The sequence below is a fragment of the Streptomyces sp. x-19 genome, from assembly GCF_046549115.1.
Lineage (GTDB): Bacteria > Actinomycetota > Actinomycetes > Streptomycetales > Streptomycetaceae > Streptomyces > Streptomyces albulus_C.
Genome location: NZ_JAJPWK010000006.1, coordinates 173,015 through 230,685, shown reverse-complemented (window position 1 = coordinate 230,685; position 57,671 = coordinate 173,015). Strand labels below are relative to the sequence as shown.

46 protein-coding genes (2 of these 46 running past the window's edge) are annotated in these 57,671 nt (G+C 71.8%); 28 read left to right on the top strand and 18 right to left on the bottom strand.

Annotated elements, in window-relative coordinates; all coding sequences use genetic code 11:
* Positions 1–781, top strand: the 3' portion of a protein-coding gene (locus ACLJT4_RS18105) for a helix-turn-helix transcriptional regulator (RefSeq protein WP_411123419.1). 2,321 nt of this gene lie to the left of the window's left edge; the window shows 781 of its 3,102 coding nt (coding positions 2,322–3,102); its start codon lies off the left edge, out of view; it ends in the stop codon at positions 779–781.
* Positions 782–795: 14 nt separating this feature from the next.
* Here the strand turns inward: ACLJT4_RS18105 and ACLJT4_RS18100 are convergent, their stop codons facing one another.
* The 3 genes from ACLJT4_RS18100 to ACLJT4_RS18090 form a co-directional block, all read right to left on the bottom strand.
* Entirely contained in the window at positions 796–990 is a 195-nt protein-coding gene (locus ACLJT4_RS18100) for a DUF6191 domain-containing protein (protein ID WP_411123306.1), read from the bottom strand.
* Positions 991–1,066: 76 nt separating this feature from the next.
* Positions 1,067–2,287 (bottom strand): PQQ-dependent sugar dehydrogenase, encoded by a 1,221-nt coding sequence (locus tag ACLJT4_RS18095; protein WP_411123305.1) that lies wholly within the window; start codon positions 2,285–2,287, stop codon positions 1,067–1,069.
* A gap of 118 nt (positions 2,288–2,405) precedes the next feature.
* Positions 2,406–3,446 (bottom strand): aldo/keto reductase, encoded by a 1,041-nt coding sequence (locus tag ACLJT4_RS18090; RefSeq protein WP_016575315.1) that lies wholly within the window; start codon positions 3,444–3,446, stop codon positions 2,406–2,408.
* 88 nt (positions 3,447–3,534) lie between these two features.
* Between ACLJT4_RS18090 and ACLJT4_RS18085 the strand changes: the two genes are divergently transcribed.
* The 7 genes from ACLJT4_RS18085 (at position 3,535) to ACLJT4_RS18055 (ending at position 14,399) form a co-directional block, all read left to right on the top strand.
* The gene (locus ACLJT4_RS18085; protein WP_411123304.1) at positions 3,535–4,527 is read left to right on the top strand and encodes a 2-hydroxyacid dehydrogenase; all 993 of its coding nucleotides are present in this window, start codon (positions 3,535–3,537) and stop codon (positions 4,525–4,527) included.
* Between the two features lie 274 nt (positions 4,528–4,801).
* Complete coding sequence (locus ACLJT4_RS18080) at positions 4,802–7,696, top strand: putative bifunctional diguanylate cyclase/phosphodiesterase (protein WP_411123303.1); 2,895 nt, start codon at positions 4,802–4,804, stop codon at positions 7,694–7,696.
* A 233-nt stretch (positions 7,697–7,929) separates the two neighbouring features.
* Positions 7,930–9,786, top strand: a complete 1,857-nt coding sequence (locus ACLJT4_RS18075) for an acetolactate synthase large subunit (protein WP_411123302.1) — start codon at positions 7,930–7,932, stop codon at positions 9,784–9,786.
* Positions 9,787–9,827: 41 nt separating this feature from the next.
* Entirely contained in the window at positions 9,828–10,352 is a 525-nt protein-coding gene (ilvN, locus tag ACLJT4_RS18070) for an acetolactate synthase small subunit (protein WP_016575311.1), read from the top strand.
* Positions 10,353–10,454: 102 nt separating this feature from the next.
* Positions 10,455–11,453, top strand: coding sequence for a ketol-acid reductoisomerase (ilvC, locus tag ACLJT4_RS18065; RefSeq protein WP_016575310.1), 999 nt, complete (start codon positions 10,455–10,457; stop codon positions 11,451–11,453).
* A gap of 295 nt (positions 11,454–11,748) precedes the next feature.
* Positions 11,749–13,371 (top strand): phosphoglycerate dehydrogenase, encoded by a 1,623-nt coding sequence (gene serA, locus ACLJT4_RS18060; protein ID WP_411123301.1) that lies wholly within the window; start codon positions 11,749–11,751, stop codon positions 13,369–13,371.
* Positions 13,372–13,664: 293 nt separating this feature from the next.
* Positions 13,665–14,399: a PRC-barrel domain-containing protein gene (locus ACLJT4_RS18055; protein WP_411123300.1), complete on the top strand. Its 735-nt coding sequence runs from the start codon at positions 13,665–13,667 to the stop codon at positions 14,397–14,399.
* Positions 14,400–14,496: 97 nt separating this feature from the next.
* Here the strand turns inward: ACLJT4_RS18055 and ACLJT4_RS18050 are convergent, their stop codons facing one another.
* Positions 14,497–16,224 carry a TIGR03767 family metallophosphoesterase gene (locus ACLJT4_RS18050; RefSeq protein WP_411123299.1) on the bottom strand — a complete coding sequence of 576 codons (1,728 nt, stop codon included), beginning with the start codon at positions 16,222–16,224 and terminating at the stop codon, positions 14,497–14,499.
* Positions 16,225–16,510: 286 nt separating this feature from the next.
* Between ACLJT4_RS18050 and ACLJT4_RS18045 the strand changes: the two genes are divergently transcribed.
* The gene (locus ACLJT4_RS18045) at positions 16,511–16,762 is read left to right on the top strand and encodes a hypothetical protein (protein ID WP_411123298.1); all 252 of its coding nucleotides are present in this window, start codon (positions 16,511–16,513) and stop codon (positions 16,760–16,762) included.
* An 18-nt stretch (positions 16,763–16,780) separates the two neighbouring features.
* Here the strand turns inward: ACLJT4_RS18045 and ACLJT4_RS18040 are convergent, their stop codons facing one another.
* Complete coding sequence (locus ACLJT4_RS18040) at positions 16,781–18,097, bottom strand: PucR family transcriptional regulator (protein ID WP_411123297.1); 1,317 nt, start codon at positions 18,095–18,097, stop codon at positions 16,781–16,783.
* 204 nt (positions 18,098–18,301) lie between these two features.
* Here ACLJT4_RS18040 and ACLJT4_RS18035 point away from each other — a divergent pair, with 204 nt between their 5' ends.
* From ACLJT4_RS18035 to ACLJT4_RS18025, 3 genes are all read left to right on the top strand, one after another.
* Positions 18,302–19,228, top strand: a complete 927-nt coding sequence (locus ACLJT4_RS18035; RefSeq protein ID WP_411123296.1) for a proline dehydrogenase family protein — start codon at positions 18,302–18,304, stop codon at positions 19,226–19,228.
* A gap of 245 nt (positions 19,229–19,473) precedes the next feature.
* Complete coding sequence (gene pruA / locus ACLJT4_RS18030) at positions 19,474–21,114, top strand: L-glutamate gamma-semialdehyde dehydrogenase (RefSeq protein ID WP_411123295.1); 1,641 nt, start codon at positions 19,474–19,476, stop codon at positions 21,112–21,114.
* A 335-nt stretch (positions 21,115–21,449) separates the two neighbouring features.
* On the top strand, positions 21,450–21,581 hold the full coding sequence (locus tag ACLJT4_RS18025) for a hypothetical protein (protein WP_016575025.1): 132 nt from the start codon (positions 21,450–21,452) through the stop codon (positions 21,579–21,581).
* Positions 21,582–21,658: 77 nt separating this feature from the next.
* Here ACLJT4_RS18025 and ACLJT4_RS18020 read toward each other — a convergent pair whose 3' ends face one another.
* Entirely contained in the window at positions 21,659–23,272 is a 1,614-nt protein-coding gene (locus tag ACLJT4_RS18020) for a purple acid phosphatase family protein (RefSeq protein ID WP_411123294.1), read from the bottom strand.
* A gap of 141 nt (positions 23,273–23,413) precedes the next feature.
* Here ACLJT4_RS18020 and ACLJT4_RS18015 point away from each other — a divergent pair, with 141 nt between their 5' ends.
* Together ACLJT4_RS18015 and ACLJT4_RS18010 are read left to right on the top strand one after the other, a co-directional pair.
* Positions 23,414–24,454 (top strand): 3-isopropylmalate dehydrogenase, encoded by a 1,041-nt coding sequence (locus tag ACLJT4_RS18015; RefSeq protein ID WP_233658472.1) that lies wholly within the window; start codon positions 23,414–23,416, stop codon positions 24,452–24,454.
* A 373-nt stretch (positions 24,455–24,827) separates the two neighbouring features.
* Positions 24,828–25,934, top strand: coding sequence for a branched-chain amino acid aminotransferase (locus ACLJT4_RS18010; RefSeq protein ID WP_411123293.1), 1,107 nt, complete (start codon positions 24,828–24,830; stop codon positions 25,932–25,934).
* A gap of 92 nt (positions 25,935–26,026) precedes the next feature.
* Here the strand turns inward: ACLJT4_RS18010 and ACLJT4_RS18005 are convergent, their stop codons facing one another.
* The gene (locus ACLJT4_RS18005; protein WP_411123292.1) at positions 26,027–27,478 is read right to left on the bottom strand and encodes a cytosine permease; all 1,452 of its coding nucleotides are present in this window, start codon (positions 27,476–27,478) and stop codon (positions 26,027–26,029) included.
* 267 nt (positions 27,479–27,745) lie between these two features.
* Here ACLJT4_RS18005 and ureA point away from each other — a divergent pair, with 267 nt between their 5' ends.
* The 6 genes from ureA to cimA all read left to right on the top strand — a co-directional run bounded on the left by ureA (position 27,746) and on the right by cimA (position 35,376).
* On the top strand, positions 27,746–28,453 hold the full coding sequence (gene ureA, locus ACLJT4_RS18000) for an urease subunit gamma (protein WP_411123291.1): 708 nt from the start codon (positions 27,746–27,748) through the stop codon (positions 28,451–28,453).
* Positions 28,454–28,461: 8 nt separating this feature from the next.
* Entirely contained in the window at positions 28,462–30,144 is a 1,683-nt protein-coding gene (locus ACLJT4_RS17995; RefSeq protein ID WP_275467567.1) for an urease subunit alpha, read from the top strand.
* A 168-nt stretch (positions 30,145–30,312) separates the two neighbouring features.
* Positions 30,313–31,353, top strand: a complete 1,041-nt coding sequence (locus tag ACLJT4_RS17990) for an agmatine/peptidylarginine deiminase (protein WP_411123290.1) — start codon at positions 30,313–30,315, stop codon at positions 31,351–31,353.
* 42 nt (positions 31,354–31,395) lie between these two features.
* Positions 31,396–32,013, top strand: coding sequence for a TetR/AcrR family transcriptional regulator (locus tag ACLJT4_RS17985; protein ID WP_233658476.1), 618 nt, complete (start codon positions 31,396–31,398; stop codon positions 32,011–32,013).
* Between the two features lie 153 nt (positions 32,014–32,166).
* Positions 32,167–33,483 carry an MFS transporter gene (locus ACLJT4_RS17980; protein WP_411123289.1) on the top strand — a complete coding sequence of 439 codons (1,317 nt, stop codon included), beginning with the start codon at positions 32,167–32,169 and terminating at the stop codon, positions 33,481–33,483.
* 282 nt (positions 33,484–33,765) lie between these two features.
* Positions 33,766–35,376 carry a citramalate synthase gene (gene cimA, locus ACLJT4_RS17975; RefSeq protein WP_411123288.1) on the top strand — a complete coding sequence of 537 codons (1,611 nt, stop codon included), beginning with the start codon at positions 33,766–33,768 and terminating at the stop codon, positions 35,374–35,376.
* Positions 35,377–35,626: 250 nt separating this feature from the next.
* Here cimA and ACLJT4_RS17970 read toward each other — a convergent pair whose 3' ends face one another.
* Positions 35,627–36,244, bottom strand: a complete 618-nt coding sequence (locus ACLJT4_RS17970; RefSeq protein WP_411123287.1) for a YceI family protein — start codon at positions 36,242–36,244, stop codon at positions 35,627–35,629.
* 287 nt (positions 36,245–36,531) lie between these two features.
* On the opposite strand from ACLJT4_RS17970, the gene ACLJT4_RS17965 reads away from it, so the two are divergent.
* From ACLJT4_RS17965 to ACLJT4_RS17955, 3 genes are all read left to right on the top strand, one after another.
* Entirely contained in the window at positions 36,532–38,985 is a 2,454-nt protein-coding gene (locus tag ACLJT4_RS17965; protein ID WP_411123286.1) for a polysaccharide lyase 8 family protein, read from the top strand.
* A 215-nt stretch (positions 38,986–39,200) separates the two neighbouring features.
* Complete coding sequence (locus ACLJT4_RS17960) at positions 39,201–40,784, top strand: acyl-CoA carboxylase subunit beta (RefSeq protein ID WP_037682814.1); 1,584 nt, start codon at positions 39,201–39,203, stop codon at positions 40,782–40,784.
* Positions 40,785–40,837: 53 nt separating this feature from the next.
* Positions 40,838–41,050 carry an acyl-CoA carboxylase epsilon subunit gene (locus ACLJT4_RS17955; protein WP_016574033.1) on the top strand — a complete coding sequence of 71 codons (213 nt, stop codon included), beginning with the start codon at positions 40,838–40,840 and terminating at the stop codon, positions 41,048–41,050.
* Positions 41,051–41,185: 135 nt separating this feature from the next.
* On the opposite strand, the gene ACLJT4_RS17950 is transcribed toward ACLJT4_RS17955, so the two are convergent.
* Positions 41,186–42,469, bottom strand: coding sequence for an MFS transporter (locus ACLJT4_RS17950; protein ID WP_411123285.1), 1,284 nt, complete (start codon positions 42,467–42,469; stop codon positions 41,186–41,188).
* A gap of 199 nt (positions 42,470–42,668) precedes the next feature.
* Between ACLJT4_RS17950 and ACLJT4_RS17945 the strand changes: the two genes are divergently transcribed.
* A complete protein-coding gene (locus ACLJT4_RS17945; RefSeq protein WP_411123284.1) occupies positions 42,669–44,459 on the top strand; it encodes a dihydroxyacetone kinase family protein in 1,791 nt (596 codons plus the stop codon).
* 42 nt (positions 44,460–44,501) lie between these two features.
* On the opposite strand, the gene ACLJT4_RS17940 is transcribed toward ACLJT4_RS17945, so the two are convergent.
* On the bottom strand, positions 44,502–44,849 hold the full coding sequence (locus ACLJT4_RS17940; RefSeq protein ID WP_411123283.1) for a hypothetical protein: 348 nt from the start codon (positions 44,847–44,849) through the stop codon (positions 44,502–44,504).
* Between the two features lie 144 nt (positions 44,850–44,993).
* Between ACLJT4_RS17940 and ACLJT4_RS17935 the strand changes: the two genes are divergently transcribed.
* Both ACLJT4_RS17935 and ACLJT4_RS17930 read left to right on the top strand, forming a co-directional pair.
* A complete protein-coding gene (locus ACLJT4_RS17935) occupies positions 44,994–45,845 on the top strand; it encodes a helix-turn-helix domain-containing protein (RefSeq protein WP_411123282.1) in 852 nt (283 codons plus the stop codon).
* A gap of 11 nt (positions 45,846–45,856) precedes the next feature.
* On the top strand, positions 45,857–46,057 hold the full coding sequence (locus tag ACLJT4_RS17930) for a DUF397 domain-containing protein (protein ID WP_411123281.1): 201 nt from the start codon (positions 45,857–45,859) through the stop codon (positions 46,055–46,057).
* Positions 46,058–46,142: 85 nt separating this feature from the next.
* Here the strand turns inward: ACLJT4_RS17930 and ACLJT4_RS17925 are convergent, their stop codons facing one another.
* From ACLJT4_RS17925 to ACLJT4_RS17890, 8 genes are all read right to left on the bottom strand, one after another.
* Positions 46,143–46,721: a GTP-binding protein gene (locus tag ACLJT4_RS17925; RefSeq protein ID WP_044380039.1), complete on the bottom strand. Its 579-nt coding sequence runs from the start codon at positions 46,719–46,721 to the stop codon at positions 46,143–46,145.
* Positions 46,702–47,334, bottom strand: coding sequence for a DUF742 domain-containing protein (locus tag ACLJT4_RS17920; RefSeq protein WP_411123280.1), 633 nt, complete (start codon positions 47,332–47,334; stop codon positions 46,702–46,704). Before ACLJT4_RS17920 ends, ACLJT4_RS17925 begins: the two co-directional genes overlap by 20 nt.
* Positions 47,335–47,418: 84 nt before the next feature.
* The gene (locus ACLJT4_RS17915; protein WP_020963651.1) at positions 47,419–47,832 is read right to left on the bottom strand and encodes a roadblock/LC7 domain-containing protein; all 414 of its coding nucleotides are present in this window, start codon (positions 47,830–47,832) and stop codon (positions 47,419–47,421) included.
* 10 nt (positions 47,833–47,842) lie between these two features.
* Positions 47,843–51,010: a nitrate- and nitrite sensing domain-containing protein gene (locus tag ACLJT4_RS17910; protein ID WP_411123279.1), complete on the bottom strand. Its 3,168-nt coding sequence runs from the start codon at positions 51,008–51,010 to the stop codon at positions 47,843–47,845.
* Between the two features lie 401 nt (positions 51,011–51,411).
* Positions 51,412–52,005, bottom strand: a complete 594-nt coding sequence (locus tag ACLJT4_RS17905; protein ID WP_351463907.1) for a GTP-binding protein — start codon at positions 52,003–52,005, stop codon at positions 51,412–51,414.
* Positions 51,986–52,396 carry a DUF742 domain-containing protein gene (locus tag ACLJT4_RS17900; protein ID WP_016576235.1) on the bottom strand — a complete coding sequence of 137 codons (411 nt, stop codon included), beginning with the start codon at positions 52,394–52,396 and terminating at the stop codon, positions 51,986–51,988. Before ACLJT4_RS17900 ends, ACLJT4_RS17905 begins: the two co-directional genes overlap by 20 nt.
* Before the next feature lie 112 nt (positions 52,397–52,508).
* Positions 52,509–52,922: a roadblock/LC7 domain-containing protein gene (locus ACLJT4_RS17895; RefSeq protein ID WP_221909680.1), complete on the bottom strand. Its 414-nt coding sequence runs from the start codon at positions 52,920–52,922 to the stop codon at positions 52,509–52,511.
* Between the two features lie 9 nt (positions 52,923–52,931).
* A complete protein-coding gene (locus tag ACLJT4_RS17890) occupies positions 52,932–56,588 on the bottom strand; it encodes a nitrate- and nitrite sensing domain-containing protein (protein WP_411123278.1) in 3,657 nt (1,218 codons plus the stop codon).
* Between the two features lie 598 nt (positions 56,589–57,186).
* On the opposite strand from ACLJT4_RS17890, the gene ACLJT4_RS17885 reads away from it, so the two are divergent.
* Together ACLJT4_RS17885 and ACLJT4_RS17880 are read left to right on the top strand one after the other, a co-directional pair.
* Complete coding sequence (locus ACLJT4_RS17885; RefSeq protein WP_020930116.1) at positions 57,187–57,372, top strand: hypothetical protein; 186 nt, start codon at positions 57,187–57,189, stop codon at positions 57,370–57,372.
* Between the two features lie 81 nt (positions 57,373–57,453).
* On the top strand, positions 57,454–57,671 hold the 5' portion of the coding sequence (locus ACLJT4_RS17880) for a fumarylacetoacetate hydrolase family protein (protein WP_351463915.1). The gene runs 544 nt beyond the window's last position; the window shows 218 of its 762 coding nt (coding positions 1–218); it begins with the start codon at positions 57,454–57,456; its stop codon lies off the right edge, out of view.

Here is a 57,671-nt window from a genome sequence, read left to right as displayed (position 1 = left end):
CGGCTTCGCCCCCGGCCTGCACCGCTACGCCTGGCCGCTGCTGTGGTCGGCGGTCACCGCGGAGGCGGACGCCCGCGGGCTGCCCGCCGCCGACCCCGGCCGGCCCGAGATCCTCGCCCGCATCCGGGACGCCGCCAAGCGGCTGGCCCGGCTCTCCCCGGTGTGGGACGCCTACGGCACGGCGGTCGCGGCGGAACTCCGCCGCGCCGAGGGCCGGGACTCCCCGGACGCCTGGGCCGAGGCGGTCGCCGCTTTCACCCCGGTGGAGCGGCCGCACGAACTGGCGTGGTGCTGCCGCCGCTGGGCCGAGTCGCTGCTGCACGGCACCGAGCGGGCCACCGCCGGTCTGGACGGCCGCACCCCCCGCGAGGTCGCGGTGCTGCTGCTCGGCCAGGCGCACACCGCCGCCGTCGACCTCGGCGCCCGCCCCCTCGTCGGCGAACTCGAACTCCTCGCCCAGCGCGCCCGGATACCCCTCGCCGGCCGACCGGCACCGGGGACGGCCCGCGCCGCGGCCGGCGCACCGCCGCCCGCCGCCCCCGCCGAGTCCCTGGGGCTGACGCCCCGCGAGCGGGACGTGCTCCGTCTCGTCGCCGACGGCCGCAGCAACCGCCAGATCGCCGACACGCTCTTCATCTCGCCGAAGACCGCCAGCGTCCACGTCTCCAACATCCTCGCCAAGCTGGGCGTTTCCGGGCGCGGCGAGGCGGGCGCGGTCGCCCACCGGCTGCGGCTGTTCGCCGAGCCGGCGCCGGAGAAGGACCCGGCGCCGACCGCGTAGGCCCGGCCGGGCGGTCAGCCGCCCGCGCCGCCGTCCGGTGCGGGCGGCTGCGGCCGCGACCGGACGACCACGACCCCGGACGCCAGGTCTATCGGCCCCGTCCCGGGGTCCCCGTCGCCGACGTCGTCGAGCACCAGCGACATCCGCTGGCGCTCCTCGTCGGTGTGCTTGCGGCCGGGCGCGAACAGTTCTTCCACGACGTTGAACACGGTGCCCCCTTCGGCGCGATCACTGCGGATGCACCCGTCCCCGGCACCGAGTCTACGCAGACCGCCCACAAGGGGATCAGCTCACCACCAGGCGGAGGATCCGGTCGTCCCCCTTGCGGGGCCGGCCCCGGCCGTCGGTGTTGCTGGTGACCAGCCACAACGCCCCGTCATCCGCCGCCACCACGGTCCGCAGCCGCCCGTGGGCGCCGGTCAGGAACGCCTGCGGTGCGGCCACCGGCTTCGTCCCGTCGAGCGGGATCCGCCACAGCCGTTCGCCGCGCAGCGACGCCATCCACAGCGAGCCCCTGGCGTACGCCAGTCCGCTGGGCGAGGCGTCCGCGGGCTTCCACACCAGCACCGGATCGGCGTACCCCGGCGGCACCGCACCGCCCTTCCGCTTCCCCTCGACCTGCGGCCAGCCGTAGTTCCGCCCCGGCTCGATCAGATTGAGCTCGTCCCAGGCGTCCTGCCCGAACTCCGAGGCCCACAGCCGCCTGTCGGCGTCCCAGGCGAGCCCCTCGACGTTGCGGTGGCCGTAGTCGTACACCACCGAGTCGGGCTCCGGGTTGCCGTGCGCCGGCTCGCCGTCCGGGGTCATCCGCAGGATCTTCCCGGCCGTCGACTTCTTGTCCTGGGCCAGCGCCTTGTCGCCGGTCTCGCCGGTGCTCGCGTAAAGCATCCGGTCCGGGCCGAACGCCAGCCGCCCGCCGTTGTGGAAGCGGCCCTTGGGGATGCCCTTGAAGACGGTGTTGGGCGCGCCCAACTGGTTGCCGGGGTCCCGCCGCTCGTCGTAGATCATGCGCGCGATGCGGTTGTCGGACGCGGTCGTGAAGTACGCGTACACCTGGTGGTCGGAGCCGAACGACGGGGCCACCGCGAGCCCCAGCAGGCCGCCCTCACCGCCGGGCGCCGCCCCCGGGACCGAGCCCACCTCGGTGACCTTCCCGCCGTGCGCGGCGACCCGCACGATCCGCCCGGTGTCCCGCTCGCCGACCAGCAGGTCCCCGCCGGGCAACACCGCCACCCCCCACGGCGACTTCAGGCCGGTGGCCAGCGTCCCGGTGACCCGCACCGTCCCCTTGGCGGGCGGCACCACGGCGGACGCGGACGGACTCGGCGCCGGCGACCCGGGCCGGTGCGCCGGCCCGACGGACCCCGTACCCCCCGCCGCCGGCCCCCCGCCGGACGAACATCCGGCCACCAGCAGCAGACAGGCGGCGGCCAACACGGCCTTGCGGGAACGGCGTTGCACGGCAGGATCCTCTCGTCGGCGGCGGGCCGGACCAGGACACCACATCACCCGCCACCCACCGGACCCACGCGCCCGACCCGCCGCACGGTCCCACCCGCTCAACCCCGCCCGGCGCCCTTCCCACCCCTCACGGGAGGCACACCCCGACACCCCGCGCGGTGCCCTAGTACCACGACTCCCGAGCCCGCGGCAGCGCGGCGATCTCCCGCAGGTCCTCCGGGGCGAGCGCCAGCTCCGCGGCGTTGGCGTTCTGCGCCACCCAGCGCTCCTTCTTCGTGCCCGGCACGGGGACCACGTGGCTGCCCTGCGCCAGCACCCAGGCCAGCGCCACCTGCCCGGGAGTCGCCCCGTAACGGGCGCCGACCCGGCGCAGCCCGGCCACCACCGGCTGGTTGGCGGCCATCATCTCGGCGGTGAACCGCGGGTGCCGGGCCCGTATGTCCTCCGGTTCGAAGCCCTGCCCGGGGGTGAGGGTGCCGGTCAGGAAACCGTTGCCCAGTGGCATCGCCGCCAGCAACCCCACCCCGCGCGACTCGCACCACGGCAACAGCTCCACCAGCGCCTCCGGCGACCACACCGACAGCTCCGCCTGCACGCTGCTCACCGGGAACACCTGCTGGACGCGCTCCAGTTGGCGCAGCGTCCCGGCGTGCAGCCCGGAACCGCGCAGCCCCCGGCCCCCGGGCACCAGCCGCCCGTCCCGAAGGGCCCGCGGCGTGCGCGCGGCGCGCGCCCCCACCGCGCACAGCCCCAGCGCCCGCACCTTCCCGGCCGCGACCAGCTCCGCCATCGCCCCCCAGGTCTCCTCGACGGGCACCTCGGGGTCCGCGCGGTGCAGTTGGTAGAGGTCGATGTGGTCGGTCTGCAGCCGCCGCAGCGACGCGTCGCAGGCACGCTTGATGTAGCCGGGGCGCCCGTTGGCGACGATGTGCTGATCCCCGGCGAGCAGCCCGCACTTGGTCGACACGAAGGCGTCCTGCCGCCGCTCCTTGAGCACCCGCCCCACCAACAACTCGTTGGTGAACGGGCCGTACATGTCCGCGGTGTCCAACAGGCTGCACCCCCGGTCGAGGGCGGCGTGCAGCGCCCGCACCGACCCCTCCCCGCTGCGCTGCGACTCGCTGTAGCCCCAGCTCATCGGCATGCAGCCGAGCCCGATCGCGCCCACCTCCAGGGCCGCCGCGCCGATTGTCCTGCGCTCCACCTGGTCGTGCCTCCGTCCCTCGCCCCCCGATCAAGGGCCAGTCCAAACTAACGTCTGAACCAAACGTCTCTTCGCATAGCCTCGGGCCATGGCAACAGCAGACCCGCACGCAGCCTCCGGCGACGTATGGCTCCCGATCCCGCCGGACGAGATCGACGGCCTCCCCGACGGCCTCCACTACGTCCACTGGGACGCCGGCCCCACGTACCCGGCCGACCCCGCCCGGTGCGTCTTCTACGTCGTCCCGTACATGAAGCCCGCCGACGTCTGCCTGCGCCCGCTGCTGCGGATGGACCGGGTGCGCGTGGTGCAGACCCTCACGGCCGGCGTCGAGCACATGCTCCCCGCACTCGACGGCCTGCCGTCCGGCGCCCAGTTGTGCAACGCCCGCGGACTGCACGACGCCAGCACCGCCGAACTCGCGCTCACCCTGACGCTGGCGGCCCTGCGCGGCGTCCCGGGCTTCGTCAGGGCGCAGGACGCGGGGGAGTGGCGGCCGGAGTTCCGACCGGCGCTCGCCGACAAGTCGGTCCTCATTGTGGGCTATGGTTCGATCGGCAGTGCCATCGAGGACCGGCTCATGCCCTTCGAATGCGCGCGGGTCATGCGCATCGCGCGCACCGCCCGTGACACCGTGCGCGGTCCGGTGCATCCACTGTCCGAGCTGACCGCCCTCCTGCCCGCGGCGGACGTCGTCATCCTCGCCACCCCCCTCACCGAGCAGACGCGTGGCCTGGTCGGACGCGATTTCCTGGCCCGGATGAAGGACGGCGCACTCCTCGTGAACGTCGCCCGCGGCGCGGTCGTCGACACCGCGGCGCTCCTCGCCGAACTGGAGTCGGGACGACTCCGGGCCGCCCTCGACGTCACCGATCCGGAACCCCTGCCCGCCGGCCACCCGCTGTGGCACGCTCCCGGCGTGCTCGTCACTCCACACGTCGGGGGTCCCAGCTCTGCCTTCCTGCCCCGTGCGAAGCGGCTCCTGCGCGGTCAGTTGGCGCTTTTCGCGGCCGGCGAGCCCGTCCGGCACGTCGTCGCCACCGCACCGGAATCCCGAGTGGATCGCTCTACGAGGCCGTAGGACTGCGCTCTGTATCCACAAATCCCCAGGTTGTCACGCTCCGTAGAGGCACTATGTCCCTGAGTGACGGATCTGGTGTATCGTCCCGAGCGGGGATGCGCCGGGATCGTCACGGCGCGATACGAAAGATCCGGAACCGAGGGGGGCGACGGGCGATGTACTGCCGATGGATGATCCGCGAGCCACGCGATCCACGACCGCCCGCAGCAATGTCACCGGGGCCACGGACGCGCCGTTCCCGACGCGGCCCGGCACGGAAGAACGGAAGAGCACGGTGAGCGCCCCGGGGGCCATGCTCTCGCGCTCGCCCGCGCAGACCTCAGGTGCCCCGAGCCCGGTGCCGCAGGTCGCGCTGGCCGTCGTCTGCGGGGGCTATGCCGTGGGCTCCACGATGGGCTGGGGGTCGCCCCGGACCGCCGCGATCATGGGGGACTTCGGGCTCAGCTTCGCGGCCCTCGTCGCGGCCGTCTCCTGCGGCCTGTACGCCCGCAAGTACGCCACCCCCTTCCGCCCGGCCTGGGTCCTGTTCGCCATCTCCTCCGGGATGGCCGGCCTCGGCAACGGCGTCTGGGGCTGGTACGAAGTCGTCCGGGTCGCCGAGGTCCCCAGCCCGTCCATGGCCGACTTCTGCTTCCTGCTGTTCGCGCCGCCGGCCATCGTCGGTCTGCTGGTACTCGCCAAGCGGCCGGTGACCAGGGCCGGTTGGGTCTGCCTCGGGCTCGACGCCTGGCTGATCGCCGGCTCGCTGCTGACCCTGTCCTGGAGCCTCGCGCTCGCGCACACCGCGCACTTCCAGGGCCGCACGGTCGCCCAGAGCGCCCTCTCGCTGGCCTACCCGCTGCTGGACATCGTGTTGGTGAGCATGGTCCTGGCGCTGCACTTCCGGCGCTCCTCCGTGCACCGCTCCGCGATCAACACCGCGATCGCCGCGCTCGCGGTGACGGTGCTGTGCGACGCGCTGTTCAGCTCCCCGCTGCTGCACGACCACTACCGCTCCGGCCAGATCCTCGACGCCGGCTGGTTCGCCGGCTCGATGCTCTTCGCCTACGCCCCGTGGGTGGGCCGCCGGACCGGCGCGGAGGCCGCCGCCGAGGAGGCCCGGCTCGCGGCGCGCCGCCCGCTGCCGTCCGGCAGCCGCCCCATCGCGGGCTCGCTGGCCGCCCTGACCCCGTACCTCGCCGCCGCCGTCTGCACCCTGGGCATCCTCACCAACGTCCTGGACGGGCGGCGCATCGACCGCGTGGTGCTCTTCACCGGGTGCACGGTGGTCCTGGCCCTGGTCGTCCGACAGGGCATCATGCTGCTCGACAACATCACCCTCACCCAGGAGTTGGCGCAGAAGGAGAACCACTTCCGCTCCCTGGTGCAGGGCTCCAGCGACGTCATCATGATCGCCGCACCGACCGGGGTGCTGCGCTACGTCAGCCCCGCCGCCGCCGGGGTCTACGGCCGCGACGCCGAGGAACTGGTCGGCTCCGAGCTGGCCTCGCTGATCCACCCGGAGGACCTGGGCCGGGTCGTCCACGAGGTCCGGCGCTTCCTCGCCGCCGCACCCGAGGTCGAGCCGACCACCAGGATCGAGTGCCGCTTCCGGGCCGGCGGACAGCGCGCCGGCGGCAACGGCTGGCTCAACGTCGAATCCACGGTCAACCGCCACCACGGCGGCCTGATCTTCAACTCCCGCGACGTCACCGAGCGCGTCCGGCTCCAGGCGCAGCTCCAGCACAACGCCTCCCACGACACGCTCACCGACCTGCCCAACCGCGCACTGTTCACCGAGCGCGTCACCAAGGCCGTCACCGGCCGCCGGGCCACCGACCATGACACCGCCGTGCTCTACATCGACCTCGACGGCTTCAAGCAGGTCAACGACACCATCGGACACCAGGCGGGCGACGAGCTGCTGATCCAGGCGGCCCGCCGGCTGGCGGAATCGGTGCGCGCCGGCGACATAGCGGCCCGGCTCGGCGGCGACGAGTTCGCCGCGCTCATCACCGGTGACGGCACCCGGGACCTCGCGGCCCGCGAGTTCCGCATCCTGGAGATCGCCGACCGGCTGCGGGTGCGGCTCTCCGAGCCGTACCGCATCGACGGCCGGGACGTCCGGGTCGCGGCCAGTATCGGCGTCGCCTTCGCCGAACCGGGCATCAGCCCGGCGGGCCTGCTGCGCAACGCCGACCTGGCGATGTACCGCGCAAAGCAGGCCGGCAAGGGCCGGGTCGAGCTCTACGCGCCGCAGATGCAGGACGAGGTCGCGCACCGCGCCGAACTCGCCAGCAAGCTGCGCACCGCCCTCCAGGACGGCGAGTTCGCCCTGTTGCACCAGCCGGTGGTCGAGCTGGCCAGCGGCAAGATCACCGCGGTGGCCGCGCACGCCCGCTGGCGGTCCGCCGAGGGCATCCTGTTCACCCCGGCCGAGTTCCTCCGGGTCGGCGACCGCGGGCGGCTCACCGACGAGGGCGGCGAGCGCGCCGCCGAACTCGGCCGGTGGCAGCTGGAGGAGGCCGTGGAACAGGCCGCCGTGCGGCACCGCGTCGGCCACCAGGTCCCGGTGGCGGTCCGGCTCTCCGCCCGTCGCCTGCTGGACCGCGCGCTGACGCCGAAGGCCATCGAGGCGCTGCTCGCGCGGCACGGCCTCCCCTCGGGCGCGCTCGTCCTGGAACTGTCCGAAAGCGACCCGCGGATCCCGCTGGACGACCTGGAGCGCCGGCTGGTCACGCTGCGCCGTCTGGGGGTCCGGATCGCGTTGGACGGCTTCGGCAGCGGGGACGCCGCGATGAGCGCCCTGCGCCGGCTCCCCATCGACGTCCTGCGGTTGGACCGTGGGCTGATCGACGGGGTGGTGGAGTCCGCCCGGCTCCACAAGATCACCGCGGGGTTGCTGCGGATCACCTCCGACCTCGGCATGCACGCGGTGGCGGAGGGAGTGGACCTGCCCGAGCAGGTGCTGGCCCTGCGCTCCATGGGGTGCACGCACGGCATGGGCCTGGCCTTCTCCGGGCCGCTGGACGAGCCCCGGCTCCGCCGGGCGCTGACCCGCGGCAGTTACCCGGTGCCGGACCTGACCGGTCAGGGGCGGTCCGTGGTGCTCAGTGGCGGCCGTCCGGTCCGGCGGAGTGCCGGGGCCGGGGCCGGTGAGACAGGGGCGTCCCCCGTTGCGCCCAAATAGTGAGACCTCCGTCCCACCCACTTGACACTCGGTGCGCTAGAGGGGGAGGGTCAGTGCCATGCGCACCCGAATTCTCGTACTTGGAAAGCGCGTCGGCTGAAGCTGGGACCCTGACGAACCCAGCTGACCACACCGACGCGCTCCCCTCGCTTGCCTCACGGCACGAGGGGTTTTTTGTTGCATCGCAACCTCACAAATCCCGTCAAAACCCTCAGCTTCGAGAAGAGACGCAGATGACCGAGCAGGCCACCGGGGCCCACCATCCGCAGCCGCGGGCCCGTAACTCCGGCGGATCGCACCAGCCCGCGACCGTCGAGCACGTCACGGGCGCGCAGTCCCTCATCCGTTCGCTGGAGGAGGTCGGGGCCGACACCGTGTTCGGCATTCCCGGCGGTGCGATCCTTCCGGCCTACGACCCGATGATGGACTCCTCGAAGGTCCGGCACGTGCTGGTGCGGCACGAGCAGGGCGCGGGACACGCCGCAACCGGATACGCCCAGGCCACCGGCAAGGTCGGGGTCTGCATGGCGACGTCCGGACCGGGCGCCACCAACCTCGTCACCCCGATCGCCGACGCGCACATGGACTCCGTCCCGCTGGTCGCGATCACCGGCCAGGTGGCCTCCAAGTCGATCGGCACGGACGCCTTCCAGGAGGCGGACATCTGCGGCATCACCATGCCGATCACCAAGCACAACTGGCTGGTCACCGACCCGGCCGACATCCCCAAGACGATCGCCGAGGCGTTCCACGTCGCGTCCACCGGTCGCCCCGGCCCGGTCCTGGTCGACATCGCCAAGGACGCCCTCCAGGCGCAGACCACCTTCGTCTGGCCGCCGCACACCGAGCTGCCCGGCTACCGGCCCGTCACCAAGCCGCACGCCAAGCAGATCCGCGAGGCGGCCCGGCTGATCGCCGAGTCCAAGCGCCCGGTGCTCTACGTCGGCGGCGGTGTCCTGAAGGCCGGTGCCACCGCGGAGCTCAAGGTGCTCGCCGAGCTGACCGGCGCACCCGTCACCACCACCCTGATGGCCCTGGGCGCGTTCCCCGACAGCCACCCGCAGCACCTGGGCATGCCCGGTATGCACGGCGCGGTCACCGCCGTCGCCGCGCTGCAGAAGGCGGACCTGCTGATCACTCTCGGCGCCCGCTTCGACGACCGGGTCACGGGCAAGCTGGACTCCTTCGCCCCGTACGCCAAGGTCGTGCACGCCGACATCGACCCGGCGGAGATCGGCAAGAACCGCGTCGCGGACGTGCCGATCGTCGGCGACGCCCGCGAGGTCATCGCCGACCTGATCGTCGCGGTCCAGGCCGAGCACGGGGCCGGCCACAAGGGCGACTACAGCGCCTGGTGGAAGGACCTCAACCGCTGGCGCGAGACCTACCCCCTGGGCTACGACCTGCCGGAAGACGGCAGCCTCTCCCCGCAGCAGGTCATCGAGCGGATCGGCAAGCTCGCCCCGGCCGACACGATCTTCGCCGCGGGCGTCGGCCAGCACCAGATGTGGGCCGCCCACTTCATCGACTACGAGCAGCCCGCCACCTGGCTGAACTCCGGCGGCGCCGGCACCATGGGCTACGCCGTGCCCGCCGCGATGGGCGCCAAGGCCGGTCAGCCGGACCGCACCGTCTGGGCGATCGACGGCGACGGCTGCTTCCAGATGACCAATCAGGAACTGGTCACCTGCGCGCTCAACAACATCCCGATCAAGGTCGCCATCATCAACAACGGCGCCCTGGGCATGGTCCGCCAGTGGCAGACCCTCTTCTACAACCAGCGGTACTCCAACACCGTGCTGCACAGCGGTCCCGAGGACATCAACCCGGAGGCCCGGGGCACCCGCGTCCCGGACTTCGTGAAGCTGTCCGAGGCCATGGGCTGCGTCGCGATGCGCTGTGAGGACCCGGCCGAGCTGGACGCGGTCATCGCCAAGGCCAACGCGATCAACGACCGCCCGGTCGTCGTCGACTTCATCGTCCACGAGGACGCCCAGGTGTGGCCGATGGTCGCCGCCGGCACCTCCAACGACGAGGTCATGGCCGCCCGGGGCGTCCGTCCCGACTTCGGCGACGGCGAAGACGACTGAGCCAGGACGAACCGGACGCACGGAAGAAGAGAGAAGACGACATGTCCAAGCACACGCTCTCCGTCCTGGTGGAGAACACCCCCGGCATCCTCGCCCGGATCGCCGCACTGTTCTCCCGCCGCGGCTTCAACATCGACTCGCTCGCGGTCGGGGTGACCGAGCACCCCGACATCTCCCGCATCACCATCGTGGTGAGCGTGGAGTCGCTGCCGCTGGAGCAGGTCACCAAGCAGCTCAACAAGCTCGTCAACGTCCTGAAGATCGTCGAGTTGGAGCCCGGCTCGGCCATCCAGCGCGAACTGGTCCTGGTGAAGGTCCGCGCCGACAACGAGACCCGCTCGCAGATCGTCGAGATCGTCCAGCTCTTCCGCGCCAAGACCGTGGACGTCTCGCCGGACGCGGTCACGATCGAGGCCACCGGGTCCAGCGACAAGCTGGAGGCCATGCTGCGGATGCTGGAGCCGTTCGGCATCAAGGAGCTGGTGCAGTCCGGCACCATCGCCATAGGCCGTGGCGCCCGCTCCATCACCGACCGCTCGCTGCGCGCACTGGACCGTACGGCCTGATTCCCGCGGTCCGTTCGGACCGTATGGCGAGACCCCCCGACTTTCCCCACCCTGCCCGACATAGTGTGTGGGCACCCCGCTAGATCCAAGGAGATACCCGAAGTGGCCGAGCTGTTCTACGACGACGATGCCGACCTGTCCATCATCCAGAACCGCAAGGTGGCGGTCATCGGCTACGGGAGCCAGGGTCACGCCCACGCGCTGTCCCTGCGCGACTCGGGCGTCGACGTGCGCGTCGGTCTGCACGAGGGCTCCAAGTCCAAGGCCAAGGCCGAGGAGCAGGGCCTGCGCGTGGTGACCCCCGCCGAGGCGGCGGCCGAGGCCGACGTCATCATGATCCTGGTGCCGGACCCGATCCAGGCCAAGGTCTACGAGGAGTCCATCAAGGACCACCTGAAGGACGGCGACGCCCTGTTCTTCGGCCACGGCCTGAACATCCGCTTCGGCTTCATCAAGGCCCCGGCCGGCGTGGACGTCTGCATGGTCGCCCCCAAGGGCCCGGGCCACCTGGTCCGCCGTCAGTACGAAGAGGGCCGCGGCGTGCCGTGCATCGCGGCCGTCGAGCAGGACGCCTCCGGCAAGGCGTTCGAGCTGGCCCTCTCCTACGCCAAGGGCATCGGCGGCACCCGCGCCGGCGTTATCAAGACCACCTTCACCGAGGAGACCGAGACCGACCTGTTCGGTGAGCAGGCGGTGCTCTGCGGCGGTGCCTCGGCGCTGGTCAAGGCCGGCTTCGAGACCCTGGTCGAGGCGGGCTACCAGCCCGAGATCGCCTACTTCGAGTGCCTGCACGAGCTGAAGCTGATCGTGGACCTCATGTACGAGGGCGGCCTGGAGAAGATGCGCTGGTCGGTCTCCGAGACCGCCGAGTGGGGCGACTACGTCACCGGCCCGCGGATCATCACCGACGCCACCAAGGCCGAGATGAAGAAGGTGCTCGCCGAGATCCAGGACGGCACCTTCGCCAACAACTGGATGGCGGAGTACAACGCCGGCCTGCCGAAGTACAACGAGTACAAGAAGGCCGACGAGGACCACCTGCTGGAGACCACCGGCAAGAAGCTGCGCAAGCTGATGAGCTGGGTGGACGACGAGGCGTAAGCCCCGGGACAGGGGGTCGCGGCACCGCTCGCGGCCCCCTGTCCGCATGCGGCGGCGCCGCGTTCACGCGCGCCGCCGCACCACCTTGTCCACCGCGTAGAACCACGCATGGGTGATCCTTACGCTTCGGCACAGACCGCGCCGGGCCCCGCCACTACACTGCTCGACACAAGCGCGTCAGGCTCACAGCGTCGTGCGTCTTCCACGCGGCTTTCCCCCACACCGCCTTCGGCCGTCGGGACGGCCGTCCTCCCCCACTGCCTCCAGGGCGTGGGAGGCACCCGCAGCGGACTAGATGAGGACTGAAGACCACGTGAGCACTGCCAACCCGGGTAAACCCGTTGTACTGATCGCCGAGGAACTGTCGCCGGCCACCGTCGACGCCCTCGGCCCGGACTTCGAGATCCGGCACTGCAACGGCGCCGACCGCGCCGAGCTGCTGCCCGCCATCGCCGACGTCGACGCCGTCCTCGTGCGCAGCGCGACGAAGGTCGACGCCGAGGCGATCGCCGCCGCCAAGAAGCTGAAGGTCGTGGCCCGGGCCGGGGTGGGCCTGGACAACGTCGACGTCTCCGCCGCCACCAAGGCCGGCGTGATGGTCGTCAACGCCCCGACCTCCAACATCGTCACCGCCGCCGAGCTGGCCTGCGGTCTGCTGGTCGCCACCGCGCGCAACATCCCGCAGGCCAACACCGCGCTGAAGAACGGCGAGTGGAAGCGCAGCAAGTACACCGGCGTCGAGCTCAGCGAGAAGACCCTCGGCGTGGTTGGTCTGGGCCGGATCGGCGTCCTGGTCGCCCAGCGGATGTCCGCCTTCGGCATGCAGGTGGTGGCCTACGACCCGTACGTGCAGCCGGCGCGCGCCGCCCAGATGGGCGTCAAGCTGCTGACGCTGGACGAGCTGCTGGAGGTGTCGGACTTCATCACCGTCCACCTCCCCAAGACCCCCGAGACCCTCGGGCTGATCGGCGACGAGGCGCTGCACAAGGTCAAGCCGAGCGTCCGCATCGTCAACGCCGCGCGCGGTGGGATCGTCGACGAGGAGGCGCTGGCCAGCGCGCTCAAGGAGGGCCGGGTGGCCGGCGCCGGCCTCGACGTGTACGCCGTCGAGCCCTGCACCGACTCGCCGCTGTTCGCCTACGACCAGGTCGTGTGCACCCCGCACCTGGGCGCCTCGACGGGTGAGGCGCAGGAGAAGGCCGGCATCGCGGTCGCCAAGTCGGTGCGGCTGGCGCTCGCCGGCGAGCTGGTGCCGGACGCGGTCAACGTCCAGGGCGGTGTGATCGCCGAGGACGTCAAGCCCGGGCTGCCGCTGGCCGAGCGACTGGGCCGGATCTTCACCGCGCTGGCCGGTGAGGTCGCCATGCGCCTCGACGTCGAGGTGTACGGCGAGATCACCCAGCACGACGTCAAGGTGCTCGAACTCTCCGCGCTCAAGGGCGTCTTCGAGGACGTCGTGGCCGAGACGGTGTCCTACGTCAACGCCCCGCTGTTCGCGCAGGAGCGCGGCGTCGAGGTGCGGCTGACCACCAGCAGCGAGTCGCCCGAGCACCGCAACGTGGTCACCGTGCGCGGCACCCTGGCGGGCGGCGAGGAGGTGTCGATCTCCGGCACCCTCGCCGGGCACAAGAACGTCCAGAAGGTCGTGGCGGTCGGTGACCACTCCATCGACCTGGCGCTCGCCGACCACATGGCGTTCCTGCGCTACACCGACCGCCCCGGCGTCGTCGGCACCGTCGGCCGGATCCTGGGCGAGGCGGGCATCAACATCGGCGGCATGCAGGTCGCCCGCGCCGACGTCGGCGGCGAGGCGCTGGTCGTGCTCACGGTCGACGACACCATTCCGGCGAACGTGCTGGCCGAGATCTCCGAGGAGATCGGCGCGACCTCGGTGCGCGCGGTGAACCTCACCCACTGATCCACCGGTTCTCGCAGGTCAACGGGCCCGGTCCCCGCTTCGGCGGGGGCCGGGCCCGTTGCCGTCGGGGCCCGTGGGGACGTTCCGGCTCCGGTACGAGCGACGGCTGATCCATCAACGATTCACCCGAACGGCGTAGTGGGGGGCGGTGGTGGGCGGCCCACCAGTGCCGTCGCGCGGCTGCCGGGGCCCGGTGTCGGCGGTGCCGCCGGGTCGCTGGGGCGACGTTCGCGGCGCGCAATGGGAAGTGCGCGTGCCGTGGAGCGGGTGCGCGCGGAAGGAGGCAGGACGTCATGAACGCACCCCTGGGTGGCACGCCGCAGAGCCTGACCGGGTTGCACGTGGTGGACGTGGAGGGCGCGAAGGTGGGCCTCGTCCAGCAGGTGTACCGGGACGACGCCACCAACGAGCCCGAGTGGATCACCGTGCGGACCGGGTTGTTCGGGATGAAGGAGACCTTCGTGCCGCTGGCCGGGGCCCGGCGCACCGATGACGAGCTGCACGTCCCGCACACCAAGTCGACGATCAAGCAGGCACCGCGGATCGACGCCGAAGGCCATCTCGATCCGTCCGAGGAGGAGCGGCTCTACCGCCACTACGGGCTGATCCGGCCGGGGGCGACGGAACCGACGGAACCGAGGGGAACGACTGGGACGGCCGGAACGGCCGGAACGACCGGAACACAGCGCGGGCCCACCGGGGCGGCCGGCACACGGGGGCCGGTGGGGGAGGAGGCGGGGCAGCCGGGCCGGGCGCCCGCGGAGCCCACCGAGCAGCACCGCACCCGGGCCGGTGGCGAGCGCAACAAGCTCACCGACGCCCGGACCCGGGACGACTCCCGCCCGATGGCGGTCTCCCGCGGCGCCGAGGATCCCCACGACACCGGGCGTTCCGGGGAGCAGTTGGAGTTCGACACCGAGGCCGACGAGGCCGGCGGACCGCCCCGACGGAAGGCGGCGGCCGACGACGAGCGGCCGTGGCGCGGCCGGGACGAGCGCGGCGGACCGGGGACGGACCGGCCGCGCTGAACCGGACCGGGCGCGCTCACCGGGAACCGGAACCGGAACCGGAGCCGGGGCCGAGGCCGGGGCCGAGGGACCCGGGCCGGTGCCCGGGTCCCTCGGCTCACTTCCCGGGACGGGTGAGCAACAGCTCGGTGTTGTGGTCGGCGGCGGTGCCGAGCTTGGCGTCCGGGGTGGCGTAGGGGTCGTTGTAGGACAGTTCGCGGTAGAGGGCGGCCAGCCCGGCGTCGGAGGTGTCCGTGACGTCGGTGGTGTACGGGGCCGCGGACTCGATGAGGGTGGTGAACAGGGACAGCGTGCCGTCACCGTTGTCGGCCAGCTCGATGATTCGGGCGTGCTGCGGATAGTCGACGTGCGAGGCGGTGTTGATCTCCCAGAAGGCGCGTTCCGGCGCCGGGTGGCCGTGCGGGGTGATGCGGTTCTCGTGGGTGTGGCCGTTCACCCAGGCGACGACGTTCGGGTAGCGCTGGAGCAGGTCGACCAGGGCCTTGCCGTCGTGCCGCGCCTCGAAGGGGTGGTAGGGGTCCGGCAGCAGGTTGCCCATGCTGGTGCTGGTGTGGTGGCTGAAGAGGACGACGAGTGCGTCGCCGCCGCTGCCGCGCACCGTACGGCCGTCGGCGTCGTACCAGCGGCCGCTGTGCTCCTGGAGGACCGACTCCAGCCAGCGCAGCTGGGCGGTGCCCACCGAACCGTCCGCCCAGCCCGCCCGGTTGGTGGTGTCCAGGCTGATGCCCAGGACGCCCTCGGCGAGCGGGAAGGAGTAGTAGAGGCGACCGCTGGCCGCCGCGTCGGAGGTGAAGCCGTGGCCCACCGGGCCCGCGCCGGTGTACGCCGGGTCCAGATGGGCCTTGGCGAACTCGGCCGGGGTGAACGGGCGGCGCCGCTCGTCCGGTGTGATCTTGCGGATCGCGCCGCCCCCGGACAGCAGCGCGCCGAGCAGCGTCGCGGCGTGCGCCGGGTCGTTCTTGAGCGCGTTCGCGAGCCGGGCCGCGGCGGCGTCGTCGCAGCCCTCCAGCTTCCGGTCGCCGGTGTACAGCTCGCCCAGCAGCCCGAGGTCGGGCAGGGTGCCCTCGATGCTGTCGTCGTGGTTGCCGACCGTGGTGTACCAGGGCACGGACAGGCCGGGTGCGGTGAACGGGCGGGTCGCACCGGTCAGGAAGCCGGGTATCTGCGGCAGCCCCTTGGCCTTGTAGGCGTCCTGGAGCGCGGTCTCCGGGTTCCAGTACGCCGCGTTGCCGGAGTTCTGCACGCCTTCGTAGCGCCGGGGGTCGCCGCTGCTGGGGGTGATCCGGCCGCCGCTCATCACCGTCAGGTACCAGTCGAGCTCGATCTGCTCGTGGTTGTCGGTGTTGTCGCCGGTGGCCATCACGGAGCCGAACGGCAGGTCGGTGTACGGGCCCCGGCGCACCGCGTTGACCCGCTCGACCAGTGACGAGGCGCCGCGCACGGTCAGCGCCTCCTGCGGGCGGTACGCGCTGTCGTTGAACCGCGCCAGGTACTCGAACCGCACGGGCGATTCGACGTCGGCCAGGTGCAGGTCGGTGAACTGCACGAACGAGGCGAGCCCGGTGCGCCGGTCGTCCCGGCCCGCGCCGGCGCCGGCCAGGTCGCCGCGCACCACCAGCGGCCAACCGGGCCCGGCCGCCAACCGCTTGTACGCGCCGGTGCCCACCGGGCGGGCGGCCTGCTCCAGCGTGGTGCCCCTGGTGCGCACGGCCCGGGCCGCGGTGACGGCCAGCGCCTGGTCGTAGGAGGTCGCCGACCACAGGGCGGCGCCCGCCACCGCGGCGGACATTCTCGACACGAACTGGCGGCGGTTCATCCCGGTCATCGAATCCCCCTGGGGCGGTGGCGCATGGCGGCAGGCAGCAGTGCCCGGCGGGCCGTCCCGGCAGCGGGGACCCTCGGTCGGCCGACACGCTACTTGCCGGTAGCGAGGTGCAACAGGTCCTGTGGACAACGGCTTCGTGGACAACAGGTGGCGTCCCGGGGCACTCCGGGGCATCCGGCGGCGCCGTCTTGGGCCTCCGCCAACGCTCCACTCCCGCAACGGAGTTCGGCGTCCCTCCCGTCACATGGCCGCGCCCCGCGCCGTCGACGACGGGAGAAATCCGCCCATGCAGCGCCAAAGCGCACGCACGTCCCCCCGCCGCCCGGGTCGACGACGCGGGCGCCTGGACGGGTGCGGCCGGCTCCACGCCCCGGCCCCGAACGCCCCGCTCCACGACACCACCGAGCAGGACATGAGCTGGCTGGGCGCGGCCGACTGGTTGCCGGATCCGGCGCTCCACGTCGACGTGGCCGAGGCGGAGTTCTGCGGCGCGGCGCCGGCCGGGGGAGACCGGCCCGCGCCGTCGCCGGCCGACTGACCCGAGGGTCGGCCGCCTTCAGAGCCGCGCCGCCTTCAGCGCCATGTGCAGCAGCAGCCGGTCCGCGCCCTCGTCCAGGTCGAGGCCGGTCAGCTTCTCGACCCGGCCCAGGCGGTAGTACAGCGTCTGGCGGTGGATGCCCAACTGTTGTGCGGTGCGCCCGGCCTGCCCCGCGCAGTCCAGGAACGCCTCGGCGGTCCGGGCGAGTTCGGCGTGCGCGGGGGCCAGCAGCGGCCCGACCGCGGGGTCGGTCGGGGTGGCCGGGAGGGCGGTCAGCATCCGGTAGGCGCCGAGGGTGTGCCAGGTGGCGACGGGGCCGAGCCGGGGTTCGGCGCGGGCCGCGCGGGCCGCGTCCAGGGCCTGCCGCCAGGAGGTCGCCAGGTCGGTGAGCTCCCGGGTGGCGAGCCCGATCCCGGCGGCGGTCCGGGAGGGGCGGGCCCCCGCCCGCCCGGCCGGGCTCGGGGGGCCGCCCGCCCGTGGGGAGCGCAGCAGGTGCTCGGCGGCCGTGTGCGCCGGTGTCAGCGACCCGGTCTGGCGCAGCCGGACGAGCGCGGCCAGTGCGGGCTCGGTCCGTGCGGGGCCGGCGTCGGCGTCGGCGTCGGCTCCGGCCCCGGCTCCGGCGGGAGCGTCCGGGCGGTCCGCGCCGGCCGGCGGGCCGCCGGCGGCCGTGGGCAGCGGGCAGGCCGCGAGCAGCCCGGGCAGGCTGGGCAGCGGAGCGGTGTCGGTGGCGGCGGCGTCCCAGGGCAGGACCGCCACCAGGGTGAGCGGGGTGCCGGGGGTGAAGCGCAGGGTGTCCCGCAGGGCGTCCCGCAGCGCGGCCGCCGCGGCGGCCCGACCGGCGGCCCGGGAGGCCAGCAACTCCCGCAACACCTGGGCGAGTTCGGAACCGGCCCGGGACTCGTCGGCCAGCAGTGCGCCGATCCGCGCGGCGATCTCCATCGCCTGGGCCATCCGGGGGTCGGGCGGGGCGCTCGTGCCGCCCAGCTCCAGGCCGGTCAGATGGCCGTCGTCCAGCAGCCACACGTACCCGTGCACCACCCCGCGGTGCCGTACGGGGAGACAGATCCGGCCTTTGAAGACCCCGGCCGCCGGGTCCGGGGGGATCCGCAGCGGCGCGGTGGCGCGGGCGATGCCGAACGCCTCGAACCATGCGCGCACCGCCGCCGAGGACCGCCGCTGGAGGATCGAACGGGTCCGCACCGGGTCCATGACCTCGTCGTCCTCGCTCTCGTGCGCGCCGAACGCGATCAGTTGGAAGTCCCGGTCCTCCAGCGTCGCCGGCGCCCCGAGCGCCGCCGAGATCTCGTCCACCAACTGTTGGTAGTCCCCGCGCACCGCCGCCCGACCCCTCTCCTGTCGCTGCCGTCACCTGCCTCCCATTCTCATACATCTGTCTGAGATGCCGGCCACGAAGGCGTGACAGCTGTCGATGGCCGGAAAGTGGCGAGATCCTTAAATTTCAGGTGGCTCATCTTGCCGCCGCGACCGCCCGATCGGCGCCGCCCCGGCATTTGTCATCCTGAATCGTGGAGGTGCCCCATGCTGGGTCCCGTGCTCCTCGCCGCCGCGCGCAGCGACAGCATCCGCCGCGTCGTCGCGGCCGCTCCGGTCACCCGCCCCGTGGTCGAGCGGTTCGTCGCGGGCGAGCGATTGGACGAGTCGATGGCGGCCGTGCGGCTGCTGGCCGCCCGCGGCATGGAGGTCACCCTCGACCATCTCGGCGAGGACATCACCGACCCGGCGGAGGCGCTGCGCAACCGCGACGCCTACCTCCAGCTCGCCGGCGCCCTCAAGGAACTGGGGCTCGGCGCCCGGGCCGAGATGTCGGTCAAGCTCTCCGCCTTCGGCCAGGCGCTGTCCGGCGGACACGACCTCGCACTGCGCAACGTCACTCCGGTGGTCGAAGCCGCCGCCGAAGCCGGCACCACCGTGACGCTGGACATGGAGGACCACACCACCGTGGACTCCACCCTCGCCATCCTCGGCGCGCTGCGCGAGCGCTTCCCCCAGACGGGCGCGGTGCTCCAGTCGTACCTCTTCCGCACCGAGGACGACTGCCGCGCACTGGCCGGGGAGGGCTCCCGGGTGCGGCTGGTCAAGGGCGCGTACAAGGAGCCCGCGACGGTCGCGTTCCAGGACAAGCGGGAGGTCGACCGGGCCTACGTGCGCTGCCTGAAGATCCTGATGGCCGGGCAGGGCTACCCGATGGTCGGCTCGCACGACCCGCGGATGGTCGCCATCGCCCAGGAACTGGCGCACCGCAACGGCCGCAAGCCCGCCGACTACGAGTTCCAGATGCTGTTCGGCATCCGCGAGGCGGAGCAGCAGCGGCTGGTCGAGGAGGGCCACCGGATGCGGGTCTACATCCCCTACGGAACCGACTGGTACGGCTACTTCATGCGCCGCCTCGCCGAGCGCCCGGCCAACCTCGCGTTCTTCCTGCGGTCCCTGGCCACCCGCGGCTGAGGACCTCCCCACACCTGCGGCCGGGGGAGACCCCGGCCGACCCGGGACCCGCCTCTGCGGTTCTTTTGGCACCGTATGGGTGGATCCTGGGGGGCGGGGGAACGTACCGGGACGGGCATCCCCACCGCCGGTCACCCCCGGCCACCCGCCGTGGCAGCGGCCTCGGCACGACCGACGTACACCGACGTACGACAACGGAAACGATCGCGAACCGACGATCGCAAGCGTAAGGAGACATGGCCACCATGGACGCTGTGACCCAGGTCCCCGTGCCGGTGAACGAGCCGGTGCACAGCTACGCCCCGGGCAGCCCGGAGCGCTTCCGCCTGGAGGCCAAGCTCAAGGAGCTGGCCGGCAACCCCATCGAGCTGCCGATGACCATCGGCGGCGCGCGGCGGATGGGCGGCGGCGAACGCTTCGACGTCGTACAGCCGCACCACCACTCCGCCCGCTTGGGCACGTACGCCAACGCCACCGTCCAGGACGCCCAGGAAGCGGTCGACGCCGCGCTGGCCGCCGCCCCCGCCTGGCGCGCGATGTCCTTCGACGACCGGGCCGCGATCATCCTCAAGGCCGCCGACCTGCTGGCCGGCCCCTGGCGCGAGACGATGGCCGCCGCCACCATGCTCGGCCAGTCCAAGACCGCCCAGCAGGCCGAGATCGACACGCCCTGCGAGCTCGTCGACTTCTGGCGCTTCAACGTCCACTTCGCGCGCCAGATCCTGGCCGAGCAGCCCCCGGCGAACGCCCCCGGCGTCTGGAACCGCTCGGACCACCGCCCCCTGGAGGGCTTCGTCTACGCGATCACGCCGTTCAACTTCACCGCGATCGCCGGCAACCTCCCCACCGCCCCCGCCCTCATGGGCAACGTGGTGGTCTGGAAGCCGTCCCCCACGCAGACCTTCGCCGCGGTGCTGCTGATGCGCCTGCTGGAGGAGGCCGGCCTGCCGCCCGGCGTCATCAACCTCGTCACCGGCGACGGCAAGGACGTCTCGGAGGTGGCCCTGACCCACCCCGACCTGGCGGGCATCCACTTCACCGGCTCGACCAAGACCTTCCAGTACCTGTGGAAGACGGTCGGCACCAACATCGAGAAGTACAAGACGTACCCCCGTCTGGTCGGCGAGACCGGCGGCAAGGACTTCATCGTCGCCCACCCCTCGGCCGACCGGGCCGTGCTGAAGACCGCCATGACCCGCGGCGCCTTCGAGTTCCAGGGCCAGAAGTGTTCCGCGGCCTCCCGCGCCTACGTCCCGGCGTCGCTGTGGAACGCCGGCCTCAAGGAGGAGTTCGCCGCCGAGGTCGACGCCCTGACCATGGGCGACGTCACCGACCTGGCGCACTTCATGGGCGCCGTCATCGACGAGCGCTCGTTCGCCAAGAACAAGGCGGCGATCGACCGCGCCAAGGCCGACCCGACCGTCGAGGTCGTCGCCGGCGGCACCTACGACGACGGCGTGGGCTACTTCGTCCGGCCGACGGTCCTGGTCTCCACCGACCCGGAGAACGAGATCTTCAAGGACGAGTACTTCGGCCCGATCCTCGGCGTCTACGTCTACGACGACTCCACCGAGGGCGGCTACGAGGCCATGCTCGACCAGATGGAGTCCGCCTCGGCCTACGGCCTGACCGGCGCCGTGATCGCCCAGGACCGCGCGGCCGCCGCCGCCACCTGCGAGAAGCTGCGCTTCGCGGCCGGCAACTTCTACATCAACGACAAGCCCACCGGCGCCGTGGTCGGCCAGCAGCCGTTCGGCGGCGGCCGCGCCTCCGGCACCAACGACAAGGCCGGCGCCAAGCAGAACCTGATGCGCTGGACCTCCACCCGCTCCATCAAGGAGACCCTGGTCCCGCCGACCGACTACCGCTACCCGCACATGGGCTGACGCCCCCTGCCCGCCCGCGGCCCGGTGCCCCTTCCAGGGGTGCCGGGCCGCGGCCGTGGGCGGCGCCGGACCGCGTCCGGACCCGGCCCGTTCATGATCGCCGTCTCAAATAGTAGGAAGCCCAAGTAATTGTGCAGACATCACGGCCGGGCTGTCCTAGCTTTGTAGGAGCCGAACGTATCGCTCCACCAGCGAATGCGGATGCGGCCCGGTGCGCCCGCGCAGGTGACCCCTGCGGCGCCGGGGCCCCCGCCCTTCCGGCCACTCGCACCACCCACCCCTCTTCATCGACGCACCCGACCGTTCTCGGGGCTTTGGCATGGGAGACGCGCATCATGGCCGACACCACCGTCCGCAGGACCCGTCACTCCTCCCGTCAGATCAACGACGCCGACCGCCGCAACGCCGCGGCCGCCCTCCAGCGCGCGCTCGACCGCCGGGACAACGGCGGCTCCACCGGTCACTGAGCAGCGCCCACCCCGCACACGCACGAAGGCGCCCGGGACCGTGGTCCCGGGCGCCCCTGGCGCGGCGGTGCGGGCGGTCAGCTCCGGCGGCGGGAGCGGGTCACCTCGAAGTGATCGACGCGCTCGCCCGACTCGGCGAGGGCGGTGACCGCCATCCGGGGACGGGCGCCCGGGGTGACCTCGACGGCGAGGAACGAGTAGCCGGTGTAGCGGACCCGGGACCACTCGACGGTCTCCTTGGCCTTCGCCCGGCCCTTGACCCAGTGGTAGGTGTCCACGTGGTCCAGGTCCTTGACGTGGCCCTCGTAGCTGTCCGGCACGGGGAAGTCGTAGAGCGACTTCCCGGCCCCGCCGGCCGTCACGTACACGATGCCCTCGTGCGCGGCGTCCACGGTCTCCCCGATCGGGACCCGCTTCGCGACCCGACCGCCCTTGATGGCGTCGGTGCGCTCGTAGACGTGGTTGTGGCCGTTGACCACCAGGTCCACCTGGTGCTTCTCGAAGAGCGGCAGCCAGGCGTCGCGGACCCCGCCCTCGGAGGCGTGCGAGTTGGTGGTGGAGAACGCGCAGTGGTGGAAGAAGACCACCACGAAGTCGATGCCGACGGTGGCCCGGAGCTCACCGAGCCGGCGGTCCAGCCAGCGGGTCTGCCGGCCCTGCGTGTAGCCCGCGTTCGCCGGGATCTCGTAGGAGACGTCGTTGGCGTCCAGGGCGACGACGGCGACGTTGCCGTAGGTGAACGAGTAGATGCCGGGCGCCCGCTCCGGGTCCGGGCCGTTGGTCGGCAGCGACCAGCGGGCGGACTGGCCGCCGTAGCCGTTGGGCGAGTACCACGCCTCCATGTCGTGGTTGCCGGTGGTCACCATCCACGGCACCGACTTCGCGACGGTCTCCGTCTGGGCGAGGAACTGGTCCCAGGCGCGGGCGTCGTAGGTGTCGTGCTCGGATCCCTGGCCGTCCGGGTCGGCGTAGCAGATGTCGCCCGCGTGCAGGTGGAACGACGGGTTCTGGCCCAGGATCAACTGGTCGTTGGCGAGGGCGTGGTAGCTGACGCCCTGGTCACCGAAGGCGGTGAAGACGAACTTCTCGGCGCGCGCCGGCGCGGTGCGGAAGGTGCCGACGGTGGAGAAGTGACGCGGATCGGCCGGGTCGAAACCGTCGTGGCCGACGCCGTAGTAGTACGTGGTCCCCGGGCGCAGGCCGTCGAGCGCGGCGTGCAGGTAGAACTGGTCGACCGCCGGCAGCTTGGCCGACAGCGACGGGGTGTGCAGGTGGCGCACCTCGGCCGGCACCTTGCGGCCCAGGTCCCACGGCTTGACGCCGACCCTCAGGTACGGCCGCTTGACCGCGAACGGCACCTGCCAGCCGATGCGCATCTGGCTCCGCGGGTCCGCGCCGAAGGCGAGGTGACGGCCGAACGGGGCCACCAGGTGACCGTCGACGGCGGTGGTGGCGGGCGCGGACAGCAGCACCGGCCCGGCGGCCTGCGCGGCGGGCGCGGCGAGCAGGCCGCCCCCGGCGACCATGCCGGCGGTCACCGCGGAGCTGCGCAGCAGCCCCCGGCGGGTCAGCTTGGTGCGGAGGTACTCGTGTTGCTCGGGCATCGTCATCCGGGCCGCGAGCTGCTCCGGTATGCCGACGCGGGGGGTGTGCGAGGGCAGCGGGCGCTCCCCCCGGGGATGTGCAGTCATGTGGCCGAATCTCACAGTGCCGGCCGACGGTCGTGCGGCGCCGGGGTGAACGCGGGATGGCCGCTGCTCGTGCACCAGGCGACGATGTCCGCATGTCGGACGTTACGTGTCAATCACTGGGACGGAGAGTAGGGTCCAGGCATGTCTCGCAGCATTCGCCTCGCAGTGATCCCCGGTGACGGTATCGGCCAGGAAGTCGTGGCGCAGGGCCTGAAGGTCCTGACCGCGGTCCTCCCGCAGGACGTCAAGCTGGAAACCAAGGAATACGACCTCGGGGCCAAGCGCTGGCACCGGACCGGCGAGACCCTGCCGGACGCGGAGCTGGAGGCGCTCAAGCAGCACGACGCGATCCTGCTCGGCGCGATCGGCGACCCGACGGTGCCGTCCGGCGTCCTGGAGCGCGGGCTGCTGCTCAAACTCCGCTTCGCCTTCGACCACTTCGTCAACCTGCGCCCCTCGAAGCTGTTCCCGAACACCGCGACCCCGCTCGCCGGCCGCCCCGACATCGACTTCGTCGTCGTCCGCGAGGGCACCGAGGGCCCGTACACCGGCAACGGCGGCAGCCTGCGCACCGGCACCCCGGCCGAGGTCGCCACCGAGGTCAGCGTGAACACCGCCTACGGCGTGGAGCGGGTCGTCCGCGACGCCTACGAGCGGGCCAACGCCCGGCCCCGCAAGAAGCTGACGCTGGTCCACAAGAACAACGTCCTGGTCTACGCCGGCCACATGTGGAAGAAGATCTTCGACCGGGTCGGCCAGGAGTACCCCGACGTCACCACCGACTACCTGCACGTCGACGCGGCGACGATCTTCCTGGTCACCCAGCCCGAGCGGTTCGACGTGATCGTCACCGACAACCTCTTCGGCGACATCCTCACCGACCTCGCCGCGGCCGTCACCGGCGGCATCGGCCTGGCCGCCTCCGGGAACATCAACCCCACCGGCGACTTCCCGTCGATGTTCGAGCCCGTCCACGGCTCCGCACCGGACATCGCGGGCACCGGCAAGGCCGACCCGACCGCCACGATCCTCTCCGTCGCGCTGCTGCTGCGCCACCTCGGCTTCGAGGAGCAGGCCGCCCGCATCGAGGCGGAGGTGGCCACCGACCTGGAGGCCCGGGACGGTGCGGCCCGCACCACCGACGCGATCGGCGACGCCATCGCCGCACGCGTAGCGGGCTGACGCCCGACGCACCAGCAGCACCCCAGCGCCGGGCCGGTCCACGGTCCGGCGCTGTCCGCATTGACCCCGTCTGGGCTACCGGCGGGTTGGATGCCACCATCTGACGCGGGCCGCGCACACCGGTTCCGACGGCGGACACCCGCGAGCGATAATCGGACGAGGGGCCGCCGTGCGGCGGGAAAGTCGGACGTCCCAGTAACGACCGGTACGACCGACTACCCACAGTGCGCGCGGCCGCTCCCAACCCCTGGTGCCGTGAGCGGGCGACCTCCCCGACCCCCGGCCGTAGGGCTGGGCCGGTGACCCTCCGCAGCGCACGCTGGTGGGGGAGCGCCCCCAGGCATCGGACCACCGCAGTGAAGGACACGCATACATGACGACGCCGACGATCGAGCTCAAGCCCTCCTCGCACCCGCTGCCCGCGGCGGAGCGGGAGCAGATCCTGGCCGCCCCGGGCTTCGGCCGCCACTTCACCGACCACATGGTGACGATCAAGTGGACCGAGGGCCGGGGCTGGCACGACGGGCAGCTCGTGCCCTACGGGCCGCTCTCCCTCGACCCGGCGACCAACGTCCTGCACTACGCGCAGGAGATCTTCGAGGGCCTCAAGGCGTACCGCCAGCCCGACGGCAGCGTCGCCACTTTCCGCCCGGACGCCAACGCCCGCCGCTTCCAGGCGTCCGCCCGCCGGCTGGCCATGCCCGAGCTGCCGGTCGAGACCTTCATCGAGGCCTGCGACCTGCTGGTCCGGCAGGACAAGGACTGGGTGCCGGCGCACGGCGGCGAGGAGTCGCTGTACCTGCGCCCCTTCATGATCGCCACCGAGGTGGGGCTGGGCGTCAAGCCCGCCAGCGAGTACCTCTTCGTCGTGATCGCCTCGCCGGCCGGCGCGTACTTCCCCGGCGGCGTCAAGCCGGTCTCCATCTGGCTGTCCGAGGACCGGGTGCGGGCCGTCCCCGGCGGCATGGGCGACGCCAAGACCGGCGGCAACTACGCCGCGTCGCTGCTCGCCCAGGCCGAGGCCGCGGCGCGCGGCTGCGACCAGGTCGCCTACCTCGACGCGGTGGAGCACACCTGGGTCGAGGAGCTCGGCGGGATGAACCTCTACTTCGTCTACGGCGCTGCGGACAACGAGAAGCCGGTGATCGTCACCCCGAAGCTGACCGGTTCGCTGCTCGCCGGCGTCACCCGTGACTCCCTGCTCTCCGTCGCCCGCGACCTGGGCTTCGAGTCGGAGGAGGGGCGGGTCTCCATCGACCAGTGGCAGAACGACTCCGCCAACGGCACGCTCACCGAGGTGTTCGCCTGCGGCACCGCCGCGGTGATCACGCCGGTCGGCACGGTCAAGCGCGAGGGCGTCGAGTGGACCCAGTCCGGCGGCGAGCCGGGCAAGGTCACGCTGAAGCTGCGCGAGGCGCTGCTGGACATCCAGCGCGGGGTGACCGCCGACGAGCACGGCTGGATGCACTCCATCGGCTGACGCGTGGGCCCCTGGTCCGTACGCACGGCAAGGCCGCCCCGGCATCGTGCCGGGGCGGCCTTCGTCGATGCGCCGCGCGTCGCGGGCGGTGGTCAGCCGACCTTGGTGGGCGTCTCCGCGGCGGCGGGCGGCGCGGTGGCCGCGGCTGCGCGCAGCGGCGGGTCCGGGCGCGGCTGCCGGGCGATGAGCAGCAGGTAGACGAGCGCGGCGGTGGCGGCGGCCAGTAGGAAGCTCATGTCGATCCCGCCGGTGTACTTCAGCAGCGGCCCCTCGTAGGGGGAGCCCACGGCCAGCAGGCCGACCGCGGAGCCCAGGGCCCAGGCGAGGGTGGCCTGGACGTTCCAGCCGGCCTTGAACCAGTACACGCCGCCGACCGTGCCGCGGTTGTAGACCTGGAGCGAGTCCGGGTCGTAGACGCCGCGGCAGCGGACGAACCCGATCACGGTGATGACCGCCCACGGAGTGCCGATGGCGGTCATCAGCAGCACGAAGGCGGTCATCGCGTTCTGCGCGTCCCACAGGAAGTGGCCGACGTAGACGAGCGCGGTGGAGAGCGCGGCGACGACGTAGGTGGCCTGGGTGCGGGTGGCGCGCGGCAGGATCGCGTCCAGGTCCAGGCCCATGCTGTAGAGCATCAGGCCGGAGTTGCCGGCCGAGCCGGCGGAGGCGTTCAGCAGCAGGAAGACCAGGTACCACAGGGGTGCGCCGGCGACCAGCGGCCCGGCGTAGTCGGAGCCGGCGCCGACCGCGAGCGCGCTGAACGTGCCGAACAGCTGCGGCACCAGCAGACCGAGGACCAGACCTATGTAGGTGGCGCCGAAGACCGCCTTGGAGCGGTGCCGGCGGGGGGAGATGTAGCGGCTGTAGTCGCCGAGCAGGGTGATGAAGGCGATCGGGCCGCTCAGGCCGGCGGAGACCGCGGAGAGCAGCCAGGTCTGCCAGTAGCCGCCCAGCGCGTAGTGGACGCCGGGGATCGATCCGGTGCTGAAGTGGTGCGCGAAGGCGAAGACGCCGATCACCAGCAGGATCGTCAGGCCGACCGAGAGCACCTTGCTGAGCCGCAGCAGCACCTTGTAGCCGTAGACCGCGCCGATGGCGGTGGCGGCGGCCAGCACCGCGTAGACGATCGTGTACGCCGCCCCGTCGGCGGGCAGGCCGATGAGGCGGTGCAGACAGCCGACCATGGCGTCTCCGCCGACCCAGAGGGTCAGTGCGGTGTAGCCGAGCGAGAGCAGTAGGCCGATCACCGAGCCGATGAGGCGGCCGCGGACGCCGAAGAAGGCGCCGCTGCTGGTGGAGAGGTTGGTCGCGCTGCGCAGCGAGACCAGGGCGAGCGGTGCGGTCAGCAGCGCGCCGACCAGGGTGCCGGCGGCCAAGGAGCTCACCGAGCCCCAGAAGTCGAGGCCGAAGGAGACCGGTAGCCAGCCGAAGATCACAACGCCGAGTGCGAGGTTCGAGCCGAGAAGGATGGAGACGAGGTCGCGAGGCCTACTGGTGCGTTCCTCGTCCGGGATCGTGTCGACTCCGCGTTGTTCTATCGGCATGAGGCTCCCCTGAGAGGCCGGAACAGGTGTGAGAAGCGGTGCTGGGCGCGGTGCTCCGTCGTGGACAAGAGCTTCGTTCGGTGGTGTCTACGAAGCGCGGGCTCGCTGGTGCGAGATCATTTGAGTGATGCTCTAAAGACGATCAGTTCAAGCCATCTTCTAGAGCGACGCTCAATATGAAGCACGGGTGCTGCCTAGGTCAATGCTTTCGGAACGATGAATTCCAAGTTAGAGTGATGCTCAAATCGAGCGGGAGGAAGTGACAGGATGCGGCTCACCCCCACGGAACGCGACCGACTGTTGCTGTTCGGCGCGGCCGAACTGGCACGGGCGCGCCGGGCCCGCGGCCTGAAGCTCAACGTCCCCGAGGCGACCGCGTTGATCGCGGACACAGTCTGCGAGGCGGCGCGGGACGGGCGCCGCCTCGCTCAGGCCATCGAGGCGGCCCGCAGCGTGCTGGGCCCCGAGGATGTCCTGCCCGGGGTGGCCGACGTCGTCACCGAGGTGCACGTGGAGGCGGTCTTCGACGACGGCTCCCGGCTCGCGGTGGTCACCGACCCGATCGGCGCCGTACCCGCCGCACCGACCGGCGACGCGGCGCCGCTCGTGCCCGGCGCCGTACTGCCCGGCCCGGCCGATCCGGAGGCCGAACCCGCAGTGGTGATCTCCGTCCGCAACACGGCGGTCGTGCCGATCAGTGTCACCTCGCACTTCCACTTCTTCGAGGCCAACCCGCGGTTGGAGTTCGATCGTGCGGCCGCCTACGGCATGCGGTTGTGCGTGCCGGCGGGTTCGTCGGTGCGGTTTGATCCGGGTGGTGCGGCGGAGGTCGGTTTGGTGCCGATCGGTGGTGGGCGGGTCGCGATCGGGTTCGCGGGTCTGGTGGACGGACCGTTGGATGCGCCGGGGGCGAAGCGCGAGGCGCTGCGACGGGCTGTGGCCTGTGGCTACCTGGGAGCGGAGGAGCAGGCGTGAGCGCGAGCATCGACCCTTACGAGTACGCGTCGGTTCACGGTCCGCGTGCCGGTGATCGGGTGGTCCTGGGCGACTCCGGGCTGGTCGTCCGCGTCGAGTCGGACTCACAGAAGCCGGGTGAGGAGTTCCTGGCCGGTTTCGGCAAGACGGCCCGGGACGGGATGCATCTGAAGGCCGCGTCGCTGCGCGAGACGTGCGACGTCGTGATCAGCAACGTCCTGGTGATCGACGCGGTGCAGGGCATCCGCAAGACGTCGATCGGGATTCGTGAGGGTCGTATCCACGCGATCGGTCGGGCGGGTAATCCCGACACGCTCGACGGGGTCGACGTCGTGGTGGGCACGGGGACGTCGATCGTTTCCGGTGAGGGCATGATCGCCACGGCCGGCGCCGTGGACACCCACGTGCACCTGCTGTCGCCGCGGGTGATGGAGGCTTCGCTGGCTTCCGGCGTGACCACGATCATCGGGCAGGAGTTCGGCCCGGTCTGGGGGGTCGGGGTGAACTCGCCGTGGGCGTTGCGGCACGCGTTCAACGCCTTCGACGCCTGGCCGGTCAACATCGGCTTTCTGGGCCGTGGTTCGTCGTCCGGTGAGGCGCCGTTGGTCGAGGCGTTGGCCGAGGGGGGCGCGCTGGGGTTCAAGGTGCACGAGGACATGGGTGCGCACGCCCGGGCTCTGGACACCGCGTTGCGGGTGGCCGAGGAGTACGACGTGCAGGTCGCGTTGCACAGTGACGGTCTGAACGAGTGCCTGACGGTCGAGGACACCCTGCGCGTGTTGGACGGGCGGACCATTCACGCCTTCCACATCGAGGGGTGTGGTGGCGGGCACGTGCCGAACGTGTTGAAGATGGCCGGTGTACCGAACGTGATCGGTTCGTCGACCAATCCGACGCTGCCGTTCGGGCGGGACGCGGTGGCCGAGCACTACGGCATGATCGTGTCGGTTCATGATCTGAAGACGGATCTGCCCGGTGACGCGGCGATGGCCCGGGATCGGATTCGGGCCGGCACCATGGGCGCGGAGGACGTGCTGCACGACCTCGGCGCGATCGGCATCACCTCCTCCGACGCCCAGGGGATGGGGCGGGCCGGTGAGACGGTGCGGCGCACCTTCGCGATGGCCGGGAAGATGAAGGCCGAGTTGGGTCCGATGGACGGCGACGGCGCACATGACGACAACGCGCGTGTTCTGCGGTATGTCGCGAAGCTGACGATCAATCCGGCGATCGCGCACGGTCTGTCGCATGAGATCGGGTCGATCGAGGTCGGCAAGATGGCGGACGTGGTGTTGTGGAAACCGCAGTTCTTCGGTGCCAAGCCACAGTTGGTGCTGAAGTCCGGTTTCCCGGCCTACGGCGTGACCGGTGATCCCAATGCGGCTACCGACACGTGTGAACCGTTGGTGTTGGGGCCGCAGTTCGGTGCGCACGGGGCGACGCCCGCCGAGATCTCGGTGGCCTTCGTCGCCGGAGCCGCGGTCGCGCAGGGCAACGACGGCATGCCCACCCGCCGCCGCCGCGTCGCGGTCCGCGGCACCCGCGGCATCGGCCCCCGCAACCTCATCCACAACGCCCGGGTCGGCGACGTCCAAGTCGATGAACGCACCGGACTGGTCACCCTCGACGGCGACCCCATGCGCTCCGAACCCGCCGACACCGTCTCCCTGTCCAGGCTCTACTTCCTCTGACGCGCCCGCCGCAGCCCGGCCCGCACCGACGAGACTCCGCCGACCACGCCCGGGGCCGCCGTACCACCCACTCCGTAACACTGTTACAGACGCACCGGTACACGGCCCCGCCCACCACCTTCCGCTCCGCGACCCCCGCGCACACCACCCGAGGACCGAGGACCCCGTATGAACACGCCCGCCGCCGACGGCTTCCGCATGCCCCCCGAGTGGGCCCCGCACGAGCGCACCTGGATGGCCTGGCCCGGCCCCAACTTCACCTTCGGCACCGAAGACGGCGACACCCTCGCCGAGTCCCGCGCCGCCTGGGCCGCGGTCGCCCGCGCCGTCCGACAGTACGAACCGGTCACCGTGGTCGCCGGCCCCGGCCAGCTGGAAGGCGCCCGCGCCCTGCTCGGCGACGACATCGACCTGGTCGAACGCCCCCTCGACGACGCCTGGATGCGCGACATCGGCCCCACCTTCCTCACCAACGACCAGGGCGAACTCGCCGCCGTGGACTGGGTGTTCAACGGCTGGGGCGCCCAGGAATGGGCCGCCTGGAACCGCGACGCGAAGATAGCCGAACAGGTCTCCGACCTCGCCGGCGCCCGCCGCTACGCCACCTCACTCGTCAACGAGGGCGGCGGCATCCACGTCGACGGCGAGGGCACCGTGCTCCTCACCGAAACCGTGCAGCTCGACCCGGGCCGCAACCCCGGCCGCACCAAGGAAGAGGTCGAGGCCGAGATCCACGCCCACCTCGGCACCACCAAGGCCATCTGGCTGCCCCGCGGCCTCTACGCCGACTACGGCCAGTTCGGCACCCGCGGCCACGTGGACATCGTCGCCGCCTTCGCCCGCCCCGGCGTGGTGATGGTCCACACCCAGCCCAACCCCGACCACCCCGACCACGCGATCTGCAACGAGATCGTCAAGGCACTGCGCGCGTCCACCGACGCCCGGGGCCGCCAGTTGGAGGTGGTGGAGGTCCCGGCCCCCACCGTCATCAAGGAGGACGGCGAACTCGTCGACTACTCCTACATCAACCACCTGCAGTGCAACGACGGCATCGTCCTGTGCGCCTTCGACGACCCGCGCGACGAGGAAGCGGCCGCGATCTTCCGCCGGCTGTTCCCCGGCCGCACCGTCACCCTGGTGGACGCCCGTACGATCTTCGCAGCGGGTGGCGGCATCCACTGCATCACCCAGCAGCAACCAAAGGTCTGAGGCACCTCTGACCCACCGCCCGTCCCTACCCCGGAGGCCCCCGTGCCCGGACCCGTACGCCGCCCCCGGCGGCGGCTCAGCCAGCCGCGCGAACAGGTGCTGGCCGCGGCGATGGCCACCATCGCCGCCGAGGGACTGGACCGGCTCACCATGGCGGGACTGGGCCGCGAGGTCGGCATGAGCAGCGGCCACATCCTCTACTACTTCGGTACCAAGGACGAACTGCTGCTACAGACCCTCCAGTGGAGCGAGGAGCAGCTCGGCGCCGAACGCCGAGCCGCCCTCGCCCGCCGCGGCCCCGTCCGCGAGCGCCTGGACGCCCTCGTCGACCTCTACCTCCCCGTAGGCCACCGCGACCCCCGCTGGACGCTGTGGCTGGAGGTCTGGGTCCGCTCCCAGAACGCCGACGACGAGACCCGCGAACGCCAACTCGACCTGGAGCTCGCCTGGCACCGCGACCTGGTCGCCCTCCTCGTCGAGGGCGCCTCCAAGGGCGAGTTCCGGGCCGTCGACGCGGAACGCTTCGCCACCCGCACCCGCGCCCTCCTCGACGGCTTCGGCACCCACCTCGTCGTCGGCCTCCCCGGCACCGACCGCGCCCAGGTGGGCCGCGAGGTCCGCCAGTTCCTCGACGAAGGACTCACCCCGCCGACGGACTGACCGCCCCGACCGACCCACCACCCGGCCCGACCGACCCACCACCCGCCCGGCCGTTGACGCCCCGCGCCCGTGACCACAACGCACGCAAGTACGCGCGATCGTTGCCGCCCCGACCCTTGCCCAGCACGCCGCTCTCGGCGACCGTGATCGGCTATGGGACGAGAGCAATGGAAGAAGATCTGGGTCGGCTCCGCCGGCAACATGGTCGAGTGGTTCGACTGGTTCGTCTACGCCAGCTTCGCGGTGTACTTCGCCGACGCGTTCTTCCCCAAGGGGAACGACACCGCCAACCTCATGAACACCATGGGGATCTTCGCCGTCGGCTTCTTCATGCGCCCGGTCGGCGGCTGGCTGCTCGGCCGGGTCGGTGACCGCCGGGGACGCAAGGCCGCGCTCACCCTGACCGTGACCCTGATGTCCGCCTCGGCCGTCCTCATCGCCGTCGCCCCGACCTACGCGGTCGCCGGCTACGGCGGCATCGCCGTGCTCCTCGTGGCCCGGATGCTCCAGGGCCTCTCCGTCGGCGGCGAGTACGCCGCCAGCGCCACCTACCTCACCGAAGCCTCCGCCCCCGACCGCCGCGGCTTCGCCTCCAGCTTCCAGTACGTGTCGATGACCGCCGGCCAACTGCTGGGCCTGGGCCTGCAGATCATCCTCCAGCGCAGCATGTCCGAACAGGCACTGCACAGCTGGGCCTGGCGCATCCCCTTCATCGTCGGCGCACTCGGCGCCGGCATCGTCTTCTACCTGCGCCGCAATATGCTGGAGACCGACGTCTACGCCGACGACGACCACGCCCAGACCGACCCCGACCGCGGCACCATGAAGGCCCTGTGGGCCCACAGGCGCGAGGCGTTCCTCGTCATCGCCCTCACCATGGGCGGCACCGTCGCCTACTACACGTACACCACCTACCTCACCAAGTACCTCTCCGGCACCGCCGGCCTGTCCAAGCCCACCGCCTCCCTGGTCAGCTTCTGCGCACTGTTCCTCTTCATGTGCCTCCAGCCGCTGGCCGGCCGGCTCTCGGACCGGATCGGCCGCCGCCCGCTGCTCATCACCTTCGCGATCGGCTCGACCTTCCTCACCGTGCCGATCATGACGCTGCTCAAGCACGCCGGCTCCTTCTGGCCGGCGCTCGGCCTGTCCATGCTGGCCCTGGTCGTGGTCACCGGCTACACCTCGATCAACGCCTGCGTGAAGGCCGAACTCTTCCCCACCGGCATCCGCGCCCTGGGCGTCGCCCTGCCGTACGCCATCGCCAACGCGCTCTTCGGAGGCACCGCCGAGTACGTCGCCCTCTGGTTCAAGAACGGCGGCATCGAGTCCGGCTTCTACTGGTACGTCTCCGGCTGCGCGGCGGTCTCCCTGATCGTCTACCTGACCATGCGCGAGACCCGCACCATCGACCTGCAACGGCTCGGCAGGGACGCCGGCGACGGCACCACGGACCGCGTGCTCGCATCCTGAGACGGACCGGGGCACGGGGGCGGTCGTGTGCCAGACTGCCCCCGTGCTCACGTTCGCCATGATTATTGGCAGCAGGCGCGCCGGTCCGCAGTGACCGCCCGTACGACCCCCGTACGGTGCGGCCATCGTCGTCCCAGACCCGCGCGCAGACCTCTCGCACCCGCGAGGGGTCTTTTCGTTTCCCGGACCCACCCGACGCCGGGAGCGCAGCGCGCGGGATCATGGAGGGACGGTGGAACCGGGCATTCCGGTAGACCGAGACCCGACAGGAGCCAGACCAGCATGACGGACGCACCCGAAGCCGCCGTCTCCGACGACTTCCACGTTTTCGACACCACGCTGCGCGACGGCGCACAGCGCGAGGGCATCAACCTGACCGTCGCCGACAAGCTGACCCTCGCCCGGCACCTGGACGACTACGGCGTCGGCTTCATCGAGGGCGGCTGGCCGGGCGCCAACCCGCGGGACACCGAGTTCTTCCAACGCGCCCGCGCCGAACTCGACCTCCAACACGCCCAACTGGTCGCCTTCGGCGCCACCCGCAAGGCCGGCGTCCGGGTCGAGGACGACCCCCAGGTCGCCGCACTGCTGGACTCGCAGGCCCCGGTCATCACCCTCGTCGCCAAGTCCCACCTCGGCCACGTCGAACTGGCGCTGCGCACCACGCCCGAGGAGAACCTCGCCATGGTCCGCGACACCGTCGCGCACCTGCGCTCCCACGGCCGCCGGGTCTTCCTCGACTGCGAGCACTTCTTCGACGGCTACGCCCTGGACCCGGCCTACGCCAAGCAGGTCGTGCGCACCGCCAGCGACGCCGGCGCCGACGTCGTCGTGCTCTGCGACACCAACGGCGGGATGCTCCCGGCACAGGTGACCGCGGTCGTCCGCACCGTCCTCGCCGACACCGGCGCCCGACTCGGCATCCACGCCCAGGACGACACCGGCTGCGCCGTCGCCAACACCCTGGCCGCGGTCGACGCCGGTGCCACCCACGTCCAGTGCACCGCCAACGGCTACGGCGAACGCGTCGGCAACTCCAACCTCTTCCCGGTCGTCGCCGCCCTGGAGCTGAAGTACGGCCGGCAGGTGCTGCCGCCCGGCAAGCTCACCGAGACCACCCGCATCTCGCACGCCATCGCCGAGGTCGTCAACCTCACCCCGTCCACCCACCAGCCCTACGTCGGGGTCTCCGCGTTCGCCCACAAGGCCGGACTGCACGCCTCCGCGATCAAGGTGGACCCGGACCTCTACCAGCACATCGACCCCGCCCTGGTCGGCAACACCATGCGGATGCTGGTCTCCGACATGGCCGGCCGCGCCTCCATCGAGCTCAAGGGCAAGGAACTCGGGATCGACCTGAGCGACGACCGCGAACTGGTCGGCCGGGTCGTCGCGCGGGTCAAGGAACGGGAACTGGCGGGCTACACCTACGAGGCCGCGGACGCCTCGTTCGAGCTGCTGCTCCGCGAAGAAGCGGGCGGCAAGCAGCTGCGCTACTTCACCGTCGAGTCCTGGCGCGCGATCGTCGAGGACCGCCCGGACGGCACCCACGCCAACGAGGCGACCGTGAAGCTCTGGGCCAAGGGCGAGCGGATCGTGGCCACCGCCGAGGGCAACGGCCCGGTCAACGCGCTGGACCGGGCGCTGCGGGTCGCCCTGGAGCGGATCTACCCGCAACTCGCCACGATGGAACTGGTGGACTACAAGGTCCGCATCCTGGAGGGCGCCCTGGGCACCGGCTCGATCACCCGGGTCCTGGTCTCCACCAGCGACGGCCGCGGCGAATGGTCCACCGTCGGCGTCGCCGAGAACGTCATCGCGGCGTCCTGGCAGGCACTGGACGACGCCTACGCCTACGGGCTGCTGCGGGCCGGAGTCGAGCCCCAGGACTGACCGGCCCCCCTCGTCGCGCGCCCGCGGGCCACGGTTGTCCACAGGCGCCGGCGAGGAACGGCGCGGAGGGCTACCTTCGCCGCATGCGCGGTGGAGGTGGGGGAGGGGCCTGGCCGCGCGGGTGGGAGCCCACCGGGGGTGGGGGCTTGCTCTGGTCTCCTTGGGGGTGGGGATTCCTCCGGTTGGGGAGAGGGAGGGGCCCTGCCCGGAATGCGGCCGAGGCCCATCCCCTCCAACCACCCCCACCCCCTCAGCCCGCCTTCACCGCCGAGATGTCGAACGTCAGCTTGACCTTGTCGCTGACCATTACGCCGCCGGTCTCCAGCGCCGCGTTCCAGGTCAGGCCCCACTCGGAGCGCAGGATCTCGGCGTTGCCCTCGAAGCCGACGCGCTGGGCGCCGTAGACGTCGGTGGCCGCGCCGTTGAACGCCAGGTCGATGGCGAGCGGGCGGGTGACGTCCTTGATCGTGAGGTCGCCGGTGATGCGGTAGGTCTCGGCGTCCAGTTGCTCGACGGCGCTGGAGCGGAAGGACATCAGGGGGAACTGCTCGGCGTCGAAGAAGTCGGGGCTCTTGAGGTGCCCGTCGCGGTCGCCGATGCCGGTGTCGATGCTGGCGATCTTGACGTCGATGTGGGCGGTGGACGCGGCCGGGTTGCTGCCGTCCAGCGTCAGTACGCCCTCGTGCTCGCCGAAGGAACCGCGGACGTTGGTGACCATCGCGTGCCGGACGGTGAAGCCGATGCTGCTGTGGGCCGGGTCGATGGTGTAGTCGCCGGTCAGGGCGGCCAGTGCGGGGTCCACGTCCAGGACGGCGGCGGGGGCGGCGGCGGGTGCGGGGGCGGTGGGGCGCTTGCGGAACAGCGACATGGGGTTCTCCTCGGGGACGGAGCGGGGGAGGGGCGGGCGGCGCGTGCCGCCGGTCGTCGAACGCGTCGAGCCGACCCCATCGTCGACTTGGTTTAACGTTCAACGAGATTCACGGTAGCGGGATCTCGTTCAACTTTCAACCGTTCTCCGTCAGGGTTCCCCCGAATGGGTGTCGACGTCGCGCCCCGGCGCGGTCATTGCCGCCCCGTGCGCCCCCGTGCTAGACCATCGGGAACTCCCAAGTGCGCAGCGCCACCGCCCAGTTGACGCCACGGAGAGGAGCGACCATGTCGCCCGCAGCCGCCCCGCCCCCCTGGTCGCGCCGGGGCTTCCTCACCGCCTCCGGCGCGAGCGCCATGGCGCTCGCCCTGGGCGCACAGGCCGGCCGCACCCCCGCCGCGGCCGCCCCCCACACCACCAGCGCCGCCCCCGGCGACCCCTTCACCACGCTCCGCCGCCGCTGGTGCGACCTCGCCCTCGGCACCGGCTACGACCCGGGCGCCGCCCCCTACGCCACCGCCCTCCGCGAGACCGGCGACCTGGCCACCCGCTACCAGCGCACCCTGGCCCCCGCCGCCGACTCGCTGTGGCCCGACAGCCCCTACGACCCGCCCTCCGGCATCACCCGCAGCTACGACCGGCTCGCCACCATGGCCCTCGCGCACGCCCAGCCCGGGACCGGCCGCACCGGCGACCCGGACCTCGCCACCGCCGTCCGCACCGGCCTCGACCACCTCGACCGCACCGTCTACCACCCCGCCACCACCCCCTACGGCAACTGGTGGGAATGGCAGATCGGCAGCCCCAAGCTCCTCCTCGACACCCTCGCCGTCCTCGACGAACACCTCCCCGGCGGCGCCGGCGACGACCTCCGCGCCCGCTGCCTCGCCGCCGTCGACCACTTCGTCCCCGACCGCGCCCTCGGCCCGTACACCGGCACCAGCACCGGCGCCAACCGCGTCGACCTCTGCCGCGTCGTGGCCCTCCGCGGCGTCCTCGGCCGCGCCCCCGCCAAGATCGCCCTGGCCCGCGACGCCCTCTCCCCGGTCTTCCCGTACGTCACCCGGGGCGACGGCCTCTACGCCGACGGCTCCTTCGTCCAGCACACCTGGGTCGCCTACTCCGGCACCTACGGCGCCGTCCTGCTCGACGGCCTCGGCCGTCTCTTCACCCTGCTGCGCGGCTCCGCCTGGGAGGTCACCGACCCCCGTCGGCAGATCGTCCTCGACAGCGTCGAGGACGCCTACGCCCCGCTGCTCCACGACGGCCTGATGATGGACAGCGTCAACGGCCGCGCCATCAGCCGCGGCCACCTCCGCGGCGACGCACGCCACGTGCTGCGCAGCGACCACTACCACGGCCACGCCCTGATCGCCGCCGTCGCGCTGCTCGCCGAGGGCGCCGGCAGCGCCGAACGTGACCGCTGGCACGCCATGATCAAGGGCTGGATCGTCCGCGACCGCACCCTGCCGGTGCTCACCGACCGGCAGTACGCCGTCGCCGACCTCGCCCGCCTCGCCGCCATCGACGCCGGCCCCGCACCCGCCGCCCCCGAACCCGTCGGCCACCGCCTCTTCCCCGCCATGGACCGCGCCGTCCACCGCCGCCCCGGCTTCACCGCCGCCCTGGCCATGGCCTCTGACCGCATCACCTACTACGAGAACGGCAACGGCGAGAACCGGCGCGGCTGGCACACCGGCGCCGGAATGCTCTACTGGTGGCCCGCGGGCCGGGCGGGCGACCAGTACACCGACGCCTTCTGGCCCACCGTCGACCCCTACCGCCTCCCCGGCACCACCGTCTCCACCCGACGGCTGGCCGACAACGAGGGCGGCGGCTGGGGCGAACCCAAACCCGCCGCCCGCTGGGTCGGCGGCACCACCGACGGCACCTACGCCGCCGTCGGCCAGGACCTGCGCGGCCTCGCCTCCACCCTCACCGCCCGCAAGTCCTGGTTCGCCCTCGCCGACTGCGTGGTCTGCCTCGGCGCCGGCATCACCGCCCGCGACGGCGTCCCCGTCGAAACCGTCGTCGACAACCGCAACCTGGGCGAGCGCGGCACCGCCACCCTCACCGTCGACGGGACGCCCCAGCCCACCGCCCCCGGCCGCCGCACCGTCCGCCGGCGCGCCCACTGGGCCCACCTCGCCGGCCACGGCGGCTACGTCTTCCCCGGCGGCGCCGCCCTCCAGCTACTCCGCGAGGACCGCACCGGCCACTGGTCCGACATCAACACCACCTCCACCACCACCCCCTACACCCGCCGCTACGTCACCCTCTGGCACGACCACGGCACCGACCCCACCGACGCCGCCCACGCCTACCTCCTGATGCCGGGCGCCACCCGCCGCGCCCTCGCCGCCCGCGCCGCCGACCGGCACTGGCTGAGGGTCCTCGCCAACGACGCCGACCGCCAGGCGATCGCCGTGGACCCGCTCGGCGTAACCGCCGCCAACTTCTGGCGGGCCGGCACCGCGGGCCCGCTCACCGCCGACGGCCCGGCCAGCGTCCTGGTTCGCGAACGGCGCACCCCCGGCCGGCACGACAGGACCGCAACCGTGTGCGCCGCGGCCCCCACCCGCACCGGCGACCCCCTGGAACTCATCTGGTCCCGGCCGGTCCGCGCGGTCCTGCGCCACGACCCGGACGTCACCGTCCTGGCCGCCGACGACGCCCTCCACCTGCGGCTGGACCCCGGCACCGCCTGCGCCACGCTGACCTGCACCGTGCTGCTGCGCTGACCGGCCCGGCCCGCCGCAAACCATCGGACGACACACCGTCACCCGGGTGGCGTTTGTCGGCACCGCACAGACGCTGGACACCGCGTCCACCCCGCCACGGCCCAGCAGTCGCGCCGCGTGCAGCGCGGTTCTGTACCGCCTGCCCACGAAATCGCGCTCGACGTTGTACGAAACCGACATCGGTGTGCGGGCCCTCGCCCACGTACCGTCGATACATGACCACTGTCGAAGATGTGCCCGCCGGCGCCAACGATGCCCGCGGGCGCGTCGCCGAACTGCACGCGATCCGTGAGCAGGTGCGGCGAGGCCCCAGCGAGCGAGCCACCGAAGCGCAGCGTGCCAAGGGCAAGCTCACCGCCCGCGAGCGGATCGACCTGCTGCTGGACGAGGGTTCCTTCAACGAGGTCGAGCCGCTGCGCCGGCACCGCGCCACCGGTTTCGGCCTGGAGGCCAAGAAGCCGTACACGGACGGTGTGATCACGGGTTGGGGCACGGTCCACGGCCGGACCGTCTTCGTCTACGCGCACGACTTCCGGATCTTCGGCGGCGCGCTGGGCGAGGCGCACGCTACCAAGATCCACAAGATCATGGACATGGCCATCCAGGCCGGTGCTCCGTTGGTCTCGTTGAACGACGGTGCCGGGGCCCGCATCCAGGAGGGCGTGTCCGCGCTCGCCGGTTACGGCGGCATCTTCCAGCGCAACACCAAGGCGTCGGGCGTCATCCCGCAGATAAGCGTCATGCTCGGCCCGTGCGCCGGTGGCGCGGCCTACTCGCCGGCGCTGACGGACTTCGTGTTCATGGTCCGGGACACCTCGCAGATGTTCATCACCGGCCCGGACGTGGTCCGCGCGGTCACCGGTGAGGAGATCACCCAGAACGGTCTGGGCGGTGCCGACGTGCACGCCGAGACCTCCGGGGTGGCGCACTTCGCCTACGACGACGAGGTCACCTGCCTCGAAGAGGTCCGCTACCTGCTGTCGCTGCTGCCGGCCAACAACCGGGAGAACCCGCCGGCGGTGGCAAGCGAGGACCCCGCCGACCGCAGCTGCGAGACCCTGCTCGACCTCGTCCCGGCGGACGGCAACCGGCCGTACGACATGCGCAAGGTCATCGAGGAGATCGTCGACGACGGCGAGTACCTGGAGGTCCACGAGCGCTGGGCCACCAACATCATCTGTGCGCTGACCCGCTTCGACGGCCGGGTGGTCGGCATCATCGCCAACCAGCCGCAGTCGCTGGCCGGCGTCCTGGACATCGAGGCGTCCGAGAAGGCCGCCCGCTTCGTCCAGATGTGCGACGCGTTCAACATCCCGATCGTCACGCTCCTGGACGTCCCCGGCTTCCTGCCCGGCGTCGACCAGGAACACGGCGGCATCATCCGGCACGGCGCCAAGCTGCTCTACGCGTACTGCAACGCCACCGTCCCGCGGATCTCCATCGTCCTGCGCAAGGCGTACGGCGGCGCGTACATCGTCATGGACTCCCAGTCCATCGGCGCGGACCTGACCTACGCCTGGCCCACCAACGAGATCGCGGTGATGGGCGCCGAGGGCGCGGCCAACGTCATCTTCCGCAAGCAGATCGCCGAAGCGGACGACTCCGAGGCCATGCGCACCCGCATGGTCAAGGAGTACAAGTCCGAGCTCATGCACCCCTACTACGCGGCCGAGCGCGGCCTGGTCGACGATGTCATCGACCCGTCGGACACCCGCCACACGCTCATCCGCGCCCTGGAGATGCTGCGCACCAAGCACGCGGACCTGCCGGCCCGCAAGCACGGCAACCCGCCGCAGTAGTCCCCGCCCCGACCGTCCTTCCCCTCTCACCTCCACGGAGAATCGAGACCGCAGTGAACCCTGCCAGTGCCGTCACCGCCGCTCCCATCCGCGTCGAGAAGGGCCAGGCCAGCGAGGAGGAGCTCGCCGCTCTGACCGCCGTCCTGCTGGCCCGCGCCGCGCACCGGCCGACGACCGGCTCCACCGGCCCGCGCCCCACGGCCGCCCGCTGGCGCCGCCTGGAGCGGCAGCTGGGCTTCCACGGCGCCACCAGCTGGCAGCGGTGACGCAGCGCCGGCACTAACGCACCAGGCGACGGCCCCCACACTCCGGTGTGGGGGCCGTCGCGCGCGTGAGGGGCCGCCGCCGGGGCGTTGGCCGGTCCGGAGGGCCGCCCTCGACCCGCCGGACCGGCAGAACCCTCAACTCCGCGCCACCGCAACGGGGGAGGCCCCCTCGGGCGCCTCCGGCCCCCGCACCTCCGTCGGCTTCAGGTACAGCGTCAGCACCGCCGCCACGACGTACAGCCCGGCGAAGATGAGGACGACACCGGCGGGGCCCAGCGGGTCCAGGAACACGCTGACGATGGCGGGTCCGACGAACGCCGCCCCGCCGGCACCGAGGTTGAGCAGGGCCATCGCGCCGCCCTTGTTCTCGGGGGCGAGCGCCGGCACCAGCGCGGAGATGGGGACGAAGCCGGCGAGGGTGACCCCGTAGAGCATGCCGACGCCCAGGGCGACCCCGTAGTGCGGGCCGACCGCCAGCGGGACGAAGTACAGGGCGAGGGTGGTCACCGCGCAGCCCAGGCCGCCGAAGGTGGCGATCGTGCGACGCCAGCCGATCTTGTCGCCGATGACGCCGAAGAGCAGGTTGCAGAAGACGTTGGTGCCGTAGATGACGGCGAGCAGCGTCAGCCAGCGGCCCTCGCCGAAACCCAGTTCCTTGCCGAAGAACGTGGGCAGGAACACCAGGAAACCGAACTCCGGTGCGGTGTTGATGATGCGGACGACGCAGCCGACGGCGACCTTGGGGTGGGTCCAGGCGATGGAGAGGCTGGAGAGCAGGGATTGGACGGGGTTGACGCCGGGCGGGGCGAGCCGCGCGAAGCCGGTGCGCTCGCGGACGCCGAGCAGGCAGCAGACGCCGCCCAGCGCGATGATGCCGAGCGCGATCCAGAGGGTCCCCATGGGGCCGAACCAGGGGTTGGTGGCGCCGGCGACGAGCGAACCGAGCGTCGGCAGCCCGCCGGTGAAGGCGACGTAGAACCAGCCCACCGCGGTGCCCATCCGGGCCGCGGGCGCGGTGGCGGTGATCCAGACCAGGAAGCCGAACGCGAAGAGCGGGTAGCCGAAGCCGCGCAGGCCGTAGAAGACCAGCATCAGCGGGTAGTTCTGGGGGCCGAGCGCGAGGGTGAGGTAGAGGACGTCGAAGACGATCCAGACGGCCAGGCCCAGTTGCATCACCCGGCGCGGGCCCCACAGGTCGGAGAGGGCGCCGGAGAGCCAGGAGGCCAGCATCACCGTGACGCCGTAGGCGGTGATCACGTACGAGGCGCGGACCTCGGTGCCGGCGCCGTGGTCGGCCATGAACGGAGCGATGAAGCCGGACTCCACCCCGTCGCCGACCATGAACAGCAACACGCCGAGATAGCCGAAGACCAGTGCCTTGGGGATGCCGATCCGGTCGAGGAGAGTGGGGGGTGCCATGGCGCGCCTCCGGCGGTTGCGGGTGGGGCGGGTGTGATGGGAGCAGCATGAATCCTGTGAACTTCACATGCAAGGTGTGATGCAAGGGTTTCTTGGCGGCACTTCTCACATAGTTACGGGCTTATATGGCTGCCAGGGGTGACGTATCTGTGATCTGGGTGTTAAATCCAACAGGGACAGAAACAAAGGAGTGTGCCTGATGACCACCGAACACGCCGGCCTCGGACACCACCCCGAGACGTTCCGCGAGGACTGGCTGGAAGGACTCGCCGACGCCTACGCGCGCACGGTACGCCGAGTCCCGGACGCCTACGGCGTGGTCGGCCGGCACGCGCCCCGCCCCGGCAAGGTCGCACTCGTCATCGGCGGCGGCTCCGGTCACTACCCCGCCTTCGCCGGCCTCGTCGGCCCCGGCCTGGCCGACGCCGCCGCGATCGGCGACGTCTTCGCCAGCCCCAGCGCCGAGCAGGTCTACCGCACCGCCCGGGCCGCGGACGGCGGCGCCGGCGTGCTGCTCAGTTGCGGCAACTACGCCGGCGACGTCATGCACTTCGGCCTGGCCGCCCGCCGGCTCGCCGCCGAGGGCACCGCGACCCGCACCGTACTGGTCACCGACGACGTGGCCAGCGGGCCCCCGCCGGTCGAGGGCCAGCCGATCGACCCGTCCCGCGACCGACGCGGCGTGGCCGGCGACTTCTTCGTCTTCAAGGTCGCCGGCGCGGCCGCCGAACGCGGCGACGACCTGGACGCGGTCACCCGCATCGCCGCCCGCGCCAACGCCCTGACCCGCACCTTCGGCGCCGCCTTCGCCGGCTGCACGCTCCCGGGCGCGGCCGAGCCGCTGTTCACCGTCAACGCCGGCACCACCGAACTCGGCATGGGCATCCACGGCGAACCGGGCCTGCGCACCACCCGCCACCTGACCGCCGCCGAACTCGCCGACGAACTCGTCGGCAACCTGCTCCCGGAACTGCCCGAGCCCCCGGCCGGCGGCCGCGGCCGGGTCGCGGTCCTCCTCAACGGCCTCGGCCGCACCAAGTACGAGGAACTCTTCGTCGTCTACCGGCAGGTCAACCGCCGGCTGCGGGCGGCCGGCCTGCACCCGTTCCGCCCCGAAGTCGGCGAGTTCGTCACCTCCTTCGACATGGCGGGCGTCTCGCTGTCGCTGATGCTCCTCGACGACGAACTCGCCGAGCTCTACGACGCCCCGTGCGACACCCCGGCGTTCCGCCGCCTGCCGCAGACGCCCGGGGAGGGCGACGACGAGCGGACGGCGGGAGCGGGCGAGCCGCAGCCGGCTGCCGCCACGACCGGACACCCCGGCTCCCTTCGGGACGGCGTCGCCCCCGGCGGCGGGCTGCCCGTGACGCTGGCGCTGCACGCCGCGCTGGAACTGGTCGCCGCCAACGAGGACGAGTTGGGGCGGCTGGACGCCGTCGCCGGGGACGGGGACCACGGCATCGGCATCGTCCGCGGGCTGCGCGCCGCCGCCGCGGCGGCCCGCAACGCCGAGCCGGGACCGGCCGACGACCCGCGGTCCGCCGGCGCCGCGCTGCTCGCCGCCGGACTGGCGCTCGCCGACGCCTCCGGTGGCGCGTCCGGCGCGCTCTACGGCGCCCTGCTCGCCGAGACCGGCGCCGTCCTCACCCGGGCCGCGGACGGCACCCGCGGCGCCGAACTGCTCGCCGACGCGCTGGACGCCGCCCAACGGGCCGTTGCCGAACTGGGCGGCGCCGAGGTGGGGGAGAAGACCATGCTGGACGCCCTGGACCCGTTCCGTCGGGAACTGCGGGCCCGCATGGCGGAGGGCCTGCCCAAGGCGTGGCGGGCCGCCGCGGAGGCGGCCACCCGGGCCGCCGCCGACACCGCCCACCTCACTCCGGCCCGCGGCCGCGCCGCCCGCATGGGCACGCTCGGCTACGGCCACCCGGACGCCGGCGCGGTCTCCCTCGCCCTGCTCCTCACGGCGATCGGCGCCACGCTGAACTGACCGCTGACCGCTGACCGCCTGACGCTCGATGTACGCCGAGCGTCAGGCGGAGCGCTCCCCGGGGCCCTGCCACGCCCTCGGCCAGATCAGCCACGTCTGCGCGTCCGCCGGCCCCCCGAACCAACGCACCGCACTCTGCGGCGAGCTGAGGCTGAGATGCGCCCGGCCGCTGGCGCTGATCACCTGCGCCCGCCCGTCCTCGTACGCCAGCCCCCAGGCGGCGATGTGCCCGTCCACCTCCCCGCCCCCGACGGGGTACTGCTGAGCGACCGCGAACAGCCGCGGGGCCAACTCGTTCGCCAGGTCGACAAGTTCGGGGTGGAGGGTGCCGACCGGGTGGGGGTTGCTGGTGTGCTCGGGGCCGTTGGCCTGTGACGCTACCGTTTGCATCTAGTCCTCCTGCTCAGGGAGTTGGGGGAGCCAGTGGAGTGGCTCACGTCACACCGTAGCGAAGTCGATGTAAATTTTGTCATCGATCGCGCGAGAAATTGTCAAACCCCTCGTGTGAGTGACGGCGGGGGAAGAGAGGGTCAGATGTCGTCCAGCAAGGCATCCACCATGCGCCAGCAGCGACTCGGTGTTGAGCTACGCAGACTTCGAGAGAGGGCGGGCCTCTCCTCGACGGAAGCGGCGAAGCGCCTTGGCGGCACCCCGGCTCAGATCAGCAACATCGAGGCGGGCCGATACGCGGTGAGTGCCGAACGAGTGCGCACGCTGGCGGCGAACTACAGCTGTGCCGATCGGGCCTACATCGATGCCCTGGCTGGCATGACCGGGCCGCGACCTCGGGGCTGGTGGGAGGAGTACCGCGAAATCCTGCCCGCTGGGCTGATCGATGTGGCGGAATTGGAGCATTCGGCAACGGCATTGCGTGCTTCAGTGATGATCCACATGCCCGGCCTGTTGCAGACCGCAGAGTACGTTCGAGCCACCGCCCGCGAGGATGTTCCGCGCCCGCCGGCACACCTGGTGGAACACCGTGTGTCGTTCCGAATCAAGCGGCAGGCTGTTTTGTTCGGTGATCGGCCGACGCCGTTCACTGCCATCGTTCATGAGGCTGCGCTCAGGATGGGTTTCGGAGGGCCGGAGACGGCTCGGGCACAACTCAATTACCTGGTCGAGATGAGCGAACGTGACCATGTCTCGGTGCTGGTGATCCCGTTCGGTGAAGCATCCTTTCCCGCATCAGGCCAACCCATCAACTATGCGTCTGGGCCGGCACCGCAGCTCGATACGGTAGAGCTCGACACTGAGTACGGGTGTGATTTCATGCACGCAGAGGCTCAGTTGGAGAAGTACCGGAAGGTGCTGGACCGCTTGGAATCCCGTGCACTCAAACCGGGCGAGTCGCGCGATCTGATCCGCCGGGTCGCGCGGGACATTTGAGAGGAAGCACCGTGTACCCGTACCACTGGCAGAAGTCTTCATTCAGCAACAACGCGGCCCAGTGCCTCTACGTAGCCGCCCCCGACCGCGACACCGTCAAACTCCGCGAGAGCGACGACCCGGACGTCATCCTCACCACCACCCCGGCCAACCTCAAGGCGTTCATCCTGGGGGTCAAGGCCGGCGAGTTCGATCACTTCGTCGAGGACTGATACGGCCGTCGTGTAAGGCGAAGGCCCCCGCACCTGGCAGGTGTGCGGGGGCCTTCGCCGTTGTCGGGAAACGCGCCGTCAGGCGTTACCGCAGCCGGGCCATCAGCGCGTGCTCGACGAGCGTGATGAGCGCGCTCTTGGCCTCGTTGCGGTGCCGGGCGTCGGTGATGATGATCGGCGCGTCGGGGCCGATCTGCAGCGCCTCGCGGACCTCGTCCGGGGTGTAGGGCTGGTGGCCGTCGAAGCCGTTGAGGGCGATGACGAACGGCAGGCCGCTGTTCTCGAAGTAGTCGACGGCGGGGAAGCAGTCGGCGAGGCGGCGGGTGTCGACCAGGACGACGGCGCCGATGGCGCCGCGGACCAGGTCGTCCCACATGAACCAGAAGCGGTCCTGGCCCGGCGTACCGAAGAGGTAAAGGATCAGGTCCTGGTCCAGGGTGATCCGGCCGAAGTCCATCGCCACGGTCGTGGTCGTCTTGTCCGGTGCGTGCGTGAGGTCGTCGATGCCCGCAGACGCGGAGGTCATCACGGCTTCGGTGCGCAGCGGGTTGATCTCTGAGACGGCCCCGACGAACGTGGTCTTGCCCACGCCGAAGCCGCCCGCCACCACGATCTTCGCCGAGGTGGTGGAGCGGGCTGCACCGCTAGAGCTTGCGAAGTCCACTGAGCACCCTTTCGAGCAGTGTCACATCTGGCTGTCCGCCGGCGGTCTCGTCCCCGCCGGGCTGATGGATGGCGACGAGTCCGGCCTCCGCCAGGTCGGCGACGAGGATCCGGGCGACGCCGAGGGGGATGGAGAGGAGGGCCGAGATCTCGGCCACTGATTTGATCTCGCGGCAGAGGTGGCAGATGCGCTGGTGCTCCGGCAGCTGGCCCTGGAGCCTCGCGGGATCGGCGGTCGTGCTGACCAGCGCCTCGATGGCGAGCTGGTAGCGCGGCCGGGTCCGGCCTCCGGTCATCGCGTACGGGCGCACGAGGGGGTTGTTCATCCCGCCGATGGGGGCGGGCTCGGGCGCCGGCCGCGGCGGCTGCACCGGCTGGATGCGCGGCGGCTGCGGCTGGTCGTACGGCGAGGGCTCGGTCGGCCGGGGCCCGTAAGGCTGGGAACGGTACGGGCCCTGCTGCTGAGCGGGGTGCTGCGGCGGCTGCGGCGGTTGGGGCCGCTGCGGCCTGCGGCTGGGCGCAGACGGGAAGTTGAAGCGGTTGTGATGGGTCTCGCCCTGGGGCCCGGACTGCTGTCCGGATCCATACGGGTAGCCGCTCGGGGGCGTTGCCACGTCTCCTCCTCCAACTTGCCTATCTGACGCCGGTCGCGCCACCGAACCCTATGGTGCGGTGGCGGGAAACGCACTGCCTGTCTGCTAGTTGAGAAGGCTCCCCTGCAGTTCTGCGCGCAGGTCGGGCGTCAGGACGCTGCCCGCGCGGTCGACCAGGAGGGCCATCTCGTAGCCGACGAGGCCGATGTCGCACTCGGGGTGCGCCAGTACGGCCAGCGAGGATCCGTCGGAGACGGACATGATGAAGAGGAAGCCGCGCTCCATCTCCACCACGGTCTGGTTGACCGTCCCGCCCTCGAAGATGCGGGACGCGCCTGAGGTCAGCGACGTCAGGCCGGAGGCCACCGCCGCCAGCTGATCGGCTCTGTCACGAGGGAAGCCCTCGGACATCGCGAGGAGGAGACCGTCCGCGGAGACCACGACCGTGTGGGACACCCCGGGGGTGTTCTCCACGAAGTTGGTGATCAACCAGTTCAGATTCTGCGCCGCCTGGCTCATCGGGCTCACACTAACGCTCCTGATCGTAGGTGCTGCCGGGGCCGAAGCCCTGTTGGTCATTCTGGGGGACCCCCGAGGAGGGGTCCGTGCCGGTACCGGCGCTGCGCCCCTGCTGGACACCGCGGCGCAGATTGCTCAGCCTGCCGCGGACATCCTCCGGAGCGCGGGAGACCTGGGGGCCGCCCTGCGCACTCTGCTCCGCGGTGCCTTCGACCAAGTTGGCCTTGGGCACCCGCCGGGGGAGGCCGGAAGCGGTGACCCCGCCCGCCGTCGGCTGGCGCAGTCGCCCCGCCCGCTGCCAGCGATCGTCGTTCTCGCTGCGCCAGGCGGAGCCCTCGTCCTGGCCGGCCTCCGGTGCGGATTCCTGCTGACCGTGCGGCGAGTCGGCTCCGCGGCGCGGAAGACCGGCGTCGGTCAGCGAGTGGATCACGCTCGCGGTGGGGCCGGGACGGTCGAATGTTACGCGCTCAGACGCATCAGCGGGAGCGGCAGTTGCATTCCGGTCAGATTCCGCTTCGGTTCCGAAGTGGCCGTCGAACGCCGGGGGTTCGCCCCAGCCGCCGTGCTGGCCGGTGTCTTCCGGGGCGTAGGGGTACTGACCGATGTCTTCGGGGGCGTAGGGGTACTGGCCGGTGTCTTCGGGGGCGTAGGCGTACTGGCCGGTGGTTTCCGCGGTGCTCGGTTCGCCGAACGCCTCGGCGCCGTAGGAGCGGTCGTCGTAGAGCGGCTGACCGGGCTCCGCATACGCGGCGGGAGGCTGCTGCTGGTACGGCGCGAAGGGGTCCTGCGGGCCGTCGACGGGGAGTTCGTCGCGGAACAGCGGCCGGTGGTCCACCGGCTCCGAGGCGGACTGCCCGGTCGTCTGGGCCTCCAGCGCCGCCCGGCGCTCCTCGCGCAGCAGCGAGCGGCCCAGCGGGTCCCTCTCGGACGGGGTCCCGGGGTGTCCGTGGAGCCCGTCGTCGAAGCCCAGTTCGGCGGCGGTGCGGTGGTCGCCCTCGTAGGCGTTCTGCTGGTGCTCGGGGACGATCCGGGAGACGGTGAAGGTGTCGTCGACCTGCTCGTCGCCGCCACCGCCGTGCGTGATCGCCTCCGGCAGCATGACCAGCGACGTGGTGCCGGCCTGCTCGCCCGAGGGGCGCAGCTGGACCCGGATCCCGTGCCGGTCGGCCAGCCGGCCGACCACGAACAGGCCCATCCGCTGGGAGATCGCGGCGTCCACGCTCGGCGGGTTGGCCAGCTTGTGGTTGATGTCCGCGAAGTCCTCGGGGGTCAGCCCGATGCCCTTGTCGTGGATCTCGATCATGATCCGGCCGTCCGGCAGCCGGGTCGCGGCGACCTTCACCTTGGTCTGCGGCGAGGAGAACGTGGTGGCGTTCTCCAACAGCTCCGACAGCAGGTGGATGAGGTCGGTCACGGCGGTGCCGTGGATCTCGCTCTCCGGGACGCCGCTGAGCTCTATTCGCTCGTACGACTCGACCTCGGAGGTGGCCGCCCGCAACACGTCGATCAGCGGCACCGGCTGGTTCCAGCGGCGGCCGGGCTCCTCGCCCGCGAGGATCAGGAGGTTCTCGCCGTTGCGCCGCATGCGCGTGGCGAGGTGGTCGAGCCGGAAGAGGTTCTCCAGCTGGTCCGGGTCGGCCTCGTTGTTCTCCAGGTGGGTGATGAGCTCCAACTGGCGCTCGATCAGGCCCTGGTTGCGGCTGGAGAGGTTGGTGAAGATCGCGTTGACGTTGCCCCGCAGCAGCGCCTGCTCGGCGGCGAGCCGGACCGCCTCGCGGTGCACCTGGTCGAAGGCGCGGGCGACCTCGCCGATCTCGTCCGTGGTGGCGATCGGGATCGGCACCACCCGGGTGTCGACGCGGCCCGGGTCGGTGCGGGAGAGCTGGTCGACCAGCATCGGCAGCCGCTGTTCGGCGACGCCGAACGCCGCGTTGCGCAGCTCCCGCATGTTGCGGCTCATCCGGCGGGCCATCAGCCCGGCCACCACGAACGCGACGGCGAGCGCGGCCAGCACGATGCCGGAGTCGATGAAGGTGGACTGCTTGGCGTCCGAGGAGATCTGCGCGGCCTCGTTGACCGCCTTGTCCGCGAGGTCGTTCTCGATGGACCGGTACATGTCGAACTTGCCGGTGGCGGCCTGGAAGTACGCATCCGGCGTGACGCCCTTGAGGGCCAGTTCGTCCGGTGCCGCGCCGGAGGCGATCAGGGTGGACATCTGGTCCATCGACGGCGGGGCGTGGAAGGTCTGGCCGGCCGCCTCCGCCTGCGACTTCGCGCGGGCCACCTGCTGCTGTGCGGACTGCTGGAGCTTGGCGGCGTCCGACTTCAGCCGTGCCACGTCCTCGGGGGTGCCGCCGGAGGTGTACTCGCCGATGGCGATGCCCTCCAGGTAGCGGTACGACGCGAACGCGGTCAACTGGAGCTTGTGCTCCTTGCCGCCCTGCGGGGACGCCGGGTCGACCAGGAGGTGGGTGCCGATCGCGCGCTCCAGCGACTCGGCGGCCTTCGCCAATGCGACGGCGTAGACGGTGCGCCCGTAGGAGGTGATGTTGCCGGTGCCCAGGCCGAGTTCGTTGGCGAACTCCATCAGCGGGTGCTGGATCTCGACGTAGCCCTCTTCGGTCTGCACGCCGGGGAGCTTCGCGGTGAAGGCGACCTGCCGCAGCTGCGCCAGCTTGGGCTCGGTCTTCTCGAACAGCGCGAGCCGGCGCTTCAGGCCCGGCTTGGCCGGCATGCTCTTGGCCGCGGCCTGGAAGGCCCGACCGGCGGCGTCGGTGGTGTCCCGCGCCTCCTGGACCGCCGGGTCGTCCTTGTGGCCCTTCAGCAGCGGGGCGGCGGTGCGGTCCCGCTCGTCGATCAGGGCGTTGCTGTAGGAAAGCGCGGCGCGAACGAGCTTGGCGGTGTTCTCCGCGTCCTGGGCGTCCTGCCAGGTGGCGAACGAGTTGTTGACCCGCAGGCCGCCGAAGAGCAGGCCGACGAGGACGGGGATCAGCAGGATGGCGTTGAGTCGGGTGGCCACCCGCCAGTTGCGGGGCGCGTACCTGCCGCCGCTGACCGGGGGCTTCGCGGCCGGGTTCTCGGGCGCGTCGGAAGCCGGAGCGCCACCCTCGCGGGGTGGCGGCGTGAAGTTGCCCCGCCGCGGTTCCTGCGGCTCGGGGCTCGTCGTGCTTCGCCTCACTCGACCAACAACCTCTCGGCGACGGCACGGTCGTGCAGTGCCGTTTCTTCTGGGCGTTACTACTCCGGAGTTCAGCGAATTTCAGCACGTCAGGGCTGTGCGTTCCAAACACCGGGCAGAGGCGGAGGGGCCCTCCAAGAGCGCCAGATAAAAGGGGCGTTAAGGGCGAGGCGCGCCAAATGGCGGGAGAAGTGTGAGCGCAGCGAAGCCGCACATGCGCGTGCGGTGTCGAAGTCGACCCGATTCACTGTCGAAACGTTATGAAGGCCCGAACAGGCGTGTCGAAGGACACAGATCACGTTCCCCGACAGCGGGAACCGGCCGTGGGCAGGCGTCAGGAACCCCCGTCGACGCCTGCCGCACGGCCCGCACCGGACGGCGTGCGGGCCGCCCGGCGGCCCTTACCGCAGCCGGGCCATCAGCGCGTGCTCGACGAGCGTGATGAGCGCGCTCTTGGCCTCGCCACGGTGCCGCGCGTCGGTGGTGATGATCGGCGTCGCCGGGCCGATCTGGAGGGCCTCGCGGACCTCGTCCGGGGTGTGGGCCTGGTGGCCGTCGAAGCCGTTGAGGGCGATGACGAACGGCAGGCCGCTGTTCTCGAAGTAGTCGACGGCGGGGAAGCAGTCGGCGAGGCGGCGGGTGTCGACCAGGACGACGGCGCCGATGGCGCCGCGGACCAGGTCGTCCCACATGAACCAGAAGCGGTCCTGGCCCGGCGTACCGAAGAGGTACAGGATCAGGTCCTCGTCGAGGGTGATCCGGCCGAAGTCCATCGCCACGGTCGTGGTCGTCTTGTCCTGGACGTGGCTCAGGTCGTCGATCCCCGCCGACGCGGAGGTCATCACGGCCTCGGTGCGCAGCGGATTGATCTCCGAGACGGCGCCGACGAACGTGGTCTTGCCCACGCCGAAGCCGCCCGCCACCACGATCTTCGCCGAGGTGGTGGAACGGGCCTGGCCCTGGTCGGGCCCGGCGTCAGAGCTTGCGAAGTCCACTGAGCACCCTCTCCAGCAGGGTCACGTCCGGCGTGCCGCCGGCCTCGCCGCTGCCGCCCGGCTGGTGGATGGCCACCATCCCGGCTTCCGCCAGGTCCGCCACCAGGATCCGCGCCACGCCGAGCGGGATGTGCAGCAGCGCGGAGACCTCCGCGACCGACTTCACCTCGCGGCACAGGTGGCAGATGCGCTGGTGCTCGGGCAGCAGGCCGGGCAGCTGGGACGGGTCGGCCGTCGTGCTGACCAGCGCCTCGATGGCGAGCTGGTAGCGCGGCCGGGTCCGGCCTCCGGTCATGGCGTAGGGGCGCACCAGCGGTTGGTCACCTTCGCTCCCGTACGGCGCTGAGCTGTAGGCGCCGTACGGGCCGGAAGTGGCGGGTGGCGGGGTCATGGGTCCTCCGGACGGGACAACTGACTGTCGTCGGGTTGGGCCGGTGGGGGGTACGGCGTGGATGGATGAGGGGTCACCGGCTGCGATGCGGCGCTGCGGACGCCGCGGGCACTCAGTTCAGCAGACTGCCCTGGAGCTCGGCGCGCAGGTCGGGCGTCAGCACCGTGCCCGCGCGGTCGACCAGGAGGGCCATCTCGTAGCCGACGAGGCCGATGTCGCACTCGGGGTGCGCCAGTACGGCCAGCGAGGATCCGTCGGAGACGGACATGATGAAGAGGAAGCCGCGCTCCATCTCCACCACGGTCTGGTTGACCGTCCCGCCCTCGAAGATGCGGGACGCGCCTGAGGTCAGCGACGTCAGGCCGGAGGCCACCGCCGCCAGCTGATCGGCACGGTCGCGGGGGAAGCCCTCGGACATCGCGAGGAGCAGTCCGTCCGCGGAGACCACCACCGTGTGGGACACCCCGGGGGTGTTCTCCACGAAGTTGGTGATCAACCAGTTCAGATTCTGCGCCGCCTGGCTCATCGGACTCAACTAACGCTCCTGCTGGTGAGTGGGATCGACAATGCCGTGGTTGCCGGTGGACGACGTCCCGGCTTGTCGGCCCTGCTGGATGCCCCGACGGAGATTGGTCAGCCGGCCGCGCACGTCGCTGGGTGCGCGGGAGACCTGCGGACCGCCCTGCGGGGCCTGCTGCTGCGCGGTGCCGGCGACCAGGTTGGCGCGCGGCACCCGACGGGGCAGACCGGACGTGGTGACGCCGCCCGAGGCCGGCTGGCGGATCTGCTCCGCCTGCCGCCACGCCTCGTCGTTCGGCGAGGTCCGCCACTGCGCGTCGGGGTCGGCCGGTGCACCCTCGCGGGCACCGCCCGTCGGCACGCGGTCCGTCGGTGCGCCACCGGCCGGCGCGGCACCGGGCGTGGCACCGTCCTGGCCGCCCTCGCGGCGCGGCAGCGGTGGCACACCGGCGGCCGCCGAGGCCGGGGTGTTGAACCAGTTGGACTCGATGGTGTCGAAGATCGGTGTCCGGGCGTTGTCGGCGCGGTCGTCCGAGGCGCCGAGCGGACCGCCGCCCAGCGGGTCGCCGAGCGGATCGGCAGCCAACGGGTCCCGGCCCGCCGGGGCCCGGTCGACGTCGGGCCGCCGGACCTGCCCGGTCTGCTCACCCTCGGGACGCGGGAACTGACCGGTCGTCTCGAACGGGCCGGTGGTCTCCAGCTGCCGCGCGTCGAACTGTCCGGTGTCGAACTGCCCGGTGTCGACGTCGGGTTGGGGGAACTGCCCGGTGTCGGCGTTCGGCCGCGGGAACTGCCCGGTGGTCTCCGGCTGCCCGTGGGTCTCGAACTGCCCGGTGTCGAACTGCCCTGTCCCGAACTGCCCGGTGTCGGCGTCCGGTCGGCGGAACTGCCCGGTGTCCCCGGGGCCGCCGGCCGCCCGGGCCGGCTCGCGGCCGACGGACGGGACGTCGTCCCTGGCGGCGCCGGGCCGCGGCGCGTTGAAGTCGGGCCGGGCGAACGCGGCGGTGTCGCCGGGGCCGGCGGCCGGCGCGGGCCGCTCGAAGCTGCCGGTGTTCTCCGGCTCCTCGTGGCCCCGCGGCCCGTCCTGCGCCTCGCGGGGCGCCAGCGGCCAGTCGTCGTCGGCTCCGCGGTCGCGGCGCACGCCCAGGGGCGCGCCGCCCGGCCGCTCGGTGCCCGCGGGCGCCGCACCGGCCCCGCGACCCGGCAGTTCGGGCGCGGCCGGCGCCTGGGAGTTCCGCGCCGGCAGCTGCGGGCGCTCCTCGCGCGGGGGCAGCCCGGCGGGCGGCGCCACGGTCGGGGTGCGGCCGTCGTCGGCTCCGCGCTGGGGGTCCGCGCCGCGGACCGGCAGCGCGGGGCGGGCACCGCCGGCGGCCGGCGCGGCGTCGTCGCGGGCCGGGGCGGTCGGTGCGGTGCGGCCGCCGGGAGCCGGCGAGCCGAAGGCGTTCGGGGCGCCACCCTGCGCACCGCCGGGCGCACCACCCGGTGCGCCGCGGCCGGGCAGCGCGGGCCGCCCGCCGGGGCCGGAAGCGACCTGGCCGCGCGGCTGGAGCCCGGCGAGCCGGCTGGTGGGCGCGCCACCGCCCTCGGCCGGGCTCTTGGCGGTGCTCGGCGCCGGCTTCTTGCCGCCCTGGGCGACGTCGACCGGCAGCATGACGAGGGCGGTGGTGCCGCCGGAGTCGGACGGCCGCAGCTGGATGCGGATGCCGTGCCGCAGCGACAGCCGGCCGACCACGAACAGACCCATCCGCCGGGACACCGAGACGTCCACGGTCGGCGGGCTGGCCAGCCGCTCGTTGATCGCCGACAGGTCCTCGGGGGAGAGGCCGATGCCGGTGTCGTGGATCTCGACCAGGACGCGGCCGTCGGGCAGCGCGTGACCGGTCACCTTGACCTTGGTCTGCGGGGAGGAGAACGAGGTGGCGTTCTCCAGCAGCTCGGCCAGGAGGTGCACCAGGTCGTTGACGACCCGGCCGGCGACCTCGGTCTGCGGGACCGCGTTCAGTTCGATCCGCTCGTACTGCTCCACCTCGGACGCGGCGGCGCGCAGGACGTCGACCAGCGGGACCGGCCGGGTCCACCGGCGGCCCGGCTCCTCACCGGCGAGGACCAGGAGGTTCTCGCCGTTTCGGCGCATGCGGGTGGCGAGGTGGTCGAGCTTGAAGAGCGAGGAGAGCTGGTCCGGGTCGGCCTCGCGGGACTCCAGTTCGGAGATCAGCGAGAGCTGGCGCTGGATCAGGCCCTGGGAGCGGCGCGAGAGGTTGGTGAACATCGCGTTGACGTTGCCCCGCAGCAGCGCCTGCTCGGACGCCAGCCGGACCGCCTCGCGGTGGACCTCGTCGAACGCCGCGGCCACCCGGCCGATCTCGTCCCGGCTGTGCACACCGACCGACTGGACGGAGGTGTCCACGTCCTGCGGGTCGGCCTCGGACAGCTGCTTGACCAGCTCGGGCAGCCGGTCCTGGGAGACCTTCTGCGCGGTGTCCTGCAGCCGGCGCAGCGAACGCACCATGGAGCGGGCCACGACGAACGCGCCGACCAGCGAGACGCCGAGGACCAGCAGGATCACCACACCGTTGATGATCGCGTCCTGGGTCGCGGCGTTGCGCAGCTCGCGGGACTTCTGGTCCATCTCGGACAGCAGCGAGGTCTCGATCCGCGACATCTCGTCGATCTTGACGGTGTCGGAGTCGTACCAGTCGAGGTACTTGTACTCCTGGCTGCGGATGCCGCTGGCGCTGGCGAAGGCGCGGTGCGCGAACGCGTAGGCCGCCTTGATCTCGTCGTTGTTGCCGTCCAGACCGCGGGTGAGCGCCCCGGCGTTGCCGCTGTAGATCTGGGAGAAGCGGTCCCGGGCGGCCTTCTCGTTGTCCTCGGCGCTCCGGCCGGCCTGCCGGTCGTTGGCCGACAACTGCGGTCCGCCCGGGTGCGCCAGACCGGCACTGACCAGGGCGCGCTGGATCGACGCGTACTCCTTGGCGGACGAGAACGCCGCCAGCGCACGGGTGCTGCGGATCATCTCCGGGTTGCTGGTGGCCTGCGCCATGTCCTGCGAGAGGTCCAGCAGGGAGGCGATCAGCTGGTTGTAGGCGGAGACGGTCTGCGCCGCGTTGTTGTCGTCCTGGTAGGCGTGGGCGCGGATGTCGTTGAGGGTGTTGAGCTGGCGGCCGATCTCCAGGATGGTCGCCCGCACGCCCGCCATGGTGGCGTCGTCCGGCTTGATATCGCCGGTGGCCTGGTTGAAGGAGGTCTTGGCGCGGTCGGTGGCCTCGCGCGGGGCCACGACGCTGGCGTCGTCCTTGACGTTGCCGGTGCCGGCCAGCGGCCCGGCGGACTTGTCACGCTCGACCTGGAGGGCGTCGGCCAGCTCGGTGGCCTGCCGGGTCATCTCCGTGAGCAGCTGCATCTTGTCGAGCTGGTCGATGTTGTCCAGCTCGGTGTTGACGCGCAGGGCACCCAGGGTCGTCGCGGCGACGACGGGCAGCGCCAGCAGGGAGACCAGGCGGGTGCTGATCCGCCAGTTGCGCAGCGCTATTCGACTGCCGGGCCCGCTGGGGCCGTTCTTGGGCTTGCCGCCGTCCGCGGCGTCTTCGCCCGGAGTCTGGCCGCGGTCTGTCCCGCCGCGCAGCTCCGGGTCCGCCGCAGCGTTGCCATCCCTCTTGAAACGTCCCTGCACTAGCTTCGCAACCTCTGGACCAGGCGTCCCACCGCGCCAACGGCGGGACGGTGTCGAGTCGAAGGGGGGCCGCGAAGCCCCCCGTGGCGGTCGTGAGTGACCGGCGGGCCGTCCCCTCTGGCCGAGAGAGCGGCACCACCGCGCGGCGCTCCTTCGCACCCTGCGCGCCGGTGGAAAAGTGCGGCGGTCCGTGGAATTCCAGCACAGTGCAGGATCTCCAACAAGAGCGGAGCCAGCCGCCTTGTCCCGGGTGACGCACCGTGCGGAGCGCGTCACGACCGGTAGAAGACGCTGCGCCAGATTTCGGACTTTTGCCCGCGAGTCGCCCGCGCTCGCCCCCTGTCCCAGGTGCGGTGATCAGGAGCGGAACATGCTGTTCAATCCGGCAATGTCCGTTTCGACCACGGATGTTGATCAAGGTAAATGCGGCATATGTCACATCCCTCGTGAGGAAACTCACAGGGAGATCGTCGACTTTCCCGCTGATCTGCAGGGAATAGCGCGCTTAGCCTGACGCTTTACACGGTTGCGTAAAACGACAACGCGCAGAAATGCAACGTTCGGCAACTCTTCCCGACCAGACGCGAGGCATACCGCAGTGAAGACGACGATGATGTTCCGCAACATAGCCAACCCGCGGCGCACCACCCTGGCCCACCTGAAGGACGCCGAGGAACTCGACGCCCCCGAGACCCAGGAACACACCGTCGACCTGCCCCGCCAGACCGCCAACCCCCGCCGCACCGTCCTGAACGAGCTCCCGAAGCAGGACGTCCCGGCCTGAATGGACGGCGGTTCGCCCAGGTCCCCGCGATAGCCTGGAGTGTCAACTCCGGCCAATGATCATGAGGGGCAACGGCAACCCGTGCGCATCGCCAGATTCTCCATCGACGGCAACGTCGGCTTCGGCGTCCTCGAACGCGACGAACTCGACGTCATCAAGGGGCATCCGTTCGCGGAATTCGAGCGCTCGGGCCAAAAGGTCCCCCTCGACAAGGTGCGGCTACTGCCGCCGGTCCTCCCCAACAAGGTCGTGGGCGTGGGCCGCAACTACGCCGAGCACGCCGCCGAACTGGGCAACGA

What these genes read in the sequence shown, in the direction of transcription:
- ACLJT4_RS18095 (WP_411123305.1), bottom strand. Translation starts at nt 2,287, where the DNA reads ATGTGGTGTCCTGGTCCGGCCCGCCGCCGACGAGAGGATCCTGCCGTG.
- ACLJT4_RS18085 (WP_411123304.1), top strand. Translation starts at nt 3,535, where the DNA reads ATGGCAACAGCAGACCCGCACGCAGCCTCCGGCGACGTATGGCTCCCG.
- ACLJT4_RS18075 (WP_411123302.1), top strand. Translation starts at nt 7,930, where the DNA reads ATGACCGAGCAGGCCACCGGGGCCCACCATCCGCAGCCGCGGGCCCGT.
- ilvN (WP_016575311.1), top strand. Translation starts at nt 9,828, where the DNA reads ATGTCCAAGCACACGCTCTCCGTCCTGGTGGAGAACACCCCCGGCATC.
- serA (WP_411123301.1), top strand. Translation starts at nt 11,749, where the DNA reads ATGAGGACTGAAGACCACGTGAGCACTGCCAACCCGGGTAAACCCGTT.
- ACLJT4_RS18055 (WP_411123300.1), top strand. Translation starts at nt 13,665, where the DNA reads ATGAACGCACCCCTGGGTGGCACGCCGCAGAGCCTGACCGGGTTGCAC.
- ACLJT4_RS18050 (WP_411123299.1), bottom strand. Translation starts at nt 16,224, where the DNA reads ATGACCGGGATGAACCGCCGCCAGTTCGTGTCGAGAATGTCCGCCGCG.
- ACLJT4_RS18045 (WP_411123298.1), top strand. Translation starts at nt 16,511, where the DNA reads ATGCAGCGCCAAAGCGCACGCACGTCCCCCCGCCGCCCGGGTCGACGA.
- ACLJT4_RS18035 (WP_411123296.1), top strand. Translation starts at nt 18,302, where the DNA reads ATGCTGGGTCCCGTGCTCCTCGCCGCCGCGCGCAGCGACAGCATCCGC.
- pruA (WP_411123295.1), top strand. Translation starts at nt 19,474, where the DNA reads ATGGACGCTGTGACCCAGGTCCCCGTGCCGGTGAACGAGCCGGTGCAC.
- ACLJT4_RS18025 (WP_016575025.1), top strand. Translation starts at nt 21,450, where the DNA reads ATGGCCGACACCACCGTCCGCAGGACCCGTCACTCCTCCCGTCAGATC.
- ACLJT4_RS18020 (WP_411123294.1), bottom strand. Translation starts at nt 23,272, where the DNA reads ATGACTGCACATCCCCGGGGGGAGCGCCCGCTGCCCTCGCACACCCCC.
- ACLJT4_RS18015 (WP_233658472.1), top strand. Translation starts at nt 23,414, where the DNA reads ATGTCTCGCAGCATTCGCCTCGCAGTGATCCCCGGTGACGGTATCGGC.
- ACLJT4_RS18010 (WP_411123293.1), top strand. Translation starts at nt 24,828, where the DNA reads ATGACGACGCCGACGATCGAGCTCAAGCCCTCCTCGCACCCGCTGCCC.
- ACLJT4_RS18005 (WP_411123292.1), bottom strand. Translation starts at nt 27,478, where the DNA reads ATGCCGATAGAACAACGCGGAGTCGACACGATCCCGGACGAGGAACGC.
- ureA (WP_411123291.1), top strand. Translation starts at nt 27,746, where the DNA reads ATGCGGCTCACCCCCACGGAACGCGACCGACTGTTGCTGTTCGGCGCG.
- ACLJT4_RS17990 (WP_411123290.1), top strand. Translation starts at nt 30,313, where the DNA reads ATGAACACGCCCGCCGCCGACGGCTTCCGCATGCCCCCCGAGTGGGCC.
- ACLJT4_RS17980 (WP_411123289.1), top strand. Translation starts at nt 32,167, where the DNA reads ATGGGACGAGAGCAATGGAAGAAGATCTGGGTCGGCTCCGCCGGCAAC.
- cimA (WP_411123288.1), top strand. Translation starts at nt 33,766, where the DNA reads ATGACGGACGCACCCGAAGCCGCCGTCTCCGACGACTTCCACGTTTTC.
- ACLJT4_RS17970 (WP_411123287.1), bottom strand. Translation starts at nt 36,244, where the DNA reads ATGTCGCTGTTCCGCAAGCGCCCCACCGCCCCCGCACCCGCCGCCGCC.
- ACLJT4_RS17965 (WP_411123286.1), top strand. Translation starts at nt 36,532, where the DNA reads ATGTCGCCCGCAGCCGCCCCGCCCCCCTGGTCGCGCCGGGGCTTCCTC.
- ACLJT4_RS17960 (WP_037682814.1), top strand. Translation starts at nt 39,201, where the DNA reads ATGACCACTGTCGAAGATGTGCCCGCCGGCGCCAACGATGCCCGCGGG.
- ACLJT4_RS17950 (WP_411123285.1), bottom strand. Translation starts at nt 42,469, where the DNA reads ATGGCACCCCCCACTCTCCTCGACCGGATCGGCATCCCCAAGGCACTG.
- ACLJT4_RS17945 (WP_411123284.1), top strand. Translation starts at nt 42,669, where the DNA reads ATGACCACCGAACACGCCGGCCTCGGACACCACCCCGAGACGTTCCGC.
- ACLJT4_RS17940 (WP_411123283.1), bottom strand. Translation starts at nt 44,849, where the DNA reads ATGCAAACGGTAGCGTCACAGGCCAACGGCCCCGAGCACACCAGCAAC.
- ACLJT4_RS17935 (WP_411123282.1), top strand. Translation starts at nt 44,994, where the DNA reads ATGTCGTCCAGCAAGGCATCCACCATGCGCCAGCAGCGACTCGGTGTT.
- ACLJT4_RS17915 (WP_020963651.1), bottom strand. Translation starts at nt 47,832, where the DNA reads ATGAGCCAGGCGGCGCAGAATCTGAACTGGTTGATCACCAACTTCGTG.
- ACLJT4_RS17900 (WP_016576235.1), bottom strand. Translation starts at nt 52,396, where the DNA reads ATGACCCCGCCACCCGCCACTTCCGGCCCGTACGGCGCCTACAGCTCA.
- ACLJT4_RS17895 (WP_221909680.1), bottom strand. Translation starts at nt 52,922, where the DNA reads ATGAGCCAGGCGGCGCAGAATCTGAACTGGTTGATCACCAACTTCGTG.